The organism is Burkholderia sp. FL-7-2-10-S1-D7, from assembly GCF_001524185.1.
Taxonomy (GTDB): domain Bacteria; phylum Pseudomonadota; class Gammaproteobacteria; order Burkholderiales; family Burkholderiaceae; genus Burkholderia; species Burkholderia diffusa.
Window position 1 is genome coordinate 111,992 of the sequence record NZ_LOWY01000049.1, and the last position, 56,933, is coordinate 168,924.

General features: G+C 66.6%; 53 protein-coding genes and 1 tRNA gene (1 of these 54 cut by a window edge). 25 read left to right on the top strand and 29 right to left on the bottom strand.

The features are described 5' to 3' along the window. From WS75_RS17480 to nagE, 6 genes are all read left to right on the top strand, one after another. Positions 1–2,398, top strand: partial view of an error-prone DNA polymerase gene (locus tag WS75_RS17480; RefSeq protein WP_059681658.1) — the 3' portion only. 821 nt of this gene lie to the left of the window's left edge; the window shows 2,398 of its 3,219 coding nt (coding positions 822–3,219); its start codon lies off the left edge, out of view; it ends in the stop codon at positions 2,396–2,398. Positions 2,399–2,718: 320 nt separating this feature from the next. Further along, on the top strand, positions 2,719–3,453 hold the full coding sequence (locus WS75_RS17485; protein ID WP_059681659.1) for a GntR family transcriptional regulator: 735 nt from the start codon (positions 2,719–2,721) through the stop codon (positions 3,451–3,453). Positions 3,454–3,560: 107 nt separating this feature from the next. Further along, positions 3,561–4,664 (top strand): N-acetylglucosamine-6-phosphate deacetylase, encoded by a 1,104-nt coding sequence (gene nagA / locus WS75_RS17490; protein WP_059681660.1) that lies wholly within the window; start codon positions 3,561–3,563, stop codon positions 4,662–4,664. Then, on the top strand, positions 4,657–5,664 hold the full coding sequence (locus tag WS75_RS17495) for an SIS domain-containing protein (protein ID WP_059681661.1): 1,008 nt from the start codon (positions 4,657–4,659) through the stop codon (positions 5,662–5,664). The genes nagA and WS75_RS17495 overlap by 8 nt, the downstream gene beginning before the upstream one ends. A gap of 15 nt (positions 5,665–5,679) precedes the next feature. Continuing rightward, positions 5,680–8,262: a phosphoenolpyruvate--protein phosphotransferase gene (gene ptsP, locus WS75_RS17500; protein ID WP_059681662.1), complete on the top strand. Its 2,583-nt coding sequence runs from the start codon at positions 5,680–5,682 to the stop codon at positions 8,260–8,262. Between the two features lie 86 nt (positions 8,263–8,348). Then, positions 8,349–10,112, top strand: coding sequence for an N-acetylglucosamine-specific PTS transporter subunit IIBC (gene nagE / locus WS75_RS17505; RefSeq protein ID WP_059681663.1), 1,764 nt, complete (start codon positions 8,349–8,351; stop codon positions 10,110–10,112). A 165-nt stretch (positions 10,113–10,277) separates the two neighbouring features. Here nagE and cydX read toward each other — a convergent pair whose 3' ends face one another. From cydX to rpoH, 5 genes are all read right to left on the bottom strand, one after another. Further along, positions 10,278–10,400 carry a cytochrome bd-I oxidase subunit CydX gene (cydX, locus tag WS75_RS17510; RefSeq protein ID WP_059681664.1) on the bottom strand — a complete coding sequence of 41 codons (123 nt, stop codon included), beginning with the start codon at positions 10,398–10,400 and terminating at the stop codon, positions 10,278–10,280. Between the two features lie 54 nt (positions 10,401–10,454). Further along, entirely contained in the window at positions 10,455–11,591 is a 1,137-nt protein-coding gene (gene cydB / locus WS75_RS17515; protein WP_059681665.1) for a cytochrome d ubiquinol oxidase subunit II, read from the bottom strand. 31 nt (positions 11,592–11,622) lie between these two features. Next, the gene (locus tag WS75_RS17520) at positions 11,623–13,203 is read right to left on the bottom strand and encodes a cytochrome ubiquinol oxidase subunit I (protein ID WP_059681666.1); all 1,581 of its coding nucleotides are present in this window, start codon (positions 13,201–13,203) and stop codon (positions 11,623–11,625) included. Beyond that, positions 13,193–13,471 carry a cytochrome oxidase putative small subunit CydP gene (gene cydP, locus WS75_RS17525; RefSeq protein ID WP_059681667.1) on the bottom strand — a complete coding sequence of 93 codons (279 nt, stop codon included), beginning with the start codon at positions 13,469–13,471 and terminating at the stop codon, positions 13,193–13,195. Before cydP ends, WS75_RS17520 begins: the two co-directional genes overlap by 11 nt. A 328-nt stretch (positions 13,472–13,799) precedes the next feature. Then, entirely contained in the window at positions 13,800–14,735 is a 936-nt protein-coding gene (gene rpoH, locus WS75_RS17530; protein ID WP_059681668.1) for an RNA polymerase sigma factor RpoH, read from the bottom strand. A 361-nt stretch (positions 14,736–15,096) separates the two neighbouring features. Between rpoH and WS75_RS17535 the strand changes: the two genes are divergently transcribed. Both WS75_RS17535 and WS75_RS17540 read left to right on the top strand, forming a co-directional pair. Next, complete coding sequence (locus WS75_RS17535) at positions 15,097–15,666, top strand: acyloxyacyl hydrolase (protein WP_059681669.1); 570 nt, start codon at positions 15,097–15,099, stop codon at positions 15,664–15,666. Positions 15,667–15,711: 45 nt separating this feature from the next. Continuing rightward, positions 15,712–16,095: a nuclear transport factor 2 family protein gene (locus WS75_RS17540; RefSeq protein ID WP_059464474.1), complete on the top strand. Its 384-nt coding sequence runs from the start codon at positions 15,712–15,714 to the stop codon at positions 16,093–16,095. A 145-nt stretch (positions 16,096–16,240) separates the two neighbouring features. Here WS75_RS17540 and leuA read toward each other — a convergent pair whose 3' ends face one another. Together leuA and ybiB are read right to left on the bottom strand one after the other, a co-directional pair. Continuing rightward, positions 16,241–17,887, bottom strand: coding sequence for a 2-isopropylmalate synthase (gene leuA / locus WS75_RS17545; RefSeq protein WP_059681670.1), 1,647 nt, complete (start codon positions 17,885–17,887; stop codon positions 16,241–16,243). Positions 17,888–18,281: 394 nt separating this feature from the next. After that, positions 18,282–19,274 (bottom strand): DNA-binding protein YbiB, encoded by a 993-nt coding sequence (gene ybiB / locus WS75_RS17550; protein ID WP_059681698.1) that lies wholly within the window; start codon positions 19,272–19,274, stop codon positions 18,282–18,284. Positions 19,275–19,453: 179 nt separating this feature from the next. Here ybiB and maiA point away from each other — a divergent pair, with 179 nt between their 5' ends. Beyond that, on the top strand, positions 19,454–20,098 hold the full coding sequence (maiA, locus tag WS75_RS17555; protein WP_059681671.1) for a maleylacetoacetate isomerase: 645 nt from the start codon (positions 19,454–19,456) through the stop codon (positions 20,096–20,098). A 93-nt stretch (positions 20,099–20,191) separates the two neighbouring features. Here maiA and ftsY read toward each other — a convergent pair whose 3' ends face one another. Then, positions 20,192–21,337: a signal recognition particle-docking protein FtsY gene (gene ftsY, locus WS75_RS17560; protein WP_059681672.1), complete on the bottom strand. Its 1,146-nt coding sequence runs from the start codon at positions 21,335–21,337 to the stop codon at positions 20,192–20,194. A 202-nt stretch (positions 21,338–21,539) separates the two neighbouring features. Between ftsY and rsmD the strand changes: the two genes are divergently transcribed. The 3 genes from rsmD to WS75_RS17575 all read left to right on the top strand — a co-directional run bounded on the left by rsmD (position 21,540) and on the right by WS75_RS17575 (position 23,089). Beyond that, positions 21,540–22,154: a 16S rRNA (guanine(966)-N(2))-methyltransferase RsmD gene (gene rsmD, locus WS75_RS17565; RefSeq protein WP_059681673.1), complete on the top strand. Its 615-nt coding sequence runs from the start codon at positions 21,540–21,542 to the stop codon at positions 22,152–22,154. 111 nt (positions 22,155–22,265) lie between these two features. Beyond that, complete coding sequence (gene coaD, locus WS75_RS17570; protein WP_006398238.1) at positions 22,266–22,763, top strand: pantetheine-phosphate adenylyltransferase; 498 nt, start codon at positions 22,266–22,268, stop codon at positions 22,761–22,763. Between the two features lie 59 nt (positions 22,764–22,822). Next, the gene (locus tag WS75_RS17575) at positions 22,823–23,089 is read left to right on the top strand and encodes a YfhL family 4Fe-4S dicluster ferredoxin (protein ID WP_059681674.1); all 267 of its coding nucleotides are present in this window, start codon (positions 22,823–22,825) and stop codon (positions 23,087–23,089) included. 81 nt (positions 23,090–23,170) lie between these two features. On the opposite strand, the gene hisC is transcribed toward WS75_RS17575, so the two are convergent. The 8 genes from hisC to WS75_RS17615 form a co-directional block, all read right to left on the bottom strand. After that, entirely contained in the window at positions 23,171–24,238 is a 1,068-nt protein-coding gene (gene hisC, locus WS75_RS17580) for a histidinol-phosphate transaminase (protein WP_059681675.1), read from the bottom strand. A 130-nt stretch (positions 24,239–24,368) separates the two neighbouring features. After that, positions 24,369–24,968: an aminoacyl-tRNA hydrolase gene (pth, locus tag WS75_RS17585; RefSeq protein ID WP_059451462.1), complete on the bottom strand. Its 600-nt coding sequence runs from the start codon at positions 24,966–24,968 to the stop codon at positions 24,369–24,371. A gap of 120 nt (positions 24,969–25,088) precedes the next feature. Beyond that, a complete protein-coding gene (locus WS75_RS17590) occupies positions 25,089–25,697 on the bottom strand; it encodes a 50S ribosomal protein L25/general stress protein Ctc (protein WP_059681699.1) in 609 nt (202 codons plus the stop codon). 162 nt (positions 25,698–25,859) lie between these two features. After that, positions 25,860–26,822, bottom strand: a complete 963-nt coding sequence (locus tag WS75_RS17595; RefSeq protein ID WP_059681676.1) for a ribose-phosphate pyrophosphokinase — start codon at positions 26,820–26,822, stop codon at positions 25,860–25,862. A gap of 44 nt (positions 26,823–26,866) precedes the next feature. Then, positions 26,867–26,943, bottom strand: a tRNA-Gln gene (locus WS75_RS17600). 53 nt (positions 26,944–26,996) lie between these two features. After that, a complete protein-coding gene (ispE, locus tag WS75_RS17605; RefSeq protein ID WP_059681677.1) occupies positions 26,997–27,878 on the bottom strand; it encodes a 4-(cytidine 5'-diphospho)-2-C-methyl-D-erythritol kinase in 882 nt (293 codons plus the stop codon). Positions 27,879–27,905: 27 nt separating this feature from the next. Beyond that, a complete protein-coding gene (gene lolB / locus WS75_RS17610; protein WP_059681678.1) occupies positions 27,906–28,526 on the bottom strand; it encodes a lipoprotein insertase outer membrane protein LolB in 621 nt (206 codons plus the stop codon). After that, positions 28,526–30,349, bottom strand: coding sequence for a tetratricopeptide repeat protein (locus WS75_RS17615; protein ID WP_059681679.1), 1,824 nt, complete (start codon positions 30,347–30,349; stop codon positions 28,526–28,528). Before WS75_RS17615 ends, lolB begins: the two co-directional genes overlap by 1 nt. Positions 30,350–30,435: 86 nt before the next feature. Here WS75_RS17615 and mutM point away from each other — a divergent pair, with 86 nt between their 5' ends. Together mutM and mutY are read left to right on the top strand one after the other, a co-directional pair. Beyond that, positions 30,436–31,263: a bifunctional DNA-formamidopyrimidine glycosylase/DNA-(apurinic or apyrimidinic site) lyase gene (mutM, locus tag WS75_RS17620; protein ID WP_059598837.1), complete on the top strand. Its 828-nt coding sequence runs from the start codon at positions 30,436–30,438 to the stop codon at positions 31,261–31,263. A gap of 37 nt (positions 31,264–31,300) precedes the next feature. Next, entirely contained in the window at positions 31,301–32,407 is a 1,107-nt protein-coding gene (mutY, locus tag WS75_RS17625; protein ID WP_059681680.1) for an A/G-specific adenine glycosylase, read from the top strand. 114 nt (positions 32,408–32,521) lie between these two features. On the opposite strand, the gene WS75_RS17630 is transcribed toward mutY, so the two are convergent. The 11 genes from WS75_RS17630 to kdsD all read right to left on the bottom strand — a co-directional run bounded on the left by WS75_RS17630 (position 32,522) and on the right by kdsD (position 41,721). Beyond that, positions 32,522–33,157, bottom strand: a complete 636-nt coding sequence (locus tag WS75_RS17630) for an LON peptidase substrate-binding domain-containing protein (protein ID WP_059681681.1) — start codon at positions 33,155–33,157, stop codon at positions 32,522–32,524. 26 nt (positions 33,158–33,183) lie between these two features. Next, on the bottom strand, positions 33,184–34,092 hold the full coding sequence (rapZ, locus tag WS75_RS17635) for an RNase adapter RapZ (protein WP_059526093.1): 909 nt from the start codon (positions 34,090–34,092) through the stop codon (positions 33,184–33,186). A gap of 76 nt (positions 34,093–34,168) precedes the next feature. Next, positions 34,169–35,137 carry an HPr(Ser) kinase/phosphatase gene (hprK, locus tag WS75_RS17640; protein WP_010090664.1) on the bottom strand — a complete coding sequence of 323 codons (969 nt, stop codon included), beginning with the start codon at positions 35,135–35,137 and terminating at the stop codon, positions 34,169–34,171. A gap of 119 nt (positions 35,138–35,256) precedes the next feature. Then, complete coding sequence (locus tag WS75_RS17645) at positions 35,257–35,796, bottom strand: PTS sugar transporter subunit IIA (RefSeq protein ID WP_059598834.1); 540 nt, start codon at positions 35,794–35,796, stop codon at positions 35,257–35,259. A 169-nt stretch (positions 35,797–35,965) separates the two neighbouring features. Then, positions 35,966–36,325 (bottom strand): ribosome hibernation-promoting factor, HPF/YfiA family, encoded by a 360-nt coding sequence (hpf, locus tag WS75_RS17650; protein ID WP_006477786.1) that lies wholly within the window; start codon positions 36,323–36,325, stop codon positions 35,966–35,968. 159 nt (positions 36,326–36,484) lie between these two features. Further along, positions 36,485–37,990 (bottom strand): RNA polymerase factor sigma-54, encoded by a 1,506-nt coding sequence (locus WS75_RS17655; RefSeq protein WP_059681682.1) that lies wholly within the window; start codon positions 37,988–37,990, stop codon positions 36,485–36,487. 134 nt (positions 37,991–38,124) lie between these two features. After that, positions 38,125–38,901: an LPS export ABC transporter ATP-binding protein gene (lptB, locus tag WS75_RS17660; protein WP_059681683.1), complete on the bottom strand. Its 777-nt coding sequence runs from the start codon at positions 38,899–38,901 to the stop codon at positions 38,125–38,127. Beyond that, positions 38,898–39,563 (bottom strand): lipopolysaccharide transport periplasmic protein LptA, encoded by a 666-nt coding sequence (gene lptA / locus WS75_RS17665; protein ID WP_059464489.1) that lies wholly within the window; start codon positions 39,561–39,563, stop codon positions 38,898–38,900. Before lptA ends, lptB begins: the two co-directional genes overlap by 4 nt. Before the next feature lie 20 nt (positions 39,564–39,583). Continuing rightward, on the bottom strand, positions 39,584–40,198 hold the full coding sequence (lptC, locus tag WS75_RS17670) for an LPS export ABC transporter periplasmic protein LptC (protein WP_059681684.1): 615 nt from the start codon (positions 40,196–40,198) through the stop codon (positions 39,584–39,586). A gap of 3 nt (positions 40,199–40,201) precedes the next feature. Further along, positions 40,202–40,738: a KdsC family phosphatase gene (locus WS75_RS17675; protein WP_059681685.1), complete on the bottom strand. Its 537-nt coding sequence runs from the start codon at positions 40,736–40,738 to the stop codon at positions 40,202–40,204. Then, entirely contained in the window at positions 40,738–41,721 is a 984-nt protein-coding gene (kdsD, locus tag WS75_RS17680) for an arabinose 5-phosphate isomerase KdsD (RefSeq protein ID WP_059681686.1), read from the bottom strand. Before kdsD ends, WS75_RS17675 begins: the two co-directional genes overlap by 1 nt. Positions 41,722–41,846: 125 nt before the next feature. On the opposite strand from kdsD, the gene WS75_RS17685 reads away from it, so the two are divergent. From WS75_RS17685 to purU, 5 genes are all read left to right on the top strand, one after another. Beyond that, the gene (locus WS75_RS17685; RefSeq protein ID WP_059681700.1) at positions 41,847–43,853 is read left to right on the top strand and encodes a monovalent cation:proton antiporter family protein; all 2,007 of its coding nucleotides are present in this window, start codon (positions 41,847–41,849) and stop codon (positions 43,851–43,853) included. A gap of 78 nt (positions 43,854–43,931) precedes the next feature. Continuing rightward, the gene (locus WS75_RS17690) at positions 43,932–44,498 is read left to right on the top strand and encodes an adenine phosphoribosyltransferase (RefSeq protein ID WP_059526281.1); all 567 of its coding nucleotides are present in this window, start codon (positions 43,932–43,934) and stop codon (positions 44,496–44,498) included. Between the two features lie 34 nt (positions 44,499–44,532). After that, positions 44,533–45,147, top strand: coding sequence for a LysE family translocator (locus WS75_RS17695; protein WP_059681687.1), 615 nt, complete (start codon positions 44,533–44,535; stop codon positions 45,145–45,147). A gap of 5 nt (positions 45,148–45,152) precedes the next feature. Further along, positions 45,153–46,010 (top strand): NUDIX hydrolase, encoded by an 858-nt coding sequence (locus tag WS75_RS17700; protein WP_059681688.1) that lies wholly within the window; start codon positions 45,153–45,155, stop codon positions 46,008–46,010. A 76-nt stretch (positions 46,011–46,086) separates the two neighbouring features. Further along, positions 46,087–46,971, top strand: a complete 885-nt coding sequence (gene purU, locus WS75_RS17705; protein ID WP_059598827.1) for a formyltetrahydrofolate deformylase — start codon at positions 46,087–46,089, stop codon at positions 46,969–46,971. A 117-nt stretch (positions 46,972–47,088) separates the two neighbouring features. Here the strand turns inward: purU and WS75_RS17710 are convergent, their stop codons facing one another. Next, complete coding sequence (locus tag WS75_RS17710) at positions 47,089–48,171, bottom strand: AI-2E family transporter (protein ID WP_059681689.1); 1,083 nt, start codon at positions 48,169–48,171, stop codon at positions 47,089–47,091. Positions 48,172–48,425: 254 nt separating this feature from the next. Continuing rightward, positions 48,426–51,311: an excinuclease ABC subunit UvrA gene (uvrA, locus tag WS75_RS17715; RefSeq protein ID WP_059681690.1), complete on the bottom strand. Its 2,886-nt coding sequence runs from the start codon at positions 51,309–51,311 to the stop codon at positions 48,426–48,428. A 292-nt stretch (positions 51,312–51,603) separates the two neighbouring features. Between uvrA and WS75_RS17720 the strand changes: the two genes are divergently transcribed. The 6 genes from WS75_RS17720 to phaP all read left to right on the top strand — a co-directional run bounded on the left by WS75_RS17720 (position 51,604) and on the right by phaP (position 56,600). Next, entirely contained in the window at positions 51,604–52,791 is a 1,188-nt protein-coding gene (locus WS75_RS17720) for an MFS transporter (RefSeq protein WP_059681691.1), read from the top strand. 103 nt (positions 52,792–52,894) lie between these two features. Next, positions 52,895–53,446 (top strand): single-stranded DNA-binding protein, encoded by a 552-nt coding sequence (locus tag WS75_RS17725; RefSeq protein ID WP_059603013.1) that lies wholly within the window; start codon positions 52,895–52,897, stop codon positions 53,444–53,446. A 113-nt stretch (positions 53,447–53,559) separates the two neighbouring features. Continuing rightward, positions 53,560–54,111 (top strand): G/U mismatch-specific DNA glycosylase, encoded by a 552-nt coding sequence (gene mug / locus WS75_RS17730; RefSeq protein WP_059681692.1) that lies wholly within the window; start codon positions 53,560–53,562, stop codon positions 54,109–54,111. Next, complete coding sequence (locus tag WS75_RS17735) at positions 54,098–54,721, top strand: DNA-3-methyladenine glycosylase (RefSeq protein WP_059681693.1); 624 nt, start codon at positions 54,098–54,100, stop codon at positions 54,719–54,721. Before mug ends, WS75_RS17735 begins: the two co-directional genes overlap by 14 nt. A 71-nt stretch (positions 54,722–54,792) precedes the next feature. Further along, the gene (locus tag WS75_RS17740; RefSeq protein WP_059603020.1) at positions 54,793–55,557 is read left to right on the top strand and encodes a ParA family protein; all 765 of its coding nucleotides are present in this window, start codon (positions 54,793–54,795) and stop codon (positions 55,555–55,557) included. Positions 55,558–56,018: 461 nt separating this feature from the next. After that, positions 56,019–56,600: a TIGR01841 family phasin gene (gene phaP, locus WS75_RS17745; protein ID WP_059681694.1), complete on the top strand. Its 582-nt coding sequence runs from the start codon at positions 56,019–56,021 to the stop codon at positions 56,598–56,600. The last annotated feature ends 333 nt before the right edge of the window (positions 56,601–56,933 follow it).

Genomic DNA, 56,933 nt, shown 5'->3' on the forward strand with positions numbered 1-56,933 from the left:
CGCGTGCGATTTCGACCTCGGCTCGCTGCGCTACGAGTATCCCGACGAGATCGTGCCGCAGGGGCTGACGCCGACGCGCTATCTGGAACAGGAAACCTTCGCGGGGGCGGCGGGGCGTTATCCGCAAGGCATTCCGGAGAGGGTCGAGAAGCAGATCCGGTATGAACTCGATCTGATCGCAAGACTGAGCTACGAACCGTTCTTCCTGACCGTCTACGACATCGTCAAATACGCGCGCAGCCAGAACATCCTGTGCCAGGGCCGGGGCTCGGCAGCGAACTCGGTCGTCTGCTACTGCCTCGGCATCACCGAGGTCGATCCCGACCAGAGCACGATGCTGTTCGAGCGCTTCATCAGCGAGGAGCGCGGCGAGCCGCCGGATATCGACGTCGACTTCGAGCATCAGCGCCGGGAAGAGGTCATTCAGCATATCTACGAAAAATACGGCAAGGATCGCGCAGCACTCGCGGCGGCGGTCTCGACGTATCGTCCGCGCGGCGTGCTGCGCGAAACCGGCAAGGCGCTCGGTGTCGATCCGATGCTGATCGATCGCGTCGCGAAGGGGCATCGCTGGTTCGACGGCAGCCGCGACCTGCTGCAGCAATTCGCGACGACCGGGCTCGACCCGGCCACGCCGATCATTCGCGCATGGGCCGAACTCGCGGGGCGCTTGCTCAACTTTCCGCGCCACCTGTCGCAGCATTCGGGCGGCTTCGTGATCAGTCGAGGCAAGCTCACGCGGCTCGTGCCGGTCGAGAACGCAGCGATGGACGGGCGGCGCGTGATTCAGTGGGACAAGGACGATCTCGAGGCGCTCGGGCTGATGAAGGTCGACGTGCTCGCGCTCGGCATGCTGTCGGCGCTGCATCGCGCGTTCGACATGCGCACCGCATGGCGCGGGCCGCCGGAACCGGGGGGTGAGCCGTTCACGCTGAAGCATATTCCGCAGGATGACGAACCAACCTACGACATGATCTGCCGCGCCGATACGGTCGGCGTATTCCAGATCGAATCGCGTGCGCAGATGTCGATGCTGCCGCGGTTGAGGCCGCGCAACTACTACGATCTCGTCGTCCAGGTGTCGATCGTGCGGCCCGGTCCGATTCAAGGCGGCGCGGTGCATCCGTATCTGAAGCGGCGCAGGATCATGGCCGGCGAAGAGGAGGGTGAGGTCACGTATCCGAGCGATGCGCTCAAGGAAGTGCTCGAACGCACGCTCGGCGTGCCGATCTTCCAGGAACAGGTGATGCAGATCGCGATCGTCGCGGCAGGCTTCACGCCTGGCGAGGCCGACGAGTTGCGCCGGGCAATGGCCGCGTGGAAACGCAAGGGCAACCTCGAGAAGTATTACGACAAGATCGTCGACGGGATGCTCGAACGCAACTACACACGCGAATTCGCCGAGCAGATCTTCGAGCAGATCAAGGGCTTCGGCGAATACGGTTTCCCCGAGAGCCATGCGGCCAGTTTCGCGAAACTCGCCTATGCGAGCAGCTGGCTCAAATGCCACGAACCGGCGATCTTCCTCGCCGCGCTGCTGAACAGCCAGCCGATGGGTTTCTATCCGCCGTCGCAACTCGTGCAGGACGCGAAGCGTCATCGCGTGAAGGTGCTGCCGATCGACGTGACGCAAAGCAACTGGGACGCCTCGCTCGAAGCGCTGCCCGGCCAGCCGCCGCCGCACGGTCAGCCCGCGGTGCGGCTCGGCCTGTCGCTCGTGCGCGGCCTCGGCGAGGCTGCCGCGCGGCGCATCGAGGCCGCGCGCGCGGCCGGCCCGTTCGAGAACGTCGACGCGCTCGCGCGCCGCGCGCAGCTCGAACGACGCGATCTCGAAGCGCTCGCCGCCGCGAACGCGCTCGCGACGCTCGCCGGCCATCGCCGCGATGCACTGTGGCAGGCCGTCGCCGCGGCACCGGAGCGCGACCTGCTCGCCGCCGCGCCGATCGACGAAACGGAGCAGCCCGTGCTCGGCGCGCCGTCGGAAGCCGACGACATCCTTGCCGATTATCACACCACCGGCCTCACGCTGAACCGCCACCCGGTCGCGCTGCTGCGGCCCGCGTTGCGCGCGCAGCGGCTGTCGTCCGCGGCCGAGTTGCGCGACCGTCCCGATGGCCGGCTCGCGCGCGCGTGCGGGCTCGTGACCGCGCGGCAGATGCCGGGCACCGCGAAGGGCGTGATGTTCATGACGCTCGAGGACGAAACGGGCTGCGTGAACGTGATCGTGCGGCCCGAACTGCTCGCGCGGCAGCGCCGCGAAACGCTCGATTCGCGACTGCTCGCGGCGTCCGGCGTGTGGCAGGTCGTCAGCGACGTGAGGCACCTCGTCGCGCAGCATTTCGAGGATCTGACGCCGCTGCTCGGCGGCCTGCGCACGTCGAGCCGCGAGTTCCACTGACACGACGCGCCGGCACGCTGCCCGCGCACCGCCGCCGCATGCATACCAGTCGGCTCAACTGGTTCTATTCCGGTGTCGTTTCCGGCTTCCAAAGCCTGGAAAATCCGATCTTGGAACTGTCCCCTTGCATACCAATCCGGGTAAATCCCTATCCCGCATCGCATTGTAAACAAAGGCTTTCCGGCAACTAAAACGCTTGCGGGGCAAGGCTTCCGGCGATTTTTGCGCCACTAATACCAGTTCGTTGACTGGTATTATGGTGGTTATATAATGCGTTCACTTTCGACGGTTCGAGATCGTCGTCCGACACCCGGAGGCACATGGAAACCGGCTGGTCCGAACTGGCGCCCGATCCCCTCAGCGACACGCCGCTTTATCTGCAGCTCGCCCGCAACCTGGCGAGCGCGATTCACGCCGGCGCGTGGCGGGCCGGCGAGGCGCTGCCGTCGGAGCGGCTGCTGTCGGGAACGGTCGGCGTGTCGCGGATCACGGCCCGCCGTGCGCTCGCGCTGCTGGTCGAGCAGGGGCTGATCAAGCGGGCGCGCGGGGCGGGCAGCTTCATCACGCCGCGCGTTGCCGATCCGCTGTCGCGTCTCGTCGGCTTCACCGCGAAGATGAAGCAGCGCGGTTTCGTGCCCGATTCGGTGTGGCTGTCGCGAACGCTGCGCACCGCGAGCCGCGACGAGATTACGCGTCTCGGCCTCGCGCCGGGCGCGACGGTCGCGCGGCTCGAGCGGCTGCGCCGCGCGGACGGCATCGTGATGGCCGTCGAGCATTCGACGCTGCCGGCTGCGGTGGTGCCGGATCCGCAGGCGCTCGGCGCGTCGCTGTACGAATACCTCGACGCGCGCGGGATGACCGTCGTGCGCGCGCTGCAGCACTTTCGCGCGGCGAACGCGACGCACGAGATTGCGAAGTGGATGTCGGTGAAGCCGGGCTCGGCCCTGCTCGTGATCACGCGCATCGGCTACGGTGCCGACCAGCGCGCGATCGAAGTGTCCGAAACGTATTGCCGCGACGACTATTACGACTTCGTCGCCGAACTGAAACGCTGACGCACGAGATTGCCCGCGCGCTACGCGCGGCGGAGCGCAACGAAGCACCACGGATTTGCAAATCGCGACGCGGATGTCCGCGTCACCAGATCATCAAGAGAAACGTCATGCTGACTGGAAACATCCTGACCCCCGACGGCTGGATTCTCGGCTCGCTCAACAGCGAGAACGGCCGCATCACCACGCTCGACGGCACGCCCGCCGACCCCGCGAAGAACGATGCGCCGTACATCCTGCCCGGCTTCATCGACCTGCACGTGCACGGTGGCGGCGGCGCCGACGTGATGGAAGGCGGCGATGCGATCGAGACGATCGCACGCACACACGCGCAGTTCGGCACGACGAGCCTGCTCGCGACGACGATGACCGCGCCGCGCGACGAACTCATGCAGGTCGTCGCGAATCTCGGCACCGTCGCGCGCACCCGCACGCCGGGCGGCGCGCGCGTGCTCGGCGTGCATCTCGAAGGGCCGTACATCAACCCCGGCAAGCTCGGCGCGCAGCCGGACGCGGCCGTGTCGGCCGTGCTCGACGAAGTGCTGAAGTACCTGTCGATCGCGCCGATCCGGGTCGTCACGCTCGCGCCGGAAATCGCCGGTCACATCGAGATCATCGGCGAGATGGCCGCGCGCGGCGTGCGCGTGCAGCTCGGCCACTCGCTCGCGACCTACGACGACGCCGTCGCCGCGCTCAAGCACGGCGCATGCGGCTTCACGCACCTGTTCAACGCGATGTCGCCGCTGCATCACCGCAACCCGGGCCTCGTCGGCGCCGCACTCGCGCATGCCGAATACGCGGAAATCATCCCCGATCTGTTGCACGTCCACCCGGGCGCGATTCGTGCTGCGCTGCGCGCGATCCCGCGCCTGTACGTCGTGACCGACAGCACATCCGCCACCGGCATGCCCGACGGCGAATACCGGCTCGGCAGCCAGCACGTGACCAAGTGCCTCGGCGGCGTGCGGCTCGCCGACGGCACGCTCGCCGGCAGCACGCTGACGATGGACCAGGCGCTGCGCAACCTCGTGTCGCTCGGCCTGCCGATCGCCGACGTGTCGAACCGGATGTCGCGCTATGCGGCCGACTACCTCGGCGTCACCGATCGCGGCCGCCTCGAGCGAGGCGCATGGGCCGACCTCGCCGTGTTCGATCGCGACCTGAACCTCACCGCGACCTACGTCGAAGGAGAATCGATTGTCGAATATGCTTAAGGAAGCGCGCGAGTCCGCCCAAGTCGTCGCCGCGCAACTCGCCGACACCACGCGCGTCGAAGCGCTCGCGGGCCAGCTCATCGATCACCCGCCGGCCGTCGCGCTGACGGTCGCGCGCGGCAGCTCGGATCACGCCGCCAGCTATTTCGCGAGTCTGACGATGAGCCGCCTCGGCGTGCCCGTCGCGTCGCTGCCGATGTCGGTCGCGACACTGCAGCAGGCGCCGCTGAAGGTGCAGGATCAACTCGCGATCGCATTCTCCCAGTCGGGCAAGAGCCCCGACCTCGTCAACACGATGGCCGCGCTGCGCGAAGCCGGCGCGCGCACCGTCGCCGCCGTCAACGTGCTGCCGTCGCCGCTCGCCGACGCATGCGAGCACCAGCTGCCGCTGCTTGCCGGCCCCGAACTGTCGGTCGCCGCGACCAAGAGTTACATCGCGATGCTGTCGCTGTCCGCGCAGATCGTCGCGTACTGGCAGCGCGACGCCGCGCTGATGACGGCATTGCGCGGCTTGCCCGACGTGCTCGCGCAGGCCGGCGGGCTCGACTGGTCGCCGGCCGTCGCCGCGCTCGCGGGCGTCGAGCGGATGATCGTGATCGGCCGCGGCCTCGGTCTTGCGATCGCTCAGGAAGCCGCGCTGAAACTGAAGGAAACCTCCGGCATCCAGGCCGAGGCATTCTCGAGCGCCGAAGTCCGTCACGGCCCGATGGAGCTGATCGACCGCGACTATCCGCTGCTCGTGTTCGCGCCGCCGGGCCCGGAGCAGGCCGGGCTGCTGCAGCTCGCGCAGGACATGCGCGCACGTGGCGCGGCCGTGCTGCTCGCGGCGCCCGCCGGCACGCCCGGCGCGACCTTGCCGCTCGCGCAGTCCGCTCATTCGGCGCTCGACCCGATCGCCGCCATTCTTTCGTTCTACGTGATGGCGGCGGATCTCGCCGTCGCGCGCGGCCGCAATCCCGACACGCCGCGCCACCTGAACAAAGTCACCGAAACGCACTGATAGCCGAGACCGCCGATGAGACGCGCCGAGGAGTCCCAGTTGAAGAGTTCCACCCATGATCAGATCGTCCTGCTTGCCCCGCTGACCGGGCCGATCGTCGCGCTGGCCGATGTGCCCGATCCGGTGTTCTCCGGCGGGATGTTCGGCGACGGCATCGGCATCGATCCGCTCGCGGGCCGGCTCGTCGCGCCGTGCGCCGGCATCGTGTCGCATCTCGCGCGCACCGGCCATGCCGTGACGATCACGACGCCGCAAGGCGCGGAAGTGCTGCTGCACATCGGCATCGACACCGTCGAGCTGAACGGACAGGGCTTCACCGCGCGCGTCGAAGCCGGCGCGCGTGTCGCGGCGGGCGACCTGCTGATCGAGTTCGACCAGGACGCGGTCGCGCGCAGCGCGCATTCGCTGGTCTCCGTGATCGCCATCGCGAACTCCGACGCGTTCGACGTCGTCGAGCGCGCGAGCGGTTTCGCGACGGCCGGCGAGACGCCGCTGCTGACGCTGCGCGGCAAGGGCGAGGCCGCCGCGCAGGCGGCCCAGGCCGGCGCGGCGGCGATGAACGAAGTGCGCCGCGAGGTCGTGCTGACGCAGCCCGGTGGCCTGCATGCGCGTCCGGCCGCGCGGGCGCGCGAAGCCGCGCGCGGGCTCGACGCACATGTCGAAGTGCATTTCGACGGTCGCAAGGCGCCGATCGCAAGCGTGGTCGGCCTGCTCGGCCTCGGCGCCGGCGAAGGCGCGACGATCGAGCTGGTCGGCCGCGGTGCGCACGCGCAGCAAGCCGTCGAAGCGGTCGAGCACGAGTTGCTGCGCGAAGCGCACGGCGAGGTCGAGGAAACGCCGGCGCGGCTCAAGTCGCCCGCACCGCAGCCGATCGTGCGCAACACCGGCGCAACACTCGATCCGAACACGCTCGCGGGCGTGTGCGCGGCGCCCGGCATCGCGGTCGGCACGCTGGTGCGTCTCGACGATGCGGATATCGTGCCGCCCGAGCACGCGACCGGCACGCCCGCGTCGGAAAGCCGCCGGCTCGATCAGGCGCTGAAGGCGGTCGACGCCGAACTCGACGAAACGGTGCGCAACGCATCGGCGCGCGGCGCGGTCGGCGAAGCGGGCATCTTCGCGGTGCATCGCGTGCTGCTGGAGGATCCGACGCTGGTCGACGCGGCGCGCGACCAGATCAGCCTCGGCAAGAGCGCGGGCTTCGCGTGGCGCGCGACGATCAGCACGCAGATCGACACGCTGTCGAAGCTCGACGACGCACTGCTCGCCGAGCGTGCGGCGGACCTGCGCGACATCGAGAAGCGCGTACTGCGCGCGCTCGGCCACACGAGCGGCGCGACGCGCACGCTGCCCGACGAGGCCGTGCTCGCCGCCGAGGAATTCACGCCGTCGGACCTTTCTTCGCTCGATCGCCAGCGCGTGACCGCGCTCGTGATGGCACGCGGCGGCGCGACGTCGCATGCGGCGATCATCGCGCGTCAGCTCGGCATTCCGGCGCTCGTCGCGGTCGGCGACGCGCTGTACGCGATTCCGGACGGCACGCAGGTCGTCGTCGATGCGAGCGCGGGCCGTCTCGAACACGCGCCCACCGCGCTCGACGTCGAACGTGCGCGCCACGAACGCCAGCGCCTGGACGGCGTGCGCGAAGCGAACCGGCAACTGGCCGGCGCTGCCGCCGCGACCGTCGACGGCCGCGCCATCGAGGTCGCCGCGAACATCGCGACGCTCGACGACGCGAACACCGCGGTCGACAACGGCGCGGACGCGGTCGGCCTGTTGCGCACCGAGTTGATGTTCATCCATCGCCAGGCCGCGCCGACCGTCGTCGAGCACCAGCAGAGCTACCAGTCGATTGTCGACGCGCTGCAAGGCCGCACCGCGATCATCCGCACGCTCGACGTCGGCGCCGACAAGGAAGTCGACTACCTGACGCTGCCGCCCGAACCGAACCCGGCGCTCGGCCTGCGCGGCATTCGCCTCGCACAGGTGCGCCCCGATCTGCTCGACGATCAACTGCAGGGCCTGCTCGCGGTGAAGCCGTTCGGCGCGGTGCGGATCCTGCTGCCGATGGTGACGGATGCGGGCGAGATCGTGCGGCTGCGCAAGCGTATCGACGAGTTCGCGCGTGCGCAGGGCCGTACCGAGCCTATCGAAGTCGGCGTGATGATCGAGGTGCCGTCGGCGGCGCTGCTCGCCGACCAGCTCGCGCAGCACGCGGATTTCCTGTCGATCGGCACCAACGACCTGACCCAGTACACGCTCGCGATGGACCGCTGCCAGGCCGATCTGGCCGCGCAGTCCGACGGCCTGCATCCGGCCGTGCTGCGCCTGATCGACATCGCGGTGCGCGGCGCGGCGAAGCACGGCAAGTGGGTCGGCGTGTGCGGCGCGCTCGGCGGCGATCCGCTCGCGGTACCGATCCTCGTCGGCCTCGGCGTGACCGAACTGTCGGTCGACCCGGTGTCGGTGCCGGGCATCAAGGCGCGCGTGCGCCGTCTCGATTACCAGTTGTGTCGCCAGCGTGCGCAGGATCTGCTCGCACTCGACTCGGCACAGGCGGTAAGGGCAGCAAGCCGCGAGGTCTGGCCGCTCGACTGAACGTCGACGGCGGGCGCGCGAGCGTTTCACGACGCAAGCAATTAGGTCAACGACGATTAATGACGAGACATGGATTGGAGGACTGAATGGACGGGAATCCGTTTCTGAAGATACAGGGCCTGGGCCGGGCGCTGATGCTGCCGATCGCGGTGTTGCCGGTCGCCGGCATCCTGCTGCGGCTCGGGCAGCCGGACGTGTTCAACATCAAGATGATCGCCGACGCCGGCGGCGCGATTTTCGACAACCTGCCGCTGCTGTTCGCAATCGGCGTGGCGGTCGGTTTCGCGAAGGACAACAACGGCGTGGCGGCACTCGCGGGTGCGATCGGTTACCTGATCGAAACCGCGATCATGAAGGATATCGATCCCAAGCTGAACATGGGCGTGCTGTCCGGGATCATCGCGGGTGTGGTCGCGGGCTTGCTGTACAACCGCTACAAGGACATCAAGCTGCCCGACTACCTCGCGTTCTTCGGCGGGAAACGGTTCGTGCCGATCATCACGGGGCTGGCCTGCGTGGTGCTCGGCATCGTGTTCGGGTATGTGTGGCAGCCGGTCCAGCATGCGATCGACGCGGCCGGCCAGTGGCTGACGACGGCGGGCGCGATCGGTGCGTTCGTGTTCGGCTTCCTGAACCGCCTGCTGCTCGTCACGGGCCTGCACCACATCATCAATTCGCTCGCGTGGTTCGTGTTCGGCAACTTCACGCCGCCGGCCGGCGGCGAGCTCGTGCACGGCGACCTGCACCGCTTCTTCGCGGGCGATCCGACCGCGGGCACCTTCATGGCCGGCTTCTTCCCGATCATGATGTTCGGCCTGCCGGCCGCGTGTCTCGCGATGCTGCACGAAGCACCGAAGGAGCGCCGCGCGATGGTCGGCGGCCTGCTGTTCTCGATGGCGCTCACGTCGTTCCTGACGGGGGTGACCGAGCCGATCGAATTCAGCTTCATGTTCCTCGCGCCGGTGCTGTACGTGATCCACGCGGTGCTCACGGGGCTGTCGCTCGCGATCTGCCAGATCCTCGGCGTGAAGCTCGGCTTCACGTTCTCGGCCGGCGCGATCGACTACGTGCTGAACTATGGGCTGTCGACGAAGGGCTGGATCGCGGTGCCGCTCGGTATCGCATACGGCGTCGCGTATTACGGACTGTTCCGCTTCTTCATCCGCAAGTTCAACATGGCGACGCCGGGCCGCGAGCCAGCCTCGGCCGACGGTGCGGCCGAGTCGTACGCATCGGGCGGCTTCGTCGCGCCGGCAGCCGGCGCGGCGGCGGCGGCACCGCGTGCACATCGCTACATCGCCGCGCTCGGCGGCGTCGGCAACCTGACGGTCGTCGACGCATGCACGACGCGCCTGCGCCTGACCGTCGTCGATCCGGAGAAGGTGTCGGAGCCGGAACTGAAGTCGATCGGCGCGCGCGGCGTGCTCAAGCGCGGCGGCAACAGCGTGCAGGTGATCATCGGGCCCGAGGCCGACATCATTGCCGACGAGATGCGCTCGGCGATCGGCAGCGGCGCGACCGTCGCCGCGGCGCCGGCTGCGGCCGCTGCAGCTCAGCCGGTCACGGGTGCGGCGGCCGGTCCGCTCGATCCCGATCCGCTGCGCTGGCTCGCGGTGTTCGGCGGTGCGACCAACGTCGCTTCGCTCGACGCGATCGCGACCACGCGCTTGCGTGTCGTCGTGCGTGACGCATCGGCGGTCGATCGCGATCGACTCGGCGCGCTCGATGTCGCATGGGTGTCGCTGGACACGTTCCACATCGTCTGCGGCAACGCGGCGGCACGCTACGCGGAACAGCTCGGCGCACGCCTGACGTCGACGGACGGCGGGGCGGCTCCGCAACCGGCCTGATCCGGCATGATGCGATGAGGCAGGCCCGGTCTGCGTGGCGGGTTCGGGCCGCCGGTCGGTAAAACGAAAACGGCTTGCGATGCGTCGCAAGCCGTTTTTTCTTGGCGGGGCGTGTGCGCGATACATTCGTGCGCACCGCGCACCGTGTGCGCTTCCCGCGCGCGGTCAGTCGCGACGTGCGCGCACCGACGCTTCCTGCGGCTTCTGCCGCGCTTCGAGCCACATCGCGTTGACGATGCCGAACGACAGCGCGACGCCGATACCGAGAATCCAGCTGAAATACCACATGATCCGACTCCTTGCGAAACGGTGGGCGGGGGCGCGCAGGCGCCCCGGCCGGGTTCAATACATCGAGTGCTTGTTCTCTTCGAGCGCCTGATGCGTGACCTTGCCGCGCATCACGCGGTACACCCAGCCCGTGTAGAGCAGGACGATCGGCAGGAAGACGATCACCGCGAACAGCATCACCTGCAGCGTCATGTGGCTCGACGTCGAATCCCACACGGTCAGGCTGCTGCGCGGGTCGAGCGACGACGGCATGATGAACGGGAACATCGAGAAGCCTGCGGTCAGGATCACGCCGGCGATCATCAGGCCGGTGCAGAAGAACGCCGTCTTTTCCTGCTTCGAGCCGGCGAGCAGCAGCGCGAGCAGGCCGCCCGCGATCCCGACCACGGGTGCCGCGATCATCCACGGATACTCGCTGTAATTCGCGAGCCACAGGCCCGAGCCGGCGGCGACGTCCTTGAGCAGCGGGTTCGCGACCGTGTCGGTCGGCGCGGCGTGCGTGATGTGGAAGCCGCCGATGGTCGACGCGATCAGCACGCCGGCCAGCACGAACAGCACGACCGCGAGGAGCGCCGACACGCGCAGCGCGACCGATGCGCGGCGTGCGATCACGCCGTCGGTCTTCATCTTGATGAACGCGGCGCCGTGCGCGACCAGCATCGTGAGGCTGACGAGCCCGCAGAGCAGCGCGAACGGGTTCAGCAACGCCCAGAAGCCGCCGTAGTAGGTGACGCGCAGGTCGCTGTCGAACTTGAACGGCACGCCCTGCAGGAGGTTGCCGAACGCGACGCCGAACACCAGCGCCGGCACGAAGCCGCCGACGAACAGGCCCCAGTCCCAGCCCGCGCGCCAGCGCGGGTCGGGCCGCTTGCTGCGATAGTCGAAGCCGACCGGCCGGAAGAACAGCGCGAACAGCACGAGCAGCATTGCGAAGTAGAAGCCGGAGAACGACGCGGCATAGACGAGCGGCCAGGCGGCGAACATCGCGCCGCCGGCCGTGATCAGCCACACCTGGTTACCTTCCCACGTCGCGCCGACCGTGTTGACGATGATGCGGCGCTCGTCGTCGGTCTTGCCGAGGAACGGCAGCAGCGCGGTCGCGCCCATGTCGAAGCCGTCGGTGACGGCGAAGCCGATCAGCAGCACGCCGACGAGCAGCCACCAGATCAGCTTGAGAGTTGCATAGTCCATAGCGATTCCTTGTTCCGTTTCAGGTGCGTGCTCAGGCCGGAGCGCGCTCGCTGTCCGCCACGAGTTCGTGGTGATAGCGGCCGGTATGCAGCGACGACGGGCCGAGGCGTGCGTACTTGAACATCAGTTTGATTTCGATGACGAACAGCGCCGTGTAGAACGCGATGAAACCGGCGAGGCTCAGGTACAGGTCCGAGGGCGTCAGGCTCGACGCGGACAGATGCGTCGGCAGGATGCCCGCGATCGTCCAGGGCTGGCGGCCGAGTTCGGCGACGACCCAGCCGAATTCCGCGGCGAGCCACGGCAGCGGAATCGCCCACACCGCATAGCGCAGGAACCAGCGGCGGTTGTCCTGCAGCAACTGGCGGCGCGCGCACAACCAGAACGCGGTGACGAAGGTCGCGAGGAACAGGAAGCCGAGGAACACCATGATCCGGAACGAGAAGAACACGGGCGCGACCGGCGGGATCGTCTTCAAGGCGGCGGCCTTGACCTGCTCGGGCGTCGCATCGACCACGTTCGGCGTGAACTGCTTGAGCATCAGCCCGTAGCCGAGATACTGCTTGTGCTGGTCGAACAGTTCGCGCGTGGCCGCGCTCGTATCGCCTTCCTTCATCTTCTGCAGCGCGCCGTACGCGACCATCCCGCTCTGGATGTGCTCCTCGCTGTGCTTCGCGAGTTCGCGCAGGCCGACCACGGGTTCGTCGATCGAGCGCGTCGCGATCAGGCCGAGCGCGTACGGAATCTTGATTGCGTAGTCGGTACGCTGTTCTTCCTGGTTCGGCAGGCCGATCAGCGTGAACGATGCGGGTGCCGGCTGCGTTTCCCATTCGGACTCGATCGCGGCGAGCTTCATCTTCTGCACTTCACCGGTCGTGTAGCCCGACTCGTCGCCGAGCACGATCACGCAAAGCGTCGACGCGAGGCCGAAGCCGGCCGCGACCGCGAACGAGCGCAGCGCGAAATCGGTGTCGCGCTTTTTCAGCAGGTACCACGACGAGATGCCGAGCACGAACATCGCGGCCGTCACGTAGCCGGCCGACACCGTGTGCACGAATTTCACCTGCGCGACCGGGTTGAACAGCACGTCGAACAGGTTCGTCAGCTCCATGCGCATCGTCTGATAGTTGAACTCGGCGCCGACCGGGTTGTTCATCCAGCCGTTCGCGACGAGGATCCACAGCGCGGACAGGTTCGAGCCGAGCGCGACGAGGAACGTGACCATCAGGTGCTTGACCTTCGACAGGCGGTTCCAGCCGAAGAAGAACAGGCCGACGAACGTCGATTCGAGGAAGAACGCCATCAGCCCTTCGACCGCGAGCGGCACGCCGAAGATGTCCCCGACGTAGTGCGAGTAGTACGACCAGTTCGTGCCGAACTGGAATTCGAGCGTGATGCCGGTCGTCACGCCCATCGCGAAGTTGATCCCGAACAACTTGCCCCAGAACTGGGTCATGTCCTTGTAGACCTGTTTGCCGGTCATCACGTAGACGGCTTCCATGATGACGAGCAGCCAGGACAGGCCGAGCGTCAGCGGCACGAACAGGAAGTGGTAGAGCGCCGTGATGCCGAACTGCAGACGTGACAGATCGACGACTTCACTACTTATCATGGTGGTCTCCCTCGGTAGGTGCGGGCGCCGGTACCGAGAGCAACTTCTCGGCGACGGCGGCAGGCGGAAGCGACATGTGCTCAGCCTGCGGATGATTGAAGAATGCGTATTTGAGCGACATCAAAAGGATCAGCTTGACGATCAGCACCAGGGTGATGTCGCGGGCGAGGGTCGGCCCGCGAGCCCACGCGGCGATGCGCGCGCGCCAGCCGAGCGTGCCGGTGGCCTGCGGAGGAGGCGGCGCAGGCTCTTTATTGATCGAGATCAAGGTGATTATCCTGAATCGATTTACGTGGGTTTTGGGGCGACTCTACGTCGGATTTATGACGGCGGTTAAGCTGTTTTAATCCTTTTAAGCCGACATGCCAATTTTAAAATGCCGGCTTTCCAATGCCGAGTGTTGCGCTGCGGCAGACCGTCGCGAAGCGCATGTCAAAACTTGAGGCAGATCAAGGTTATGCGGAAGGGGACGGAATTTGCCCGATACCCGATCAATATGGCCGGTTAATTCGGGGCGATCGAGGCGAAACCACAGACGAAAAAAAACCGCTGCCGGGCGGGCAGCGGTTTTGGGTAAAGCGCTCTAAATCGGGGAGTCAGGCGTATTCGGCGAGTGCCGTGCGCATCTTCTTCATGGCGCTCGCTTCGATCTGGCGGATGCGTTCCGCCGACACACCGAACTCGGCCGCGAGATCGTGCAGCGTCGAGCCGCCCGAGCCGTCGTCGTCGACGTTCAGCCAGCGCGCCTCGATGATCCGGCGGCTGCGCGCGTCGAGCGCGTCGAGCGCCTGCGCGATGCCGTCCGTCTGCAGCATGTCGCGCTGACGCGCGGCGAGCACGGCGGTCGGCTCGTTGTGCGAATCGGCCAGGTAGGCGATCGGTGCATACGACTCCTCGCCGTCTTCCACCTGGCCCTCGAGCGCGATGTCGCCGCCCGACAGACGCGTTTCCATCTCGGTCACGTCTTCGCGCTTGACGTTGAGCTCCTGCGCGAGGCCGTCGATTTCCTCGGGCGTCATCGCCTGCATGCTCTTCTTGTGGCTGCGCAGGTTGAAGAACAGCTTGCGCTGCGCCTTCGTCGTCGCGACCTTCACCATCCGCCAGTTGCGCAGGATGTACTCGTGGATCTCGGCCTTGATCCAGTGGATCGCATACGACACCAGGCGCACGTTTTGCGCCGGGTCGAAACGTTTCACAGCCTTCATCAGGCCGATGTTCCCTTCCTGGATCAGGTCGCCGTGCGGCAGGCCGTAGCCGAGGTAGTTGCGCGCGATCGACACGACGAGCCGCAGGTGCGACAGCACGAGGCGGCGTGCCGAATCGAGGTTGTTGTCTTCGCGGAATTCGGTCGCGTACTGGCGTTCCTCTTCGGCGGTCAGGAGCGGGATCCGGTTGACGGCCTGGATGTACGCGTCGATGTTGCCAAGCTGGCCCGGCAACATCGATTGAGTTGCGAGCGCCAGCGAGCCTGCCGATTCGGCCTTGGCCGGCGTCGGGCTCAGGGTGTTCGGAAGGGTCAGGGCGTAGCTCACTAAAAAACTCCTTTGGAATCAGGGACAAACCCCTGGTCTCGGATGAGATTCCGAGGCTCATCTTAGCACTCCCGTAATCTGAGTGCTAATTCCTTAGAGGGGGCGGGGGCATCCAAGTTCCCGATTCTCTATCGAACTTGTGGAATCGATAGTCTAATCTGCGACAGGGTGGGCCGGAGGAAGTTCCGTAAGCTGTTGTTTCTGATAGTAATCGGTAGACGGTTTCGATTTTTGTAGATTTGGAAGCAAACAATTTCGCTTCGTGATGCCGATCCGAAAAGTCCTTTACCATACCATTCAGTTCGCTCGGGCCCGGCCGCTGCGGCAAGGCTCCATTCAATCCACAAAGTTGGAGTGTCTAATGAACAATAAGAAGAATTGCCGGCCCCGTAGTCGGCTTGCGCTGCATGCACTGCTGGCGGCGTCGCTGCTGGGCGGATCGGGTGCGGCGTTCGCGGATCGATGGGGGATCCAGGCAGGCGGCGGGTTTTCCGATCGCCACGGGATCGACAAGGCCGATCTCGGCGTCGTGTGGGATCCGGGCTGGAACTGGTGGGAAATCGGCGGCTGGCACTTCGCGTTCGTGATGGAAGGCCACGCCGGCTACTGGCACACGGGCGGCAATGTTCATGGCAGCATCGGCGAATTCGGCGCGCAGCCGATGTTCCGCTTCATCAAGAGCGCGGGCCAGGTGCGCCCGTTCATCGAGGCCGGCGCGGGCATCCGCTTCCTGACTTCCCCGACGATCTCCAACAATCTGTCGCTATCGACGTCGTTCCAGTTCGTGGACGTCGTCGGTGTCGGCGCGCAGTTCGGAGAACGGCAACAGTATCAGCTCGGCTACCGTTTTCAACATGTGTCTAACGCGGGTATCAAAGAGCCGAATCCTGGTATAAATTTCCACCAGTTCTACGTGCAGTACAACTTCTGATCCGCACGCCCGCGCACGGCGGGCGCGTTGCCGAGGAGTCAGGCGATGGCGAAGGTGGTCGATGCGATTCGCGCGCTCGAGCGCGATCGGTTCCGGGCGATGGTCGACGGGGACGGCGAGGCGCTCGATGCGCAATTGTCGGACAAGGTGTTCTTCGTGCACACCAACGGCAAACGCGAAACCAAGCAGCAGTTCATCGACGCCATCGTCGCCGGCCGCCGCCGCTATCGCCAGATCGAAATCCAGTCGCAGGATCTGCTTCCCGTCGGTGACGCAACCTGCGTCGTCACCGGGCGCGCACTGATCGAGATGGAAACCAACAACGGCGGGCTGGTGTTTCCGATCGCCTATACCGCCGTCCATACCCATGAGCAGGGGCAGTGGCGCCTGCTGGCGTGGCAGGCGACGCGGTGCGCGACCGAGACATGAGCGCGCGTGGCGCTCCTTTTTCGTGTCCCGACCGAAGCGGCCTTCTGGGCCGCTTTTTATTGCCCGTGCGGCGCGGATTGCGCGAAGCACGGGCGGTCACGCACCGCTCGCTTGACGTTTGAACCCTGAAGCGAAAACCCGCCGGTCAGGCCGCCGCACGGCGGTCGGCGCGCTGCCAGGCCGAGCGGTTGATCGCGCTGACGACCGCATCGAGCGCGGCGCTCCTCGCATCGGCATGCACTCCGACGCCGTGCCGCAGCGGCGCATCGCCGACCCGGCAGCCGACCGATACCGCGATTCGTCCGTCCGTCGTGCGTGCGTGTTCGCACGAGGCGACGTCGACCGTCGCGCCGGCCGCCGTCGCGAAGGCCGCGGCCATGCGTTGCACGACCTCTTCGGGTGTCGCGTCGGCCGGCGGTGCGCCCGCGATGTCGCGGTTCTGCCAGCGTGCGGCGTCGCCGTGGCGCGCGGCCGGACCGGCGGTCTCGAAGAATTCGCGGGCGAACAGCGCGCAGATCGCGTCGCCGGTCACTTCCTCGCCGGAGGCATCGGCGAGCGTCTGCACCGCGTGGCTGAATTCGATCTGCACGCGCCGCGTCGGCGTGAAGCCCATCCCGCGTTCGAGCAGGAACGTCGCGCCGCCCTTGCCGGACTGGCTGTTCACGCGAATGACCGCGTCATAGCTGCGGCCGAGATCGGCCGGGTCGATCGGCAGGTACGGCACCTCCCACACCGCGTCGGGGCGCTGCTGCGCGAAGCCCTTGCGGATCGCATCCTGGTGCGAGCCAGAGAACGCGGTGAATACGAGGTCGCCTGCGTACGGATGGCGCGGATGCACCGGAATCTGGTTGCAGCGCTCGACCACGCGGCGCACCGCGTCGATGTCGGAGAAATCGAGGCCTGGATCGATGCCTTGCGTATAGAGGTTCAGCGCGAGCGTGACGAGATCGACGTTGCCGGTGCGCTCCCCATTGCCGAACAGGCAGCCCTCGATGCGGTCGGCGCCCGCGAGCAGCGCGAGTTCAGCGGCCGCGACCGCGGTGCCGCGATCGTTGTGCGGATGCACGGACAGCACGATGCTGTCGCGATACGCGAGGTTGCGGTCCATCCACTCGATCTGGTCGGCGAACACGTTCGGGCTCGCGGCTTCGACGGTCGCCGGCAGGTTGACGATCATCTTGTGATCGCGGGTCGGACGCCACGCCTGCGCGACCGCGTCGCACACTTCGCGCGCGAACGTCAGCTCGGTCATGCTGAAGGTTTCCGGTGAGTACTGGTAGGTCCAGTGCGTGTCCGGGCGGGCCGCCGCGTGTTCCTTGATGAGTCGCGTGCCCTCGACCGCGAGCGCCTTCACGTCGTCCTTCGACATCCCGAACACGATGCGCCGGAACGACGGGCAGATCGCGTTGTACAGGTGCACGATCGCGCGCGGCACGCCGTCGAGCGCGTCGAAGGTGCGCGCGATCAGGTCGTCCCGCGACTGCACGAGCACTTCGATCGTCACGTCGTCGGGAATGCGCTTGTCGTCGATCAGCTTGCGGACGAAATCGAAATCGGTTTGCGACGCCGACGGAAAACCGACTTCGATCTCCTTGAAACCGATCGCGACCAGCATGTCGAAGAATTCCAGCTTCTGTTCGATGCTCATCGGCTCGATCAGCGACTGGTTGCCGTCGCGCAGGTCGGTGCTCATCCAGACCGGCGCACGCTCGATGGTGCGGGTCGGCCAGCGGCGGCCATTGATGCGGACGGGTTCGAACGGACGGTACTTGTTTTGCGGGTTGCGCTTCATCTTCTGGACCTCGGGTCTCAAGTCGCGAGCGAAGACGGGCGGCATGGGCGACGGGTGGCGCTGCCTCGCTCCGTGGCGCCGGAAACGGGCTACGGATGCGGATGATCTTCGCGAATCGGCCGACGGATGGACGGACGAATGCTGACGACTTCGGGTTGTAAAAACTGCGAGAAGGGTGCTGCGAGGAACTGCAGGGAGGGACCGTGCGGACAGCACACGGCGCTACGACAGCCTTAGGCTAGTCGTAGCGATAGCGACCGCGCTAGGCGGCCGGAGGTAATTCGGAGGGTGTTCGGAAAGGAACGCATGGCGACAACTCTATGCCAGGATGCGTGCGCGTGTCAAATGGTCGGTTGAAAGGCCGGTGTGACAGCGTGCCGGCCCGGGATGCCGGTCACGGTGCGAGCCGGGCTGTCCGCTCGATTCGAACGATTCGTACGATCGTCTCGACCTGCCGCGCAAGCGTGTCGGGTACCGGAATTTCGCCGCGCAACACGGCGTCCGTCCACGCGGCCGTGGTGGCCGCGTCGCGCGATTCGGGCAGCGCCACGGGCGGCGCGTCGCTCGACGAGCGCTCTGGCTCGATCAGCGTGTCGCACACGCCGTCGTGCAGCCAGTCGACCTGTACCTGGCGCCGCGTGTCGGCCACCGCTTCGCCTTCGGTGCCGCGCGCGAGCAGCGCGCCGCCCAGTGCGGCGTCCGGATGATCGCGGAACAGTTGCGCGAGGCTGTCGCGGTACGGCGGATGGGTGTAGTTGACGAGCCGCAGCCCCGCCGGCGCGAACGGCTGCAGGATCTTCACAAGCGTGTGCGTCGAGTTGCGCACGCCGAGCACGCTGCGCAGCGACAGCAGACGCGCGATGCGCGGCGCCAGCGCGTCAATGGGTGCGAACGCGACGCGGCGCTCCGCGAGCATGTCCTCGATCGCGTCGTGCGATGTCGACGGCGGGATCGACAGCGCAGAGAAGATCTCCGCGCTCGTCACGCGGCCCGGATCGCGCTCGACACCGTGTACGAGCACCGGCACGCCTTCGCGCGCGAGCAGCAGCGCGAGCAGCGGCACCAGGTTCGGCTGCTTGCGCGCGCCGTTGTAGCTCGGGATCGACACCGGGCGGAACGCGGCGTCCTGCACGTGCACGGGTTTGAACGACGCCTGCGCGGCGGCGAGCATCGCGGCCAGTTCATCGGCGCTTTCGCCCTTCAGGCGATAGGCGATCAGGATCGCGCCGAGTTCGACGTCCGACACGCGCGCATCGAGCATCGCGCGATACAGCTCGAACGTGTCTTCGGCGGACAGCGCGCGTGCGCCGTGCGGGCCGCGGCCGATTTCCTTGATGAAGCGGGCGCAAGGAAACGGCGAGGCAGCGGAGTCGAGGGGAGCGGTCATCGGGGCGTGGGGGGCGGCCGGCATCGGGCCGCGCGGTGAGCGGTGAGGAATGCCCCGAGTATCGCACGGGCACGGCGGCGCGCGCCGACGCGGCGCGGCGCGCTACACTCGGGTTCCCGGCGGTGCCGCGTGCGCCGCGGACGCAGTCGCCGGCCGAATACGAACCAGAGAGACATCCCATGAAGCTCTACAGCTATTTCCGCAGTTCCGCGTCGTACCGCGTGCGGATCGCCCTGAACCTGAAGCAGCTGCCGTACGACACGGTTCCCGTGCACATGCTGCGCGACGGCGGCGAGCAATTGAAGGACGCCTACCGCGCGGTGAATCCGGATGCGGTCGTGCCGACGCTGATCGACGGCAATGCCACGCTGCAGCAATCGCTCGCGATCATCGAATATCTCGAGGAAACGCATCCCGAACCAGCGCTGTTGCCAAAGCAGCCGGTCGACCGCGCATATGTGCGGGCGATTGCGCTGCAGGTCGCGTGCGAGATCCATCCGCTGAACAACCTGCGCGTGCTCAAGTACCTGAAACACTCGCTGAACGTGTCCGAGGAAGCGAAGAACGACTGGTACCGGCACTGGATCGAGGCGGGTTTCGCATCGCTCGAGACACGCCTCGCGAACGATCCGCGCACCGGCAAGCTGTGCTTCGGTGACACGCCGACGCTCGCCGATATCTGCATCGTGCCGCAGGTGTTCAACGCGAACCGTTTCTCGATCGACACGACGCGCTTTCCGACGATCCAGCGGATCGCCGATCATGCGTCGACGCTCGACGCGTTCAAGGCCGCAGAGCCCGGCGTGCAGCCCGACGCCGAATGACGCCGTGGGTCAGCCAGCCGCCGGCCGACGGCTGGCGGACGCGCATGAAAAAGGGCGCCCGAAGGCGCCCCGTGCGGTGCGGGCCGGCGGCGTTCAGCCGAGCAGCGCGTCCGCGAATTCCACTGCGCTGAACGGCTGCAGGTCCTCGACTTTCTCGCCGACGCCGATGAAGTAGACGGGCACCGGGCGCTGCCGCGCGATCGCGGCGAGAATGCCGCCCTTCGCCGTGCCATCGAGCTTCGTGACGATCAGGCCCGTGAGGCCGAGTGCATCGTCGAATGCCTTCACCTGCGTGAGCGCGTTCTGGCCCGTGTTCGCGTCGATCACGAGCAGCACCTCGTGCGGCGCGCCATCGTGCGCCTTCGAGATCACGCGCTTCACCTTCTTCAGTTCTTCCATCAGGTGCAGCTGCGTAGGCAGGCGGCCGGCCGTGTCGGCCATCATCACGTCGATCCTGCGCGCGCGCGCCGCGCTGACCGCGTCGAAGATCACGGCAGCCGGGTCGCCGCTTTCCTGCTGGACGACCGTCACGTTGTTGCGCTCGCCCCAGACTGCCAGTTGTTCGCGCGCAGCCGCGCGGAACGTATCGCCCGCAGCCAGCAGCACCGACTGGTCGAAGCTCTGCAGATGCTTCGCGAGCTTGCCGATGCTGGTGGTCTTGCCTGCGCCGTTCACGCCCGTGATCATCATCACGAGCGGCTGTGCGCGGCCGAGCATCAGCGATTTCTCGAGCGGCTTCAGCAGTTCGACGAGCAGGTCGTGCAGCGCGCCCTTCACCTGCTGCGGATCGGTCAGCCGGCCCACGCGCACCTTCTCGCGCAGCGCGCCGAGCAGGTACTCGGTCGCATCGACGCCGGCGTCGGACATCAGCAGCGCGGCTTCGAGCTCTTCGTACAGGTCCTCGTCGATCTTCGTATTGACGAATACGCCGGTGATGCTCGAGCCCGTCTTCGCGAGGCCCGACTTCAGGCGCGCGAGCCACGATTTCTTCGCGGAGGCGTCCTGCGTCGGCGGCGGCACGATCTCGACCGCTTCGACGACTTCGTCGGTGCCGTCGTTGGTCGGCGTGACCGTCATCACGACGGCCGGCGCGGCCTGCTGCGGTTGCGCGGGGGCTTGCGGCGCTTCGATCGCCGGGCGCGTGTCGGATGGTTCGTCCGGTTGCGGCGCATCGATCGATTGCGATTCCGCGGAGTCGGGCTCCTGCGCTTTCTTGAATCGTTTGAAGAAGCTGAACATGGTCTGACGTCGGGAAGAGGGCGGGGCGCCGCTCGGGCGCAGCGCCGGACGGGCCGTCGTGCGTGCGCATGGCGGCCGAAACCGTGCATTTTATCAGTGCGGCGGCGCACTCGCGTCAGCCGGTGCCGCCGCTGTGGTAACGTGCGCCTGTTTGGCGGTGCGCCCTCTTGCGCACCCGGTCCCTCCGTTGTCGATATTCCGTATGTCCCGTTCCTCTTCCGGCCGCCCGACGGCCCCCACTGGCCGCGGCAAGCCGCACACGATCCGCATCATCGGCGGTGACTGGAAGCGCACGCCGCTCGCCGTGCTCGATCTCGACGGCCTGCGGCCGACGCCCGATCGCGTGCGCGAGACGCTGTTCAACTGGCTCGGCCAGGATCTCGAAGGCCGGCGCTGCCTCGACCTGTTCGCGGGCACCGGCGCGCTCGGGTTCGAGGCCGCGTCGCGCGGCGCGACGAGCGTCGTGATGGTCGAGCGCCACCCGCGCGCGGCGCAGCAACTGCGCGCGATCAAGGACAAGCTCGGCGCACGCTCGGTCGAGGTCGCGGAAGCCGACGCGCTGCGGCTCGCGGCCGGGCTGACCCCGGGTGCGTTCGACGTCGTGTTCCTCGATCCGCCGTTCGGTGAGCCGGCCGTGCTCGATCGCGCGATCGCACTGGCGGCGCCGCTCGTCGCGCCGGATGGCGCCCTGTACGTCGAGACGGGCGCGGAGCTCGACCCGGCCGCGCACGAAGCGCTGGCCGGTTGGCAGGTGGTGAAGCACGGCAAGGCGGGTGCGGTTCACTATCATTTGCTGCAGCGCGAAAATGATGAATAATGCGCGTTCCATACGAGGCGGCGCGCCGCAAAGGCGACGCATGCCCATCTCGGCAGCGGCGTGCGCGTCGCACGGCTGCCACCCCGTTTGCGTGATGACAGGAGGAGCGACATGGTAGTCGCCGTGTATCCCGGTACGTTCGATCCGCTGACACGCGGTCACGAAGACCTCGTGCGGCGTGCATCGAGCATTTTTGATACGCTGGTGGTCGGTGTTGCCGACAGCCGCGCGAAGAAGCCGTTTTTCTCGCTGGAAGAACGTCTGAAGATTGCGAACGAGGTGCTCGGCCATTATCCGAACGTGAAGGTGATGGGTTTCAAGGGCCTGTTGAAGGACTTTGTCCGCACCAACAACGCGCGCGTGATCGTGCGCGGCCTGCGTGCCGTGTCCGATTTCGAATATGAGTTCCAGATGGCGGGGATGAACCGCTATCTGTTGCCCGATGTCGAGACGATGTTCATGACGCCATCCGATCAGTATCAGTTCATCTCGGGGACGATCGTGCGCGAAATCGCGCAGTTGGGCGGCGATGTCAGCAAGTTCGTGTTCCCGTCCGTCGAGAAGTGGCTGACCGAGAAAGTCGCCGCGATGGGAGGCCCGGCCGCGTGACGCGGCGCCGGCCGGTTTCGTTGCGAAGCCGGCCGCTGGCCTGAAGAAGTGAGATCAGTATGTCTTTGATGATTACCGACGAGTGCATCAATTGCGACGTGTGCGAGCCAGAGTGCCCGAACGGCGCGATTTCGATGGGCCCGGATATCTACGTGATCGACCCCAACAAGTGCACCGAGTGCGTCGGCCATTTCGACGAACCGCAGTGCCAGCAGGTGTGTCCGGTCGAATGCATTCCGCGCGATCCGCAGCATGACGAATCGCACGCGCAGTTGATGGCGAAGTATCACGCGTTGATCGCCGCGAAGGGCGACGACGCGCAGTGACCGTGCGGTGACGCGCGCGTCGCAACGTCATGAATTGACTGACCGGCGCCGCTCGGCGCCGGTTCCACTTCTCCCTTCGCTTCAGCCGATCAGGTCGCGCAATGCCGCGACGAGCGCGTCGCATTCGGCGTCGGTGCCGACGGTGATGCGCAAATGCTGGTCGATGCGTGGCGCCCGGAAGTGCCGCACGAAAATTTCCCGATCCTTCAGCTTTGCCGCGATCGTGCCCGCATCGTGCGCGGGATGGCGCGCGAACACGAAATTCGCGCTCGACGGCACGATGTCGAAACCAAGTGCCTCCAGCGCGTGCGTGAGCCGTGCGCGACTGTCGATCACGCGTCGGCAGATTGCACCGAAGTAGTCGGTGTCTTCGTATGCCGCCTGCGCGGCGACCTGCGCGAGCCGGTCGAGCGGATAGGAATTGAAGCTGTCCTTCACACGATTCAGTGCGTCGATCAATGCCGCATCGCCGAACGCGAAGCCGACACGCATGCCCGCGAGCGAGCGCGCCTTCGACGTCGTGTGCACGACGAGCAGGTTCGGATGGCGGTCGATCAGCGTGATCGCGGATTGCGCGCCGAAATCGACGTACGCCTCGTCGATCAACACGACCGACGACGGGTTCGCGGCGGCAATCCGCTCAATGTCCGCGAGCGGCAGCGCGCGCCCGGTCGGTGCGTTCGGGTTCGGAAACAGCACGCCGCCGACATCGTCGAGATAGTCTTCGACACGGATCGAGAAGTCGTCCGCGAGCGGTACGATTGCGGTCTCGACACCGTAGAGGCGCGCGTAGGTCGGGTAGAAGCTGTACGAAATATCGGGAAAGCGCAGCGGCCGGTCATGCTTGAGCAGGGCCTGGAACGCGTGCGCGAGCACCTCGTCGGAGCCGTTGCCGACGAAGACCTGCTCGGGCTTGATGCGATGATGGGCCGCGACCGTCTCGCGCAGTGCGCGCGCGAGCGGGTCGGGATAACGGCGCAGCGTGTCGCCGGTGTCGCCGAGTTCGCGTGCGATCGCCGCGACGACGCGCGGCGAAGGCGGATAGGGATTCTCGTTGGTGTTCAGCTTGACGGGGTGTGCGAGTGCGGGCTGTTCGCCCGGCACGTAAGGCACGAGTTGCTGAACGACGTCGCTCCAGTAACGGCTCACCGCTTGGCTCCTGACGGGCAAAAACAGCCAGATTACCGCATGTGGATGCTGCGGTGCGCGATTGCGCACGACGGAGACGCCGCCCGGCGCAGCCGGACGGCACGTTGCACCATGCCGGTGCGGTGCGGCGTCAGTTGCGATGCAACTGCATCGTCGCGCGGTCGAGTTCGCCCTTGACGACCATCGGCATGACGGCGAGCGCGCGCTCGATCGATGCGTCGATCACGTCCTGCTCTTCGCGGCGCGGCGGCTTCAGCACGAAGTTCGCGACGTCGGGCTTCGCGCCGGCGCGCGCGCCTTCCGGGATCAGGTCGCGCGGATGGCCGATGCCGATGCGCAGGCGCCAGTACTGCTGCGACGACAGATGCGCGGTGATGTCCTTCAGACCGTTGTGACCGCCGCTGCCGCCGCCGAGCTTCAGCTTCACCGTGCCGGGCGGCAGATCGAGTTCGTCGTGTGCGACGAGGATCTGGTCGGGCAGGATCTTGAAGAAACTCGCGAGCGCGACGACCGACTGGCCGGAGCGGTTCATGTAGGTTTGCGGCTCGAGCAGGTGGACTTCCTCGCCGTGCAGGCGCGCCTTCGCGTAGAAGCCATGGAAGCGGCGCTCGTCGCGCAGCGTCGCGCCTGCTTCGCGGGCGAGCTGGTCGATCAGCCAGAAGCCGGCGTTGTGGCGCGTCGCAGTGTATTCTGCCCCGGGATTGCCGAGGCCGACGATCAGTTTGATCATGACGTTTCGTAGGCGGCAGCGCCCGCCTGGGCGCAGAAAAAGAAAAACCCGCCGGGCAAGCCGCGGCGGGTTGTGTCGACCGTTTCTTGAAACGGATCGAACGGGCGCGTAGGCGGCCGTTTAGGCAGCCGGCGTTTCGCCTTCGCCTGCTGCGTCCGACACGGCACCAGCCGGGACCGTCGCCGATGCGACAACCGGGTTTTCCGCGTCGACGTGCGCGACCAGCGTCACGCCGTTCGGCAGTGCGATGTCCTTCGCGTGCAGCGACTGACCTGCTTCGATCTTCGACAGATCGACTTCGAGGAATTCCGGCAGAGCCGACGGCAGGCACTCGACTTCGATTTCCGTCGCGACGTGCGAGACGATTGCGCTCGACAGCTTCACTGCCGGGCTGACTTCAGCGTTCAGGAAGTGCAGCGGCACCTTCGTGTGCAGCTTCTTCTTCGCGTCGACGCGCTGGAAGTCCACGTGCAGCACGAGTTGCTTGAACGGGTGGTATTGCACGTCGCGCAGCAGAACCTGTTGCGACTGGCCAGCCACTTCGAGTTCGAGGATCGACGAGTGGAATGCTTCCTTCTTCAGTGCGTGCCACAGCGCGTTGTGATCGAGTTCGATCTTTTGCGGGGCTGCTTCGCCACCGTAGACGATACCCGTGGTCTTACCGGCGTTGCGCAGGCGGCGGCTCGCACCCGTACCTTGCTGTTGGCGCTCGAAAGCGACGACTTTCATGTGATTCTCCATTAGCTGCCCGCGACCAGGCAGTAAAACGGGGCCGGCGAAATGGCGGCCCCCGATGAAACGGACGGGGCTTCGTCTATCCCGTCCGATTGTGCAAAAAGCGAAGCGTTGCCGCTTCGCTTTCCGCGCATGCTTTGTCTTGTCGTTCCGCGATCAGGATTCCGCGAACAGCGACATCACCGAGTCGCCGCGGCGAATCCGCGAGAACGTTTCGGCCAGCAGGCTCGCGCTCGTCAGCGAGCGGATCTTCGAGCACGCCAGCGATTCGGCCGACAGCGGAATCGTATCGGTGACGACCAGCTCGTCGAGTGCCGATGCGGCGATGCGGTCGGCGGCGCCGCCCGACAGAACCGGGTGCGTCGCGTACGCGAACACCTGCTTCGCACCGCGATCCTTCAGCACTTGCGCGGCCTTGCAGAGCGTGCCGGCCGTATCGACCATGTCGTCCATGATCACGCAGGTGCGGCCTTCGACTTCACCGATGATGTTCATCACTTCGGCGACGTTCGCCTTCGGACGACGCTTGTCGATGATCGCGAGATCGCAGTTGAGCTGCTTCGCGAGTGCCCGGGCACGGACCACGCCGCCGACGTCCGGCGACACGACGAGCAGATCCGAGTAGTTCTGCTTGCGCAGGTCGCCCAGCAGGATCGGCGTTGCGTAGATGTTGTCGACCGGGATGTCGAAGAAGCCTTGAATCTGGTCGGCGTGCAGATCCATCGTGATGATCCGCTCGACGCCGGCGATTTCCAGCATGTTCGCGACGACCTTCGCCGAGATCGCGACGCGCGCCGAGCGCGGGCGACGGTCCTGGCGGGCATAGCCGAAGTAGGGGATGGCGGCAGTGATCCGGCCGGCGGACGCACGCTTGAGCGCGTCGACCATGATCATCAGTTCCATCAGATTGTCGTTCGTCGGCGCGCACGTGGATTGCAGGACGAAGACGTCCTTGCCGCGCACGTTTTCCTGGATCTCGACCTGGATCTCGCCGTCGGAGAAACGGCTGACCATTGCTTTGCCGAGGGGGATTCCAAGGATATTGACGACTTCCTGGGCGAGCGCGGGATTCGCGTTGCCAGTAAAGACCATCAAGCCATCATGGCTGTGGCTGCTCATCGTGCACCTGCTTCAGGCTTAGGCGGGAAATGCGGGAAAATTTTTGGCAGGGGAGGAAGGACTCGAACCCTCGCATGCCGGAATCAAAATCCGGTGCCTTGACCAACTTGGCGACTCCCCTACACTCAACTGATAACTTCACCGGACATGTAGGCTATCCGATAAAGCAAAACTTCATGACGCGAAAGCGAAGAGCGGATGCTCGTTCAGGCTCTCGGCAACTGCACCGTTCCAACCGGTGGGCAGCTTGGCTTTCGCCGCTTCTGCCTCGTGCCTGCTACGAAACGCTGCAAACACGCTTGCTCCGGAGCCGGTCATCCTCGCGGGGGTCACATCATACAACCATTTGACCACCTGCGCAACTTCCGCGTACTTACTTGTCACAACTTGCTGCATGTCGTTCCGACCGAAGCTATCTGGCCATCCCGCATCGCTGCTTTGCTGTGCAAGAAAGTCCGTAATTGTGACGCGCTTCGTATCTCTTGTCAACAACTCATCTGAAAAAATTTCAGCGGTGGGGACATGAACTCGTGGCGTCACAACCAAGAACCAGCGAGTCGGCAATTCTACCTCAGCTAATTCTTCTCCGATACCCTCTGCGAACGCATTTTTTCCAAAAACAAAGAACGGGACGTCCGCGCCGAGTTTCACCGCGAGCGACTGCAGTTCCGTGCGCGGCAGATCGAGTTGCCACAGACGGTTCAGCGCGAGCAGCGTCGTCGCCGCGTCGGAGCTGCCGCCGCCGAGGCCCGCGCCCATCGGCAGGCGCTTGTCGATCTCGATGTCGACGCCGGCCGTGGTGCCCGTGTGCGTTTTCAGCAGGTTGGCCGCGCGCACGACGAGATCGCTTTCCTCGGGCACGCCCGGCACGTCGGTGACGCGTGCGACGCGACCGTCGTCACGCAGCGTGAAGTGCAGCGTATCGCCCCAGTTCAGCAGCTGGAACACGCTCTGCAGATCGTGATAGCCGTTCGGTCGACGGCCGGTGATGTGCAGGAACAGGTTGAGTTTCGCGGGCGCAAGGCAGTTGCGCAGCGAGCGGGTCGAATCGGTCATGCGTATGTCGGGGCTAGGTTCACGTGCTTACTGGTCGAGCACGAGCTTGATGTCGAGCGGCGGCGTCGCGCGCACGAGGTTGACGCGTTTGACGCCCGTCGCCGGTGCGTCTGCGTAGGCGAGATAGTCGATCGTCCAGCCGTCCTGGCGGATCTGCTTGACGTGCGTCGTGTCCGCCGGGTCGCGCACCGTCTGCGCGGGCGTCGCGGGCGCGGGCGTTGGCAGCAGCCAATAGCGCAGACCGGCCAGCGGCAGCGAGAAGCCGAGCGCATTCTGCATCAGTTCGCCGACGTCCGTCGCGTATTGCGGCTGGCGGTTCGGCAGTTCGAGCGATGCGGCCTGCGGCGTCGATTTCACGACCGCGAGCGTCTGGCCGAGCGGGCTGCGCAGTTCGAGCGACACGTCGTCGCCGTGCTCCTGCCAGTCGAAGTTGCCGTACACGTTCTGCGGTCGGCCGAGGCTGTCGCTGTACTGCACCGCGAAGCGGCCGTGGTACGCGTGTGTCGCGGCCGTCTGCAGCACGGCGCCCGACGGCGCATTTGCCGACGGCGGCGTGCTCGCGCAGCCGACGAGCGCGAGCGCGGCGCCGGCCGCGGCCAGCGCGTGCAGCGCGCGGGAAGACGGGGAAAGCATCGGGAACATCCGCATCAGAGGCCGTTGACCTGCAGGCGCTTGAGCGTCTGCACGAGCGTGTCGTTGTCGGGTTCGAGCTTCTGCGCGGCACGCCACGCGACGCGCGCGTCCTCCTGCGCGCCGCTCTTCCACAGCACTTCGCCGAGGTGCGCGCCGATCTCGGCGTTCGGCTGCAGTTCGTACGCGCGCCGCAGCACCTTCGTCGCGCCGGCCGTGTCGCCCATCCGGTACTTCACCCAGCCGAGGCTGTCCATGATGTACGCGTCGTTCGGCGCGAGCGACAGGGCCTTGTCGATCAGCTTGCTGGCCTCGGGCAGGCGCTGGTTGCGATCGGCCAGCGAATAGCCGAGCGCGTTGTACGCCTGCGGGTTGTCGGGCTGCGTGCGGATCAGCTCGCGCAGCTGCTTTTCCATCGCCGCGTAGTGGCCGGTCTTCTCGGCCGCCATGGCGTAGTCGTAGCGCAGGTCGGGATCGTCCGGGAAATCCTGGACTGCCTGCGCGAGTCGCGCCTCGGCTTCCGGATAGCGCTTCGCGGTGAACAGGATCGACGCATCGGTGCGTGCGACCACGGCCGCATCGCGCGGATCGCTGATCGGCAGGTCGTCGAGCACCTTGCGCGCCTCGTCGGTCTTGCCCTGTTTCTGCAGCAGCTGCGCGCGCGTGATCTGCGCGGGCAGGTAGTGCTGGCTCGTCTGGTCGACCTTGTCGAGCCATTGCGACGCCTGCACGTCGTTGCCCTGTTCGATCGAGATCTGCGCGAGGTAGATGTAGCCCTGGCCGACGTCGAGGTTCGGCTGCTTGTCGCCGAGCTGCACGTACTGTTTCAGGTACGCGCTCGCATCGTCGAGCTTCTTCTGCTGGATCTTGATCAGCGCGAGCGCCATCAGCGGAGTCGGGTCCTTCGAGTCGAGCTTGCGCATCGTCTCGAACTGCTTCTGCGCGTCGTCGAGGCGGTCGTCGGCGAGATAGAGCTGCGACAGAGCGAGGCGCGCATCGCGCGACTTCGGATTCTGCTGAACATATTTCTCGAACGACGCGATGCCGGCCGCGCGCTCGGCGGGCCCCATCTGCGACAGCATCAGCGCCGCCGGCAGATAGTCGGGGCGGATCTGCAGCGCCTGCTTCAGCGACTGCGCCGCGCCTTCCTTGTCGTCGACCGCGAGTTGCTGCCGCGCGATCGCGAGCTGCGCCTCGGGGCGGTTCATGTCGTTCTTCAGCATGTCCTTCAGCACCGCGAGGCCGCCGACGCGGTCGGCGCCGCGCACCAGCAGTGCCTGCAGCGCGAGGATCGCGGGGCCGCGCGTTTCGCCGGTCGCGCGGGCCAGTTCGCGCGCGAGCATCGGCTGCGCGTCGGCCGGCTTGCCGGCGAGCACGAGCAGCGCGGCGTCGACTTGCGATGCGCGGTTCGAATCGGGTGCGTACTGGCGCCACAGATTGGCCGCCGACAGCGCGTCGGCCGGGCTTTGCGCGCCGAGCGCGATCTCGGTCGCACGCTGCGCCATGCGGGGGTCGCGCGTGTCGCGGGCGAGCGCGAGGTAGGTCTGGTAGGCCGGCGCAGGCTGGTTGCGCTGGAGCGCGACCTCGGCGGCCAACACCTGATAGACGATCTGGCTCGTCAGCGGGACACCCGGGAGATCCTTGTTCTCGTCCGGCATTACGTGCTCGAACGCGCCCTGCGGCTCCGCGTCGTCCGATGCCGGATTCTGCGCGTGTGCCGGTAAGGCGGTGAGGGTCCACGCGGCGAGCAGCCAGGCGCCGAGCGCACGGCGGACCGGGAAGGCGCGCGCGCCGCGCACGGCGGCGGGGCGCTTCAGAAGCAGCTTCGAGGGCAGAGTCATGGAAATCCGTTCGATGTTTCAACCGATTGTAACGCGCTCGCTACAATACACGCACGATCGTGAATCCCGTCTCAGACCCGCAAAACATGCCAGAGTTGCCAGAAGTCGAAGTCACGCGCCGGGGCATCGAGCCCTTTGTCGCGGGCCGCCGCGTCGAGCGTGTCGACGTCCGTACCGCGATGCTGCGCTGGCCCGTGCCGGCGGAGCTCGCCGAGCAATTGCGCGCGCGCGAGGTGCTCGCCGTCGAGCGTCGCGGCAAGTATCTGCTGTTCGAGGTCGACGCGGGCTGGTTCATCGTTCATCTCGGGATGACGGGCACGCTGCGCGTGCTGCCCGCAGCCGGCGTGCCGGTCGCCGCGAAACACGACCACATCGACTGGATCTTCGACGAATTCGTGCTCCGGTTCCGCGATCCACGCCGTTTCGGCGCGGTGCTGTGGCACCCACGCGAAGCGGGCGACGTGCATGCGCATCCGCTGCTCGCCAGCCTCGGCGTCGAGCCGTTCTCGCCGGCGTTCACCGGCGCGCTGCTGCACGCGCGCACGCGCGGCCGCACGGTGTCGGTCAAGCAGGCGCTGCTCGCGGGCAACATGGTCGTCGGCGTCGGCAACATCTATGCGTCGGAGAGCCTGTTTCGCGCGGGCATCCGGCCGACGACCGCCGCCGGCAAGGTGTCGCTGCCGCGCTACGAGCGGCTGGCCGACGCGGTGCGCGCGACCCTCGCCGACGCGATCGAGCGCGGCGGCAGCACGCTGCGCGATTTCGTCGGCAGCAACGGCGAAAGCGGCTATTTCCAGCTCGACTGCTTCGTCTACGACCGGGCGGGGCTACCTTGCCGCACCTGCGGCACGCCGATCCGCCAGATCGTGCAGGGGCAGCGCTCGACCTATTTCTGCCCGACCTGCCAGCGCTGAGTCGCGCGTTGCAACCTCTTTCCAAAGATTCGAACACTTGAAGCCGCCCCGCATTGCTCCCGCTCCGTTCCCCGTCACACCGCTGCATCGCACGTTCGCCACGCGCCTGATCGCCTGGCAGCGCGTGCACGGTCGCCACGACCTGCCGTGGCAGAACACCCGCGATCCCTACTGGATCTGGCTGTCGGAAATCATGCTGCAGCAGACGCAGGTCTCGACCGTCGTCCCGTATTACACGCGCTTTCTCGAGCGCTTTCCCGACGTCGCCGCGCTCGCGGCCGCGCCGTCCGACGACGTGATGGCGCTGTGGGCCGGGCTCGGCTACTACTCGCGCGCACGCAACCTGCATCGCTGCGCGCAGGTCGTCGTCGCCGAGCATGGCGGCGTATTCCCGTCGACGCCGGAAGCGCTCGCCGAACTGCCGGGCATCGGCCGTTCGACGGCCGCGGCGATTGCGTCGTTTGCCTATGGTGCGCGCGCAACGATCCTCGACGGCAACGTGAAGCGCGTGCTGGCGCGGGTGTTCGGCGTCGAAGGCTTTCCGGGCGAGAAGCGCGTCGAGAACGACATGTGGGCGCTTGCGGAATCGCTGCTGCCGGATGCCGCGAACGCGGCCGACGTGAGTGCCTATACGCAGGGGCTGATGGATCTCGGCGCGACGCTGTGCGTGCGCGGCAAGCCGGATTGCGCGCGCTGCCCGTTCGCGGGCGACTGTGTCGCGCGATCGACGGGCCGGCAGCGCGAACTTCCGGCTGCGCGGCCGAAGAAGGCGGTGCCGACGCGCAAGACCTGGATGCTCGTGCTGCGCGACGGCGACGCCGTGCTGCTCGAGCGGCGTCCGCCGGCCGGCATCTGGGGCGGCCTGTGGTGCCTGCCGCAGGCAGACGGCGATGCGGCACTCGCGGAACTCGCACGCGGTTTCGGCGGCGGTGGCCCGGTGCCGCTCGCGCCGTTCACGCACACGTTCACGCATTTCCGGCTCGAGATCGAGCCGCGGCTGAGCGATGTGGCGAACGGCGGGCGGCCGCTCACGCATGTGCAGGATGCCGAGACGGCGTGGGTGCCGTTGGCGGGGCTCGATGCGTACGGCGTGCCGGCGCCCGTGCGCAAACTGCTCGATGCGTTGAGCGGGCCGCTGCTGTAAAGAACGGGGGAAGGGCGCGGCGCCCTCACGAAAGCGCCGGGCCGCCGCGGGTGTTTTGCCCGCCAGGATGATTCGCTCGGCGACGCCGCTGCGACGCGCCTGGCCAGCCGAGGCTTACAGCCATCCGTGCCGGTCGAGTATGTGGTGCACGGCATCGATCCGCGCGCCGACGTCCGGAAATTCCATCAATTTCTGCCGCGCACGCAGGTCGAGCGGCAGCAGTTCGGCGAGGCGGTTCGATACCCAGCTCGGGTCGTCTAGGCGAAACGGTTCGGCGAACGGCATCTTGTCCGGTTCGGATTTCTTCAGCGCTTCGATGATGCGCTCCAGCACCTCGGCACACGAGCCGAATTGCGCGAGCGCCTGTTCACCTTCGAGCGGGATGTCGTCGGGCAGCGGCTCCGCGATCCCGACCAGCAGCCCGTTGCCTTCGACGCGATACGACAGCAGCTCGAATCGCTGCGTGCCGATCGCCTGCAGATACAGCATCCCGAATTCGCCGGTATCGCACTCGGTGATACGCGCCATGCAGCCGATCGTCTCGGGCACCGACACGGCGCCGTCCTGCGCGACTTCGGGCCCGCTCTTGAGCAGGCACACGCCGAACGGCGCGTCGTCGCGCAGGCATGCGCGGGACATGTCGAGGTAGCGCGCCTCGAACACCTTGAGCGGCAGCCAGCCACCGGGGAACAGCACCGTATGCAGCGGAAACAGCGGCAGGTCGATCAGGGTGGTCGATAGCGTGGACATGGCGCACCGGCAAGAGGGCGGTGTCGCTAAGGTCGTTCGACCTCGGCGACGAGCCGCGACGACGCGTCGACATCCACGGGCGCGTCACGATGCCGCACGATCACGTTCGCATCGTGCGCGAGTCGCGCGGCGAGCGTTTCCGCGATGAACACCGAGCGATGCTGACCGCCCGTGCAGCCGATGGCGACGGTCAGGTAGCTGCGGTTGTCTTCGCGAAAGTGCGGGAGCCATTTCGTCAGGAACGCATGGATGTCGTCGATCATCTGGTGGACGATCGGCAGTGCGTCGAGAAAGGCGATGACCGGCTGGTCCAGCCCGGTGAGCGGGCGCAGCTCATGGTCGTAGTACGGGTTCGGCAGCGCGCGCACGTCGAACATCAGGTCGGCATCGAGCGGCACGCCGCGCTTGAAGCCGAACGACTCGAACATCACCATCAGGTCGTTGTTCTTCTGCTCGATGAAGCGCTTGACCCACGTGCGCAGCACGTTCGCGCGCAGCGTGCTGGTATCGATCTGGTGGCCGAATTCGGCGAGCGGCGCGACCAGCTCGCGTTCGCGCTCGATCGCTTCCTCGAGCGACGACAGCAGCCCGACGTTCGCGTCGTGCGACGGCGAGCCCGACAGCGGGTGGCGCCGGCGCGTTTCGGAGAAGCGCTGGATCAGCGCCTGCGTGCTCGCGTTGAGGAACAGCACGCGGACATCGTGCTCGAGCGACAGCGCGCGGATCAGGCCGGGCATTTCGTCCAGCGACGCGCTCGAACGCGCGTCGATCGCGACCGCGAGCCGGTGCTGGCCACCGTCGGCCAGGTAGCGGGCGAGTTCGGGAAGCACGTGCGGCGGCAGGTTGTCGACGCAGTAGTAGCCTGCGTCTTCGAGCGCGTTCAGCGCGACGGACTTGCCTGAGCCGGAGATGCCGGTGATAAGGACGATGCGCATGGGAAGCAGAGAATCCTGACGTTTCATCATAGCACCGGCTCGACGCGTCGGCGCTGCGAGGCCGGCGCGGGGAGCATTACACGAGCTTGCCGGGGAACTGACTGTCGGGATCCTGCATCGCGAGTCGTTGCCGATCCATGAAATCGCGCAACGTGTCGATTCCGCGCAACTGCAGGATCGTATTCCGCACGGCCGCCTCGACGAGCACCGCGAGGTTGCGGCCGGCCGCAACCTGGATCGTGACCTTGCTGATCGGCAGGCCGAGCACGTCGACCGTCTGGCTTTCCAGCGGCAGCCGCTGGAATTCGCCGTCCGGGCGGCGCACGAGCTGGACGATGAGCTTCAGCTTCATTTTCCGGCGCACCGCCGTTTCACCGAAGATCGTCTTGATGTCGAGCAGGCCGAGGCCGCGCACTTCGAGCAGGTTCTGCAGCAGCGGCGGGCAGCGGCCTTCGACGAAATCGGGGCCAAGTCGGACGAAATCGACGGCGTCGTCGGCGACGAGGCCGTGGCCGCGACTGATGAGTTCGAGGCCCAGTTCGCTCTTGCCGAGCCCGGAGTCGCCGGTGAGCAGCACGCCCATCCCGAGGATGTCGAGGAACACGCCGTGCAGCGTCGCGCGCGGCGCGAGGATGCGCGACATGTAGAGCCGCAGGCTGTCGATCACCGCGGCGGCCGACATCGGCGTCGTGAACAGCGGCGTGGACGAGCGCGTGCAGCGCAGCACGAGTTCGGGCGGCGCCGCAGCGCCGCCGGCGACGACGAGGAACGGTGGCTCGAGGGCGATCAGCTCGGCCATGTGGCGCGAACGGTCTTCGTCGGTCTGCCGCTGGTAGTAGTCGATTTCGGCTTCGCCGAGCACCTGGATCCGGTTCGGGTGGATCAGGTTCAGGTGGCCGACGAGGTCGGCGCTCGACGTTGCGTTGGCGACGGTGTCGGCCGAAAAACCGCGCTCCCAGCCTTCATGCCCCGTCAGCCAGCTCAGCTTCAGCGTGGCCGCGTTGTCGTCGAAGATGCTCTGGGCGTTGATGCTGGACGTATCCATGACTCTCGTCACTCCAATGGGCCGGTGTGCAGGCGCGCGGCGACGGACGTCGCCATACCGGGCGGCCCTGGACGATGGCGTGTGCCGCCTCGTACCGGAAAAATTCCGCCCGGATCAGCTCAAGGTTGCCACTGAGTGAGCAGGCGATGCAACTCGGCGATATCCGTTTCGTTGTGCAGACGCTCGCGCGCGTCGCGATCGGACAGCAGTTGCGCGATTTCCGACAGGATCTCGAGGTGCTGCTGGGTGGCTTGCTCGGGGACGAGCAGGAAAATCAGGAGACCGACGGGCTGGCCGTCGGGCGCTTCGAACGGGATCGCGTCGGCCAGCCGCACGAACGCGGCGAGCGGGTGCTTGAGCCCCTTGATGCGCCCGTGCGGAATCGCGACGCCTTCGCCGAGCCCGGTCGAACCGAGGCGCTCGCGCGCGAACAGGTTATCCGTGACGGTGCTGCGGGCGATGCCGTTCTGATTCTCGAAGATCAACCCGGCTTGTTCGAAGACGCGTTTCTTGCTGGTGACGGAGAGGTCGATGACGACGTTCTCTATGGGCAGGATTTTAGCTAGGCGATTCATGTTGGCAGGCGATTGGGCGGCCTGGGGTCTCCTTGCGGCGGCAGACTGATTTTCCATGTTCGGCGATATCAAGGCGTTCGGCATCGGAAACCTGCAAGGCAGCTACCGCACCCAACGCCCCCCGGCGATAACCGGAACATTATAGAGCACAGCCGCGCGCGTGGCGCGGCATGGACGGACCGGTCGCACCACTGCCGCTCGGACACAAAAAAAACGCCCGGCGAACCGGGCGGCGTGTGTATTGCGGTGAATGTTATTGCGGCGGCAGTTCGATCTGGTCGATCGACGGCTGCAGCTTGATCGGGTCGTGCGCATGGGTCTGCAGACGCTCCATGTGCTTGACGACCTGGCGATCCAGCTTGTCGATCAACAGATCGATCGCAGCGTACAGGTTGCCGTTCGCGCTTTCGACGAAGATGTCCTTGCCCTTCAGATGCAGGTTGATTTCCGCGCGCTGCTGCTTGTCCTTTTCCTTGTGATTGTCGACCGAGAGGATCACAGTGCCATCGATCACCTGATCGCTATGCCGTAGCACCCGGTCCAGCTTGGTGATCACGTATTCGCGAATTGCAGGCGTGACTTCGAGATGATGTCCACTGATCTTCAGGTTCATAGTGCTTCTCCAAGCGAGTGACCACCCGGCCGCATCGAGGCGGCGCTCCGGTCGACTTGCCCCTGCCGCAGGTAGCGGCATATTCGCGGACAAGTCGCCCGGCCTGTTCCCCGTGTGCGCGGTGGCCGGAACACGCCTGCCGCCGGGCAGGCAGCAGGCTTAAAGAGACTTGCGCAGATTCACTGCCGGGATTTTGAGGGCTTCGCGATATTTGGCAACCGTGCGGCGCGCGACCACGAATCCCTGTTCTGCCAGCAGCTCGGCAATGCGGCTGTCCGAAAGTGGCGATTTTGGGTCTTCAGCTCCTATCAGTTGCTTGATCAGGGCTCGGATGGCGGTCGACGATGCGGCGCCTCCGGTGTCGGTCGAAACGTGTGATCCGAAGAAGTACTTAAATTCAAGCGTCCCGAACGGGGTCAGCATGTACTTGCCAGTTGTCACACGGCTGACAGTCGACTCGTGTAGGCCCAGCGTATCAGCTATTTCCCGCAAAACCAAGGGGCGCATGGCAATTTCACCGTGCGCAAAGAAATTCTTCTGACGTTCGACAATAGCCTGCGCGACACGCAGGATCGTGTCGAATCGCTGCTGGATGTTCTTGATCAGCCAGCGTGCTTCCTGGAGTTGCTGTTTCAACGATCCGGCCGACGGGTCGCCGCGGCTGTTGCGCAGGATGTTCGCGTACAGGTTGTTGATTCGCAGGCGCGGCATCACTTCCGGATTGAGTTCCGCGAGCCAGCCCTGGCCGGCCTTCTTCACGATGATGTCGGGCACGACGTAATCGGCCTCGGCCTTGCCGTACGCGGCGCCGGGGAACGGCTCCAGCGAGCGGATCAGCGCGTGCGCGTCGCGCAGTGCGTCGTCGGTCGCCTTCAGGTGCTTGCGCAGCCGCGTGAAGTCGCGCGCGGCGAGCAGTTCGAGATGCTGCGACACGATCTCGAGCGCGAGCGTGCGTGTCGGGGACGGATCGAGGCGCAGCAACTGCAGCTTCAGGCATTCGGACGCCGAGCGGGCACCGACCCCGGCAGGATCGAAGCTGTGCAGCAGCGCGAGCGCTGCGTTCAGTTCGTCGCAGTCGATTTCCAGTTCCGGCGGCAGGTCGGCGAGCACTTCGTCGAGGGAGGCGGTCAGGTAGCCGTCGTCGTCGAGCGATTCGATCAGGAACATCACGAGCGCGCGATCGCGCGGGCTGGCCTGCGTGACGCGCAATTGCGCGGACAGGTGGTCGCGCAACGACGTCGCGGCTTCCTGCACCTGCAGCGGCGGGAGGTCGTCGTCGTCCGATGCGCCGCTCGAGCGGCCGAACTCGTCGAGATTCCACTGCGGGCCGTCGCCGGCGTCGCCCGATGCGTAGCTGTCGTATTCGTCGGCGGCGGCCGGTTCGTCGCGCTCGGCACGATCGCTCGACTGGCTGCTACCGTTCGCGGCGCCCGACTCGGTATTCTGGCTGGGCGGCGTCTGCGCGATCAGCGATCCGTCCGCCGCGACGCGCAGCGGACTCGCGATCCAGTCGTCATCGTTCTCGAGCAGCGGATTTTGCGCGACAGCCATCGCGACTTCCTGCTGCAGTTCGAGCGTCGACAACTGCAGCAGCCGGATCGACTGCTGCAGTTGCGGTGTCAGTGCCAGGTGTTGCGACAGGCGGAGTTGAAGGCTGGCTTTCATGGCAGAGAGGGAGTCATACCGGCAGTTTGCCACGACCCAGGTGCCTTGAGCCATCCGCGATTACGCGCGGCGCGGCGCACGGCCCCAGGCCGGGGCCGCCGGGCGCCGGAGGGGGCGGCCAGCCGCGGGGGACGTTACATGCGGAAGTGTTCGCCGAGGTACACGCGGCGCACGCTTTCGTTTTCGATGATTTCGCTCGGCGCGCCGGCGGCGAGCACCGAACCGTCGCTGATGATGTATGCGTGGTCGCAGATGCCGAGCGTTTCGCGGACGTTGTGATCGGTAATCAACACGCCGATGTTACGCTGCTTCAGGAACTTGACGATCTTCTGGATCTCGAGCACTGCGATCGGGTCGACGCCGGCGAACGGTTCGTCGAGCAGGATGAAGTTCGGGTTGGTCGCCAGCGCGCGCGCGATTTCGACGCGACGGCGTTCGCCGCCCGACAGCGACAGCGCCGGGTTCTCGCGCAGGTGGCCGATCTGCAGCTCGTCGAGCAGCGCCTCGGTGCGCGCGGCGATCGCGTCCTTCGACAGCCGCTTGCCGTCGTCGCCGTGCTGCAGTTCGAGCACCGCGCGGATGTTTTCCTCGACGGTCAGCTTGCGGAACACCGACGCTTCCTGCGGCAAGTACGACAGGCCGAGCGACGCACGCTTGTGGATCGGCAGCAGGCTGATCGAGCTGCCGTTCAGCGAGATCTCGCCCGCGTCGAGCGGCACGAGGCCGACGATCATGTAGAACGACGTCGTCTTGCCGGCGCCGTTCGGGCCGAGCAGGCCGACGACTTCGCCGCTCTTCACGTCGAGCGACACGTCCTTCACGACCGTGCGCGAGCCGTAGCGTTTCTTCAGGTTGCGGACGACGAGCGAGCTCGTCGTGCCGGCCGGCTGGCGGTTCGAAAGCGCGCTCATTGGCCCGGCGCTCCCTGGATCGTGGTCGACGGCGACAGCTTCGCCGGCGCGCCGTTCAGCTGCCCGGGGCCACCGTTCTTCGGCGACAGCATCGCGCGCACGCGGCCGTTCGGGTTGCCCGGTGCCGCCACGTCCTTGCCGCCCTTCGCGGTGTAGAAGTCGCGCTGGCCGTCGTACGTGATCACGCTGCCGTGAACGGTGTCGGCGATCGTCGACGTGCCCTGCAGGCGACGCACGGTCGCGGCGGTGGTCAGCGTCGTCAGGTCCTGCTTGCCATCGTAGTCGATGCGCTCGGCGTCGCCGTCGATGTATTCGTCGAGACCTTCGCGTTTCTGACGGAACGTCGCGTGCTTCTTGCCGCTGCCGAACGACGTCGCGTACTGATAGCCTTCGGGATCCTGGCGCACTTCGACGCGGTCGCCCTTGATGATGATCGTGCCTTTCGTGATCACGACGTTGCCGGTCGCGACCGTCACCTGCTTCAGGTCGTCATAGGTCAGGTTGTCCGCCTCGACGTTGATCGGCTTGTTCTGGTCGGCCTTCTCGGCATGGGCGAGCGGCGCCAGCCCGACGAGCGGGAGCGCCACGAGCGTCGCGGCGAGCGCGGCGCGGACGGCGCGCGCAGCGCCGCCGGAATTCTGTCGAGGGAACGGTTCGTTCATGCAGTCACGTGAGGGATGCGTCACCTGGATTGACCTTTCGAGCCGCCGGACGTGTCCGCCGCGGCGATCGTGCCGCGCACGTTGCCGTAAAGCTCGATGACCCGGGTGACGTTGTTGTACTTCATGCCGTCGGTCGCGTTGACGAGCGACAGGCCGCGCTGAAGTTTAACCGGCTTTTCGGTCTGGATCACATCGTCATTGACGAAGATCCGGAAATGCTGGGAATCGGCCTGCATCTGCGGATCGCCGCCGCCGGCCATGCGCAGGATGCGCGCGTCGTCGTACAAGTCGACGATCGACACGTCGCCGTTGACGGTGCCGCGCTTCGCGGTGGTCGTCACGACCGGCTTGCCGGGCTGGAATGCGCGCATGGCCGGATCGGTCAGGTCGCTGTTTTCGGTGTCTTCGTAATGAACCAGCTTCGCGGCCGTCAGCCGATACTGCGTCGTGCCCGTCTGGTCGAGCTCGGTGACCGAGAAGTTGTCCGCGAAATAGTCGGGCGTGTGGCGCTTCGGCTGCACGGTGCCTTCGCCGGGCGGCGGCAGCGTCGCCTGCAGCAGCCACCACGTGATGCCCGCGAGCGCGGCGACCGCGACGAGCGGCAGCAGCTGGGTCCAGCGGAAATGCGTGTTCATCCGTCAGGCTCCGCAGGCAGCGGCGAGCAGCGCGTCGTAGCGGCGCTGCGCGCGCAGGATCGCGTCGCAGACTTCGCGCACCGCGCCATGGCCGCCGCGGGCCTCGGCCACCCAGTGCGCGCGGGCGATCACCTCGGGGTGCGCGTTGGCCGGTGCCGTCGCGAAGCCGCAGCGCAGCATCACCGGCAGGTCGGGCCAGTCGTCGCCCATATAGCCGCAGGCGTCGGCCGTGATGCCGAGCGACGCGATCAGGTCGCCGAACACGGCGAGCTTGTTCTCGACGCCCTGGAACAGATGCGCGATCTTCATTTCCTTCGCGCGGGCCGCGACGATTTCCGAGCGACGGCCGGTGATGATCGCGGTCGCGATGCCGGCCTCGCCGAGCAGCTTCACGCCGTGGCCGTCGAGCGAATTGAACGACTTCATCGCGTCGCCTGCCGCGGTAAACAACAGGCCGCCGTCGGTCAGCACGCCGTCGACGTCGAAAACCATCAGCTTCACGCGGCTCGCGCGTTCGGCCGCAGTCAGCGCTGCGCTCATCAGATCACCTTCTTCGAAAACAGGTCGTGCATGTTCAGCGCGCCGATCAGCACGCCGTCGGCATCGACCACCAGCATCTGGTTGATCCGGTGGCGCTCCATCAGTTCCACGGCCTCGACCGCGAGATGGTCGGGGCCGATCGTCCGCGGCTTGCGCGTCATCACGTCGACGATCGGCAGCGTGCGGAAATCACCGTCGCGCGCCAGCACGCGGCGCAGGTCGCCGTCGGTGAAGATGCCGGCCACGCGGCCGTCGGCGTCCACCACGGCGGTCATGCCCAGTCGCTTCGCGGTGATCTGGAACAGTGCGTCCGACAGCGTCGCGTCGAGCCCGACGCGCGGAACGTCGTCGCCCGAGCGCATCACGTCGCGCACGTGCGTGAGCAAGCGCCGGCCGAGCGCGCCGCCCGGATGCGAGCGCGCGAAATCCTCGGAGCCGAAGCCGCGCGCGTCGAGCACCGCGACGGCGAGCGCGTCGCCGAGCGCGAGCGCGGCGGTCGTGCTCGCGGTGGGGGCGAGGTTCAGCGGACAGGCTTCCTTCGAGACCGCGGCGTTCAGGTTCACGTCGGCGAGCGTGCCGAGGCTCGATTCCGCACGGCCGGTGATCGCGATCAGCTTCGCGCCGATCCGTTTCACGAGCGGCAGGATCGCGACGAGTTCTTCCGACTCGCCGGAATAGGAGATGCCGATGAAGACGTCGTCCGACGTGACCATGCCGAGGTCGCCGTGGCTGGCCTCGGCCGGGTGGACGAAGAAGGCCGGCGTGCCGGTGCTCGCCAGTGTGGCCGCGATCTTGCGGGCGATATGCCCGGATTTGCCGATGCCGGATACGACGACGCGGCCGCGGCAGCCGAGCAGCAGCGCGACGGCCTGGACGAAGTCGCCGTCGAGCTGGTCGCGCAGCGCGCGCACGGCGTCCGCCTCGATGTCGAGCACGTCGCGGGCGAGCGCGAGCGCCCGATCATCATTGATTTTCGCTATCATGCGCGGAGTATAGCAAAGGCGTTTGTTCGCCGCGCCGCGCCTTCGGACTCGTCCGATGCCGCATGCCCACCGCCACCACCCGCGCCCGCATTGCCGTGGCCCCGACGAACGAGGACGCTTCGCCCGTGATTTCCCCGCTCGAAATGACCCTGCTGCTGCTGCTGGCCTCGGTGGTGGGCGTCGTCGTATTTCGCTCGTTGAACCTGCCGCCGATGCTCGGCTACCTGACCGTCGGCATCCTGGTCGGGCCGCACGCGTTCGGCGTCGCCGCGGATCTGGAGCGGGCCGAGCATCTCGCGGAATTCGGCGTGGTGTTCCTGATGTTCTCGATCGGCCTCGAATTCTCGCTCGCGAAGCTGCGGGCGATGCAGCGGCTCGTGTTCGGGCTGGGCCTGCTGCAGGTGGTCGCGACGCTCGTGCTCGCGCTGGTGCTCGGCCTGCTGTTCGAGCGCTGGGTGCACATCACGTGGCAGGGCTGCATCGCGCTCGGCGGCGCGCTCGCGATGTCGTCGACGGCGATCGTGTCGAAGATGCTCGCCGAGCGGCTCGAGATCGAGACCGCGCACGGGCGCAACATCTTCGGCGTGCTGCTGTTCCAGGATCTGGCCGTGGTGCCGCTGCTGATCGTGATCGCCGCGTTCGGCGCCGAGTCGTCGAAGGACCTCGCGCTCACGCTCGGCTTCGCGGCGGTCAAGATCGTGATCGCGCTGACGCTGCTGCTGGTCATCGGCCAGCGTTTCATGACGCGCTGGCTGAACGTCGTCGCGCGGCGCCGCTCGCAGGAGCTGTTCGTGCTGAACCTGCTGCTCGTCACGCTCGGCGCCGCGTTCATCACCGACCGCTTTGGCCTGTCGCTCGCGCTCGGCGCGTTCATCGCGGGGATGCTGATTTCGGAGACGCCGTTCCGCCACCAGGTGGAAGAGGACATCAAGCCGTTCCGCGACGTGCTGCTCGGCCTGTTCTTCGTGACGACGGGGATGCTGCTCGATCCGCGCGTGATCTGGGAGCATCCGTTGCTCGTGTTCGGCTTCTTCGTCGGGCAGATCCTGTTCAAAGCGACGACGATCGCCGGACTTGCGCGGTTGTTCGGCGCGACGCCGGGCGTCGCGATGCGCACGGGCATCGGCCTCGCGCAGGCCGGCGAATTCGGCTTCGTGCTGCTGAACCTGATCCTCGACCGCCATCTCGTCGATTCGACGCTGCTGCAGGCGATTCTCGCGTCGATGCTGCTGTCGATGCTCGCCGCGCCGTTCCTGATCCAGAACGCCGACCGGATCGTGATGCGGCTGTCGTCGACGGAATGGATGCAGCAGTCGCTGCAAATGACGCGGATCGCGACGCAAAGCCTCAAGCAGCGCGGCCACGTGATCATCTGCGGCTATGGCCGCGCGGGGCAGAACCTGGCGCGCATGCTCGAGCAGGAAGGCATTTCGTACGTGGCGCTGGACCTCGACCCCGATCGCGTGAGCGCGGCCGCGACGGCCGGCGAATCGGTCGTGTTCGGCGACGCGGCGCGCCGCGAGTCGCTGCTCGCGGCCGGTATCCATCGCGCGGCGGCCGTCGCGATCACGTATGCGAACACGCCGTCCGCGCTGCGCGTGCTGCATCACGTGCACGAACTTGAGCCGACGCTGCCGGCGATCGTGCGCACGGTCGACGACGCCGATCTCGAGAAGCTGCTCGCGGCCGGCGCGACCGAGGTGATTCCGGAGATCGTCGAGGGTAGCCTGATGCTCGCGTCGCACACGCTGGTGCTGGTCGGCGTGCCGATGCGCAAGGTCGTGCGGCGCGTCGAGGAGATGCGCGACGAGCGCTACAGCCTGCTGCGCGGCTATTTCCGCGGCGCGGACGATGCGGACGACGACGATCACGAGCAGGTGCGGCTACAATCGGTGCCGGTCGATGCGCGCGCGGACGCGGTCGGGCGCTCGCTGGAGGAACTCGGGCTGTATGCGCTCGGGCTGGAAGTCACGGCGATCCGCCGGCACGGCATCCGCGGCGTCGAACCCGATCCGCAGACCAAGCTGCGCGCGAGCGACATCGTCGTGCTGCGCGGGCTGCCCGAGGCGCTCGCGCTTGCGGAGGAGCGGCTGTCGCGGCATCGGCGCGAACCGCCGGCCGCAGTCGCGTGAGTCGCGATTCAATAACCTGACCCGTATTTACTCGAAACGGTGCCCGATCCTCGCGCACCGTTTTTTTCGGAGAGTTTCATGCCGCATTCGTCGTCGGGCGCACCGCTCGATCCGGTCGCCTTCATTCACAGCCAGATCCGCACCGTGCCCGACTGGCCGCAGCCGGGCGTGATGTTCCGCGACATCACGACGCTGCTGCAGAGCCCGAAGGCGCTGCGCATCCTCGTCGACCTGTTCGTCGAACGCTATGTCGATGCGAAGCTCGACTATGTCGCGGGGCTCGACGCGCGTGGCTTCATCATCGCGCCGATCGTCGCGTACGAGCTGAGCGTCGGCTTCGTGCCGATCCGCAAGGTCGGCAAGCTGCCGTACAAGACGTGCTCGGAGTCGTACGACCTCGAATACGGCAGCGCGACCGTCGAGATCCACGAAGACGCGTGCCGCGCCGGCGACCGCGTGATCATCATGGACGACCTGATCGCGACCGGCGGCACGATGATGGCGGGGCGCAACCTGCTGCAGCGGCTCGGCGCGGTCGTCGTCGAAGGTGCGGCGATCATCGATCTGCCCGATCTCGGCGGCTCGACGCTGCTGCGCAACGCGGGGCTGCCCGTCTATACCGTCACCGAATTCGCCGGCCACTGAACCACTGGACGCCGGCCCACACCGCGAGGTCACGATGCCCAACTTCATGCTGTTTCTCGCCACGTCGATCGCGATCACGTTCGCGCCGGGTCCCGACAACCTGCAGGTGCTCGCGCGCGGCATCTCGCAGGGCCGCGCGGCCGGCTTCGTCGCCGCGCTCGGCTTCACGGCCGGGATCCTGTTCCATACGACGCTCGCGGCGCTCGGCGTCGCGGCCGTGCTGCGCTCGTCGCCGGTCGCGTTCCAGACACTGAAGCTCGCTGGCGCCGCGTACCTCGTGTGGATCGGCATCAAGGCGTTGCGCAGCCAGGGGCTCGCGAACGCGCACGCGCGTCCGCCGCAGCCGCTCGGCGCGATCTTCCGGCAGAGCGTGATCGGTAACCTGATGAACCCGAAGGTCACGCTGTTCTTCGTCGTGTTCCTGCCGCAGTTCGTCGATCCGCATGGCGTGCAGGGCGTGACGCTGCAGATGTTCGAGCTCGGGGCGCTGTTCATGCTGCAGACGGCCGTGGTGTTCTCGCTGTTCGGCGTCGGCGCGGGCGCGATCGGCGCATGGCTGAAGCGCCGCCCGAAGGCCGGCGTGTGGCTCGACCGGATCGCCGGCGCGACGTTCATCGCGATCGGCATTCGCGTGGCGCTGAAGGACTGAGCCCCATGACGTTTCCGTGCATCGCGGCCGCGCGCCGCTTCGATCCGGCCGCGCACCTGCGTTTCGAGATCGCTGGCGAGCAGGTCGGCTGGGTGCGTCGCCAGGACGTCGCGAAGCTCGCCCGCTGGCCCGACGTGTTCGAGCTGACCGACACGCGCGTCGTGCTGTCGGCGCGTTATGACACGGTCGACGCGCGCAGCATGGCGCTCGCGAGCGCGATCGGCGCGCTGGCTGCCGAGGACGCGATTCCGGGCTGGCGCGACGAGATCTACGCGATCCGCAACCGCTTCGACGATCCGCCGCTCGCGTATATCGAACGCGCTGCGTCGCGCTTCTTCGGCACACAGACCTATGCGGTGCACCTGAACGGCATCGTAGAATATGCGGTTGCACCGGGTGAGCCGACCGAGCCGCGGATGTGGCTCGGCCGCCGCAGCGCGACCAAGGCGACCGATCCCGGCATGCTCGACAACGTCGTCGCGGGCGGCATCGGCTGGGGCCTGGGCGTTCACGAGACGCTCACGAAGGAATGCTGGGAAGAGGCCGGCATGCCGGCCGAACTGGCGGCGCGGGCGATCGCGGGCCGGGCGGTGCAGGTGCTGTGCTCGCTGCCGGAAGGCACGCAGTCCGAACTGATCTTCGTGTACGACCTGCCGCTGCCGCGCGACTTCGCGCCGCACAACCAGGATGGCGAAGTGGCCGAGCACCTGCTGGCCGGTGTATCCGAGGTGATCGGCTGGCTGCGCGAAGGCCGCGCGACGATGGATGCGAGCCTCGCGATGCTCGACACGCTGCTGCGCCATCGCTGGCTCGCGGCGGCCGACGCGCCGGGCATCGACGCGCTGTTCGCGCCGGCCGCGTAACGCGCAGCACGCCGGCCCGAGCGCGGCCGAACGAACGGCCTATTTGACGAATACCGAAACGAAGGGAGTAGCGGTCATGCCGACCGATCACAGCTTTATCTTGAAACTGTCGTGCCCCGACCGGCACGGCATCGTCCACGCAGTCTCGGGCTTCCTGTTCGAACGCGCCAACAACATCCTCGATTCGGCGCAGTTCGGCGACAGCCGCACCGGCGAGTTCTTCATGCGCGTGCACTTCGTGCAGGACGGCGGGGGCGCGGATGCCGCGTCGGCGCTCGACACGCTTCGCAACGAATTCGCGCCGCTCGCCGAGCAGTTCGCGATGCGCTGGGAGATGCACGACGCGGCCGTGAAGCCGCGCGTCGTGATCATGGTGTCGAAGATCGGCCACTGCCTGAACGACCTGCTGTTCCGCTACCGCACCGGCCAGCTGCCGATCGAGATCCCGGCGATCGTGTCGAACCACAAGGAGTTCTACCAGCTCGCCGCGAGCTACAACATCCCGTTCCATCACTTCCCGCTCGTCGGCGGTTCGTCCGATGCGGCGAAAGCCGCGCAGGAAGCGCGCGTGCTCGAAGTGATCGACGAACACCAGGCCGATCTCGTCGTGCTCGCGCGCTACATGCAGATCCTGTCGCCGAACATGTGCCAGCAGCTCGCCGGCCGGGCGATCAACATCCACCATTCGTTCCTGCCGAGCTTCAAGGGCGCGAAACCGTACTACCAGGCGTTCGACCGCGGCGTGAAGCTGATCGGCGCGACCGCGCACTACGTGACGACCGATCTCGACGAAGGCCCGATCATCGAGCAGGAAGTCGAGCGCGTCGACCACAGCATGACGCCCGACCAGCTCACCGCGATCGGCCGCGACGTCGAGTGCGTGACGCTCGCGCGCGCCGTGAAGTGGCACGTCGAGCACCGGGTCGTGCTGAACGGGACGAAGACGGTCGTGTTCCGCTGATCGGCGGTGCGGGGCGGCCATCGGCCGGCCGCTGGCCCGGATGCAAAAACGCCGCGCCCTTGACGGGGCGCGGCGTTTTTTTTCGCGTGAAGCGCGTGACGCGCCGGGGAGGGGGCGTCAGATCAGCCGCAGCATGTACAGCTCGCGCTTCAGGTACGCATAGAAGATCGGTGCGGCGATCACGCCCGGCAGCCCGAACGCGGCTTCCATGATCAGCATCGCGAGCAGCAGTTCCCACGCGCGCGACTCGATCTGCCCGCCGATGATCTTCGCGTTCAGGAAGTATTCAAACTTGTGGATCACGACGAGGAACGCGAGCGACGCGATCGCGGTGCCCATGCTGACCGACAGCGACACCGCGACGATCAGCGTGTTGGAGATCAGGTTGCCGATCACCGGCAGCAGCCCGACGATGAACGTGACGAGCACGAGCGTCTTCGACAGCGGCAGCCGCTGGTGGAAGATCGGCAGCGCGACGAGCAGGTAGACCGCGGTGAATGCCGCGTTGATCGCCGAGATCTTGATCTGCGCGAACACGATCCGGCGGAACGACTCGGCGAAGCGCGACACGCGCGTGACGAGCGCGGTCGACAGCGGCCGGCGCACCTTGCCGTGCTCGACGCCGATCGCGATCATCGCGCCGATGATCATCCCGAACAGCACGTGGCCGAAGCCGCGCGCGACGCTCTTGCCGCCTTGCTGGAGCTGATCCATGTGCGAGTGCATCAGCAGCGCCGCCTTGGTCTTCATCTGTTCGACGTCGACCGGCAGCAGGTTCGCGATCCAGGCCGGCGTGCGGGCGCGCGTCTGCTCGACGATCTGCATCAGCTGGTCGAGCAGGCTCTGCAGGTTCGGCACCGTGTGCTCGAAGTGCTCGATGATGCCGATCGTCAGGCCGGTGAGCCCGCCGACGATCGCGATCGACAACAGCACGACGGCGACCCAGCGGGCGCGCATGCTCGTCGTGTGGCGTTCGATGACCGGCGCGATCGTGTGGATCAGCTGATAGACCAGCAGACCGGCCAGCAGACCGCCCAGCAGCTTGAGTTCGATGACGAGCACCATCGCGACGAGGGCGAACAGATAGCTGCCGATCTCGATCGCCGACAGCTTCGGCAGGCTGAAGTCGCTCGTCAGCCGCACGCTGCGCAGGTGCGGCTCGCGGCTCTGGGCGTCGCGCGACTCTTGTTGCTTCTCCATCGTGGATTCCTGTCGTTCGTGTGTCGTGCCGCGCGGTGGGCGGCAGGACGGCGGTTGCCCGGCGCCGCACCGGATTGGTGCGGATGGCGAACCTTACGACCGTAAAGTATAGCTGCCATTATGGTCCGCCACGGGGCTGTTTGGCTCGTGGTGTAAACGCAGAGGGGAAAACCGCGGAAGGGAAAACGATGACGCCGGCGCCGCTGGGGGCGCCGGGCGCGCGCGGCCGGCAGCCGCGCGCGGGACGGCAGTCGTCAGCCGGCCGCCGCCTTGCGGGTAGTACGCTTGAGCAGCGGCGCGAGATACTTGCCGGTGTAGCTCGCCTTCGTCTTCGCGACCTGCTCGGGCGTGCCCTGCGCGATGATCTGGCCCCCGCCGGCACCGCCTTCGGGGCCGAGGTCGATCACCCAGTCGGCCGTCTTGATCACGTCGAGGTTGTGCTCGATGATCACGACCGTGTTGCCCTGGTCGCGCAGCCGGTGGATCACCTCGAGCAGCAGCGCGATGTCGTGGAAATGCAGGCCGGTGGTCGGCTCGTCGAGGATGTACAGCGTGCGGCCGGTGTCGCGCTTCGACAGCTCCAGCGACAGCTTCACGCGCTGCGCCTCGCCGCCCGACAGCGTCGTGGCCGACTGGCCGAGGCGGATGTAGCCCAGGCCGACGTCGAGCAGCGTCTTCAGCTTGCGGGCGATGACGGGCACCGCGCTGAAGAACTCGTACGCATGCTCGACCGTCATGTCGAGCACTTCGCTGATGTTCTTGCCCTTGTACTGCACTTCGAGCGTTTCGCGGTTGTAGCGCTTGCCGTGGCACACGTCGCACGGCACGTAGACGTCCGGCAGGAAGTGCATCTCGACCTTCAGCACGCCGTCGCCCTGGCACGACTCGCAGCGGCCGCCCTTCACGTTGAACGAGAAGCGGCCCGGATCGTAGCCGCGCTCCTTCGCGGTCGGCACACCCGAGAACAGCTCGCGGATCGGCGTGAACAGGCCCGTGTAGGTGGCCGGATTCGAACGCGGCGTGCGGCCGATCGGCGACTGGTCGACGTTGATCACCTTGTCGAAGTGCTCGAGGCCTTCGATCGCCTCGTGCGGCGCCGGCTCGGCCGACGATCCGTACAGGTGGCGCGCGACCGCGTGGTACAGCGTGTCGTTGATCAGCGTCGACTTGCCGGAACCCGACACGCCGGTGATGCAGGTCAACAGGCCGACCGGCAGCTCGAGATCGACGTGCTTCAGGTTGTTGCCGTGCGCGTCGACGATGCGCAGCATCCGCTCCGGATCGGGCGCGATCCGCTCGTCCGGATACTCGATCGTGCGCTTGCCGACGAGATACTGGCCCGTCAGCGACTGCGGGTTCGACTGAACCTGCTTCGGCGTGCCTTCGGCGACCACCACGCCGCCGTGCTCGCCCGCGCCGGGGCCCATGTCGACGACGTAGTCGGCCGTGCGGATCATGTCCTCGTCGTGCTCGACGACGATCACCGAGTTGCCGAGGTCGCGCAGGTGCTTGAGCGTCGCGATCAGGCGGTCGTTGTCGCGCTGGTGCAGGCCGATCGACGGCTCGTCGAGCACGTACATCACGCCCGTCAGGCCCGAGCCGATCTGCGACGCGAGGCGGATGCGCTGCGCCTCGCCGCCCGACAGCGTCTCGGCGCTGCGCTCGAGCGACAGGTAGTCGAGGCCGACGTTGTTCAGGAAGGTCAGGCGCGCGACGATTTCCTTGATCACCTTGTCGGCGATCTCGCGCTTCGCGCCGTCGAGCGACAGGCCGTCGAAATAGCCGAGCGCGTCGCGCAGCGGCCAGCCGCTGATTTCATAGATGCCGCGCGCGTAGTCGCCGGTGCCGACCCGCACGTGGCGCGCCTCGCGGCGCAGCCGCGTGCCGTCGCACGACGGGCACGGCTGGTTGTTCTGGTATTTCGCGAGTTCTTCGCGCACCGCAACCGAATCGGTTTCGCGGTAGCGGCGCTCGAGGTTCGGGATGATCCCTTCGAACACGTGCTCGCGGATCGTCGTGCGGCCGCGTTCGTTGATGTACGAGAACGGGATCGTCTGCTTGCCCGAGCCGAACAGCAGCACCTTGCGGATCTTCTCCGGCAGGTCCTCGAACGCGGCGTCGATGTCGAATTCGTAGAACGCCGCCAGGCTCTGCAGCATCTGGAAGTAGAACTGGTTGCGGCGGTCCCAGCCCTTCACGGCACCCGCCGCGAGCGACAGCGACGGGTGCGCGACGACCCGCTTCGGATCGAAGAACGTGATCTGGCCGAGGCCGTCGCATTCCGGGCACGCGCCCATCGGGTTGTTGAACGAGAACAGGCGCGGCTCGAGTTCCTGCAGCGAGTACGAGCAGATCGGGCACGCGAACTTCGAGCTGAACAGGTGTTCGCGGTCGGTGTCCATTTCCAGCGCGATCGCACGGCCGTCGGCGAGGCGCAGCGCGGTCTCGAACGATTCCGCGAGGCGCTGCTTCATGTCCGGGCGCACCTTCAGGCGGTCGACGACGACGTCGATCGTGTGCTTGTCGTTCTTCTTGAGCTTCGGCAGCGACTCGACCTCGTAGATCTTCGCGACGCCTTCGTTCGCGGTGCCGCCGCCCGAGCGCACGCGAAAGCGCACGAAGCCCTGCGCCTGCATCTCCTCGAACAGCTCGACGTGCTCGCCCTTGCGGTTCGCGACCACGGGCGCGAGGATCATCAGCTTGGTTTCCTCGGGCAGCGCGAGTGCCGCGTCGACCATCTGCGACACGCTCTGCGCCTCGAGCGGGATGTCGTGGTCGGGGCAATACGGCGTGCCGACACGTGCGAACAAAAGTCGCAGGTAGTCGTGGATCTCGGTGACCGTGCCGACGGTCGAACGCGGGTTGTGGGACGTCGCCTTCTGCTCGATCGAGATCGCGGGCGACAGGCCCTCGATCAGGTCGACATCGGGTTTCTCCATCAGTTGCAGGAACTGGCGGGCGTACGCGGACAGGCTCTCGACGTAGCGGCGCTGGCCCTCGGCATAAAGGGTGTCGAACGCGAGCGACGACTTGCCCGACCCGGACAACCCGGTAATCACGACCAGCTTGTGGCGCGGCAGGTCGAGATTGACGTTTTTCAGGTTGTGGGTGCGTGCCCCACGGATACGGATCTGTTCCATGAACCTGGCGAAAATGGAGGGAACCAAACCTGCTACTATAACGGCTTTTCGAGGCCGTCGTTGGGGGTCCCCAGCCTTTGCAGCAGCTGGCAGCAAGGCGGTGTCCACGCCGGGGAAGCGGCCGCGCCGCACGGCTCGATGCGGCCCGCAGGCAGCCTGCGTGACGTCCCGAATCCGGCCCCGGAAAGCGGTCCCGAAATGCGGTCCCGGAAAGCGCCTGCCGGGCCGGTGGCCCTGATCTTCCGCCGCCCGCCGCCGGGCGGACATTCCGATCATTCGAAATTCATTCCCGATGTCCAATCCGTCCGCCACGTCTTCCCGCATGAGTGCGCCCGAACTGCGCGCGACCACGTCGCTCGCGGCGATCTTCGCGCTGCGCATGCTCGGCCTGTTCATGATCATGCCGGTGTTCTCGGTCTACGCGAAAACCATCCCGGGCGGCGACAACGTGCTGCTCGTCGGTATCGCGCTCGGGGCCTACGGCGTCACGCAGTCGCTGTTCTACATCTTCTACGGCTGGGCGTCCGACAAGTTCGGCCGCAAGCCGGTGATTGCGACCGGCCTCGTGATCTTCGCGATCGGCAGTTTCGTCGCCGCGTTCGCGCACGACATCACGTGGATCATCGTCGGCCGCGTGATCCAGGGGATGGGCGCCGTGTCGTCCGCGGTGCTCGCGTTCATCGCCGACCTGACCTCCGAGCAGAACCGCACGAAGGCGATGGCGATGGTCGGCGGCTCGATCGGGGTGTCGTTCGCGGTCGCGATCGTCGGCGCGCCGATCGTGTTCCACTGGGTCGGGATGAGCGGGCTGTTCGCGATCGTCGGCGTGCTGTCGATCCTCGCGATCGGCGTCGTGGTGTGGATCGTGCCCGATGCGGCGAAGCCCGTGCACGTGCCGGCGCCGTTCGCCGAGGTGCTGCACAACGTCGAGCTGCTGCGCCTGAACTTCGGCGTGCTGGTGCTGCACGCGACGCAGACGGCGCTGTTCCTCGTCGTGCCGCGCCTGCTGGTCGACGGCGGGCTGCCGGTCGCCGCGCACTGGAAGGTCTACCTGCCGGTGATGGGGCTCGCGTTCGTGATGATGGTCCCGGCGATCATCGTCGCGGAAAAACGGGGCAAGATGAAACCGGTGCTGCTCGGCGGCATTCTGGCTATCCTGATCGGCCAATTGTTGCTCGGCAGCGCACCGCATACCATCCTGATTGTGGCGGCGATCCTGTTCGTGTACTTCCTGGGCTTCAACATCCTGGAAGCGTCGCAGCCGTCGCTCGTGTCGAAGCTCGCGCCCGGTTCGCGCAAGGGCGCGGCCACGGGCGTCTACAACACCACGCAATCGATCGGGCTCGCGCTCGGCGGCATCGTGGGCGGCTGGCTGCTGAAGCACGGCGGCGCGAACACCGTCTTCTATGCCTGCTCGGGGCTCGTGGCGGCGTGGCTTATAATCGCGGCCAGCATGAAAGCGCCGCCGCGCAAGGCCTGAACCCTCTTTTCGGGCAGGCACCGGCGGCGCTCGCCGGCTTGCCCGGCGGGCCGCTCTGACGACATTCGCGGGCGGCCCGGCATCGAATTTACTGGAGAAACACATGGCATCCGTCAACAAGGTCATCCTCGTCGGCAATCTCGGCGCCGATCCTGAAGTCCGTTACCTGCCGAGCGGCGACGCGGTTGCGAACATCCGTCTCGCGACGACCGACCGCTACAAGGACAAGGCAAGCGGCGATTTCAAGGAAATGACCGAGTGGCACCGCGTCGCGTTTTTCGGCCGTCTCGCTGAAATCGTCAGCGAATACCTGAAGAAGGGTTCGTCGGTCTATATCGAAGGCCGTATCCGCACGCGCAAGTGGCAGGGCCAGGACGGCCAGGATCGCTATTCGACCGAAATCGTCGCCGACCAGATGCAGATGCTCGGCGGCCGCGGCGGTTCGGGCGGCGGCGGTGGCGGCGGTGACGAAGGCGGTTACGGCGGCGGCTACGGTGGTGGTGGCGGCGGTCGCGGCGGCGAACAGATGGAACGCGGTGGTGGCGGCGGCCGTGCCGGCGGTGCGCCGCGCGGCGGTGCAGGCGGCGGTCAGAGCCGTCCGAGCGCGCCGGCAGGCGGCGGTTTCGACGAGATGGACGACGATATTCCGTTCTGACGGAACGTCGGCATCCCGCACCGGAATGGGCCCGAATGTCCGAGTCAAGCCAATCGCTTGGCACGGACCTTCGGGTCTTTTTCCGTTTACGCCCCGCGCCCCGGAGACCGGCAGTGGCTGACGCGCTCCCCGACCTCATCGCCCCGCGGCTCGATGTGCTGTTCTGCGGGATCAATCCCGGCATGACCGCCGCCGCGACCGGGCATCACTTCGCGGGCCGGAACAACCGCTTCTGGCGCGTACTGCATCTCGCGGGCTTCACGCCGGACGAAATCGCGCCGAGGGACGACCGGACGATCCTCGCGTACGGATGCGGGCTGACCGCGGTCGTACCGCGACCGACCGCGAGCGCCGATCAGGTGTCGCACGCGGAGTTCGTCGCCAGTGCGGCCGTCCTCGAGCAGAAGATCGTGCATTACGCGCCGCGCTTCGTCGCGTTCCTGGGCAAGGCCGCTTACGCCGCGCTCTCCGGACGACGCGAGATCACGTGGGGCCGGCAAGCCGAGCATATGCAGCGCGCGGCCGTCTGGATCCTGCCGAATCCGAGCGGCAGGAACCGCGCATTCGGCATCGACGAACTGGTCGACGCGTATCGCGAACTGCGAGAAGCGGCGCACGCCGTTTCGGGCCGCCGGCGGCAGGGGGCGTCGGATGCCGCGCAATAAGCCCGCGACGTGCTGGCCGGGCACGCTGTTGCCGCGCGCGTTCTTCGATCGCGCGGCCACCGAAGTCGCACCGCAACTGCTGAACAAGATCCTCGCGGCAGCGGACGGCCGTGCCGGCCGGATCGTCGAAGTGGAGGCCTACGCGGGTGCGATCGACCCGGCCGCGCATACCTACCGCGGCAAAACCCCGCGCAATGCGACGATGTTCGGGCCTCCCGGGCATATGTACGTCTATTTCACCTATGGCATGCACTGGTGCTGCAACTGCGTGTGCGGTCCGGAAGGCGCGGGCACGGGCGTGCTGATCCGTGCGCTGGAGCCGCTGCACGGGCTCGAACGGATGCGCGCGGCCCGGCCGCCGCTGACGCGCGATCGCGATCTGTGCCGGGGGCCGGCGCGGCTCACCCAGGCACTCGGCATCGCCGGCGCGCAGGACGGCGTCGATCTGGTCGCCGCGCGTGAAGGTTTCGCGCTCGTGGATGACGGCATGGCACCGCCCGCGAACCTCGCGGGCGGGCCGCGCGTCGGCATTCGCGTCGGCCAGGAGCTGCCCTGGCGATGGAGCGTGCCCGGCAACCGTCATGTGTCGGGACCGCTGCCGCGCATCTGACGGATGTCACGTAGTCGCCACGATTGACCGGCTAAGCTGGTTGTTTCGACGTTTCGATCGAAGGAGACAGCATGCGGCGGGTCGTATTCAACCAGAAGGGCGGTGTGGGCAAGTCGACGATCGTCTGCAACCTGGCGGCGATCAGCGCGAGCGAAGGGTTGCGCACGCTCGTCATCGACCTCGACGCGCAGGCGAATTCCACGCGCTACCTGCTCGGCGACCGCGCGGCCGACGCGCATCCCGGCGTCGCCGAATTCTTCGAGACCGCGCTGACGTTCAACTTCCGGCCGGTCGACGTCGCATCGTTCATCCATCCGACGCCGTTCGACGGGCTCGACGTGATGCCCGCGCATCCGGACCTCGACGCGCTGCACGGCAAGCTCGAATCGCGCTACAAGATCTACAAGCTGCGCGATGCGCTCAACGAGCTCGACACCTACGATGCCGTCTACATCGACACACCGCCCGCGCTGAACTTCTACACGCGCTCGGCGCTGATCGCGGTCGAGCGTTGCCTGATTCCGTTCGACTGCGACGACTTCTCGCGTCGGGCCCTGTACACGCTGCTCGAGAACGTGAAGGAAATCCAGCAAGACCACAACGCGGCGCTCGAGGTCGAAGGGATCGTCATCAACCAGTTCCAGCCACGCGCGAGCCTGCCGCAGCGGCTGGTCGACGAACTCGTCGAGGAAGGGTTGCCGGTGCTGGCGTCGCGGCTGTCGGCGTCGGTGAAGATCCGCGAGTCGCATCAGCAGTCGACGCCGGTGATCCATCTCGAGCCGGCGCACAAGCTCGCGCAGGAGTTTCGCGCGCTGCATCGCGAACTGGTCGGGTGAGGGTGTCGCCGCAGCGTCCTCCCGGCAATTCATATGCGATCATTGAATTCGCCATTAATAATCCAGGAAACGATTTCAAAATAAATCTGCAAAAACGATTACATAAGCATCTGTCCCGTTTTCAATGCGCGCCCTTTTTCTAATAACGGGAATAATGACGGGGTAAATGTTGCGGCTGGCTACGGTAGGTTATGCTGTAAAAAGGTAAAAATCATTGTCGGACAAGGCGTTGCGACGCGACCCCATTATGAGCAAGCACCGTCATGAAGCGGTCGCTCCGAAAACTTAGGGTTTTCACCTATCATTAATGCCATTTAATTGACAATTAATCCATCTAGAATGGCTACCCTCAACTCTTCACAATCAATCGTGCCTGAGGGTTGTGAATAAGGAAGCAGGCCTTCGATCTGACTTCCATTTTCTTTACGTCTTCTCTCGCATTGCCAACAGGAGCGTGCCCGATGTCCGTATTTGCCCCCGAAAAATTCGCCGCCGATTATCAGTCCGGAATCGCCGCGTGGTTCGCGATTGCCCGTCCGGCAATCAATGGTTTCGAGGCAGTCGTCGAACTCAACCTGCAAGCGGCCAAGACGGCGCTCGAGGAATACGAGGACAAGCTGAAGAACGCGTTCAACGCGAACAACCCGGCTGCAGGCTTCGCGCAGCAAGTCGCCGCACCGCAGGAAGCCGCCGGCAAGGCCGTCGCATACGGTCGCCATCTGTTCGATATCGCCGTGTCGACGCAGGCCGAGTGGGCGAAGGTTGCCCAGGCTCAGTACGAAGAGAACGACAAGCGCGTGAAGGAAGTGGTCGGCGAGTTGACGAAGCATGCGCCGGCGGGTTCGGGCGCCGTGGTCGCCGCGCTGAATTCGGCGCTGTCCGCGGCGACCGCCGCGGCCGACTCCGTGCGTGCAGCGACGGGGCAGGCGATCGAAGCCGCGCAAAGCGGTTTCGACGCAGTCAGCGAAACGACGGCCCGCGGTGCCAAGGAGACCGCCGCCGCCGCTCGCAAGGAAGCCGCTTCGCGCGAGTCGGCTGCCTGAGCGCATGTCGCGCGCAAGCGCGACACTGATTGAGCGGCGCCGCCGGGCGCCGGCCGCCGCGTGTGCCGCGTGGCGTTCGGCGTATGTCCGGCCGCCGCAGCGTGCCCGGACACGGTCGGGGCGGGCGGATGCGCGGCACGCATGAGCGTGCGAACGTGCAGCCGCATCGCCGGCCGCATGGCGCTCACGCGCCGCCGCTGCGCGGTACCGGCACGCAATACGGATCGACCCACTGATTTCCATGCAGGAAGAGAACATGACGGACGTAGTGATCGTATCGGCCGCGCGGACCGCGGTCGGCAAATTCGGCGGTTCGCTCGCGAAGATCGCGGC

Coding starts and splice junctions, on each gene's coding strand:
- WS75_RS17520 (WP_059681666.1), bottom strand. CDS start 13,203: ATGATAAGTAGTGAAGTCGTCGATCTGTCACGTCTGCAGTTCGGCATC.
- WS75_RS17485 (WP_059681659.1), top strand. CDS start 2,719: ATGGAAACCGGCTGGTCCGAACTGGCGCCCGATCCCCTCAGCGACACG.
- ptsP (WP_059681662.1), top strand. CDS start 5,680: ATGAGACGCGCCGAGGAGTCCCAGTTGAAGAGTTCCACCCATGATCAG.
- purU (WP_059598827.1), top strand. CDS start 46,087: ATGCCGACCGATCACAGCTTTATCTTGAAACTGTCGTGCCCCGACCGG.
- lptA (WP_059464489.1), bottom strand. CDS start 39,563: ATGAACGAACCGTTCCCTCGACAGAATTCCGGCGGCGCTGCGCGCGCC.
- ybiB (WP_059681698.1), bottom strand. CDS start 19,274: ATGACCGCTCCCCTCGACTCCGCTGCCTCGCCGTTTCCTTGCGCCCGC.
- WS75_RS17630 (WP_059681681.1), bottom strand. CDS start 33,157: ATGTCCACGCTATCGACCACCCTGATCGACCTGCCGCTGTTTCCGCTG.
- WS75_RS17720 (WP_059681691.1), top strand. CDS start 51,604: ATGTCCAATCCGTCCGCCACGTCTTCCCGCATGAGTGCGCCCGAACTG.
- WS75_RS17675 (WP_059681685.1), bottom strand. CDS start 40,738: ATGAGCGCAGCGCTGACTGCGGCCGAACGCGCGAGCCGCGTGAAGCTG.
- WS75_RS17645 (WP_059598834.1), bottom strand. CDS start 35,796: ATGCCGAACGCCTTGATATCGCCGAACATGGAAAATCAGTCTGCCGCC.
- WS75_RS17575 (WP_059681674.1), top strand. CDS start 22,823: ATGTCTTTGATGATTACCGACGAGTGCATCAATTGCGACGTGTGCGAG.
- kdsD (WP_059681686.1), bottom strand. CDS start 41,721: ATGATAGCGAAAATCAATGATGATCGGGCGCTCGCGCTCGCCCGCGAC.
- nagE (WP_059681663.1), top strand. CDS start 8,349: ATGGACGGGAATCCGTTTCTGAAGATACAGGGCCTGGGCCGGGCGCTG.
- ispE (WP_059681677.1), bottom strand. CDS start 27,878: ATGACCGATTCGACCCGCTCGCTGCGCAACTGCCTTGCGCCCGCGAAA.
- WS75_RS17725 (WP_059603013.1), top strand. CDS start 52,895: ATGGCATCCGTCAACAAGGTCATCCTCGTCGGCAATCTCGGCGCCGAT.
- phaP (WP_059681694.1), top strand. CDS start 56,019: ATGTCCGTATTTGCCCCCGAAAAATTCGCCGCCGATTATCAGTCCGGA.
- WS75_RS17540 (WP_059464474.1), top strand. CDS start 15,712: ATGGCGAAGGTGGTCGATGCGATTCGCGCGCTCGAGCGCGATCGGTTC.
- rsmD (WP_059681673.1), top strand. CDS start 21,540: ATGTCCCGTTCCTCTTCCGGCCGCCCGACGGCCCCCACTGGCCGCGGC.
- maiA (WP_059681671.1), top strand. CDS start 19,454: ATGAAGCTCTACAGCTATTTCCGCAGTTCCGCGTCGTACCGCGTGCGG.
- mutM (WP_059598837.1), top strand. CDS start 30,436: ATGCCAGAGTTGCCAGAAGTCGAAGTCACGCGCCGGGGCATCGAGCCC.
- WS75_RS17595 (WP_059681676.1), bottom strand. CDS start 26,822: ATGAGCAGCCACAGCCATGATGGCTTGATGGTCTTTACTGGCAACGCG.
- lptB (WP_059681683.1), bottom strand. CDS start 38,901: ATGAGCGCGCTTTCGAACCGCCAGCCGGCCGGCACGACGAGCTCGCTC.
- WS75_RS17615 (WP_059681679.1), bottom strand. CDS start 30,349: ATGACTCTGCCCTCGAAGCTGCTTCTGAAGCGCCCCGCCGCCGTGCGC.
- hprK (WP_010090664.1), bottom strand. CDS start 35,137: ATGGATACGTCCAGCATCAACGCCCAGAGCATCTTCGACGACAACGCG.
- WS75_RS17710 (WP_059681689.1), bottom strand. CDS start 48,171: ATGGAGAAGCAACAAGAGTCGCGCGACGCCCAGAGCCGCGAGCCGCAC.
- WS75_RS17690 (WP_059526281.1), top strand. CDS start 43,932: ATGCCGCATTCGTCGTCGGGCGCACCGCTCGATCCGGTCGCCTTCATT.
- lolB (WP_059681678.1), bottom strand. CDS start 28,526: ATGCGGATGTTCCCGATGCTTTCCCCGTCTTCCCGCGCGCTGCACGCG.
- hpf (WP_006477786.1), bottom strand. CDS start 36,325: ATGAACCTGAAGATCAGTGGACATCATCTCGAAGTCACGCCTGCAATT.
- rapZ (WP_059526093.1), bottom strand. CDS start 34,092: ATGCGCATCGTCCTTATCACCGGCATCTCCGGCTCAGGCAAGTCCGTC.
- ftsY (WP_059681672.1), bottom strand. CDS start 21,337: ATGTTCAGCTTCTTCAAACGATTCAAGAAAGCGCAGGAGCCCGACTCC.
- WS75_RS17695 (WP_059681687.1), top strand. CDS start 44,533: ATGCCCAACTTCATGCTGTTTCTCGCCACGTCGATCGCGATCACGTTC.
- leuA (WP_059681670.1), bottom strand. CDS start 17,887: ATGAAGCGCAACCCGCAAAACAAGTACCGTCCGTTCGAACCCGTCCGC.
- cydB (WP_059681665.1), bottom strand. CDS start 11,591: ATGGACTATGCAACTCTCAAGCTGATCTGGTGGCTGCTCGTCGGCGTG.
- nagA (WP_059681660.1), top strand. CDS start 3,561: ATGCTGACTGGAAACATCCTGACCCCCGACGGCTGGATTCTCGGCTCG.
- WS75_RS17700 (WP_059681688.1), top strand. CDS start 45,153: ATGACGTTTCCGTGCATCGCGGCCGCGCGCCGCTTCGATCCGGCCGCG.
- WS75_RS17655 (WP_059681682.1), bottom strand. CDS start 37,990: ATGAAAGCCAGCCTTCAACTCCGCCTGTCGCAACACCTGGCACTGACA.
- lptC (WP_059681684.1), bottom strand. CDS start 40,198: ATGAACACGCATTTCCGCTGGACCCAGCTGCTGCCGCTCGTCGCGGTC.
- coaD (WP_006398238.1), top strand. CDS start 22,266: ATGGTAGTCGCCGTGTATCCCGGTACGTTCGATCCGCTGACACGCGGT.
- cydX (WP_059681664.1), bottom strand. CDS start 10,400: ATGTGGTATTTCAGCTGGATTCTCGGTATCGGCGTCGCGCTGTCGTTC.
- WS75_RS17535 (WP_059681669.1), top strand. CDS start 15,097: ATGAACAATAAGAAGAATTGCCGGCCCCGTAGTCGGCTTGCGCTGCAT.
- WS75_RS17590 (WP_059681699.1), bottom strand. CDS start 25,697: ATGAAAGTCGTCGCTTTCGAGCGCCAACAGCAAGGTACGGGTGCGAGC.
- WS75_RS17740 (WP_059603020.1), top strand. CDS start 54,793: ATGCGGCGGGTCGTATTCAACCAGAAGGGCGGTGTGGGCAAGTCGACG.
- WS75_RS17735 (WP_059681693.1), top strand. CDS start 54,098: ATGCCGCGCAATAAGCCCGCGACGTGCTGGCCGGGCACGCTGTTGCCG.
- uvrA (WP_059681690.1), bottom strand. CDS start 51,311: ATGGAACAGATCCGTATCCGTGGGGCACGCACCCACAACCTGAAAAAC.
- pth (WP_059451462.1), bottom strand. CDS start 24,968: ATGATCAAACTGATCGTCGGCCTCGGCAATCCCGGGGCAGAATACACT.
- WS75_RS17495 (WP_059681661.1), top strand. CDS start 4,657: ATGCTTAAGGAAGCGCGCGAGTCCGCCCAAGTCGTCGCCGCGCAACTC.